Origin of the sequence: Hamadaea sp. NPDC050747 (assembly GCF_040654195.1) — a bacterium.
Taxonomy (GTDB): Bacteria; Actinomycetota; Actinomycetes; order Mycobacteriales; family Micromonosporaceae; genus Hamadaea.
The window spans coordinates 1-57,671 of record NZ_JBFAHM010000011.1; the positions used below are offsets into that span (position 1 = coordinate 1).

The 57,671-nt window shown below is 70.0% G+C and carries 52 protein-coding genes (1 of these 52 running past the window's edge); 31 read left to right on the top strand and 21 right to left on the bottom strand.

The genetic code is table 11. From position 1 onward, the window contains the following. The 3 genes from AB0H43_RS25680 to AB0H43_RS25690 all read right to left on the bottom strand — a co-directional run. Nucleotides 1-1,775 (bottom strand): phosphoketolase family protein (locus AB0H43_RS25680; protein ID WP_360003822.1); only part of this gene is annotated, 1,775 nt, incomplete at its 3' end. Nucleotides 1,776-1,923: 148 nt separating this feature from the next. After that, the gene (locus AB0H43_RS25685) at nt 1,924-2,838 is read right to left on the bottom strand and encodes a universal stress protein (RefSeq protein WP_360003161.1); all 915 of its coding nucleotides are present in this window, start codon (nt 2,836-2,838) and stop codon (nt 1,924-1,926) included. Nucleotides 2,839-2,849: 11 nt separating this feature from the next. Further along, complete coding sequence (locus AB0H43_RS25690) at nt 2,850-3,839, bottom strand: nitroreductase (RefSeq protein ID WP_360003163.1); 990 nt, start codon at nt 3,837-3,839, stop codon at nt 2,850-2,852. A 132-nt stretch (nt 3,840-3,971) separates the two neighbouring features. Between AB0H43_RS25690 and AB0H43_RS25695 the strand changes: the two genes are divergently transcribed. Further along, nucleotides 3,972-4,610 (top strand): response regulator transcription factor, encoded by a 639-nt coding sequence (locus tag AB0H43_RS25695; protein WP_360003164.1) that lies wholly within the window; start codon nt 3,972-3,974, stop codon nt 4,608-4,610. Nucleotides 4,611-4,623: 13 nt separating this feature from the next. Here the strand turns inward: AB0H43_RS25695 and AB0H43_RS25700 are convergent, their stop codons facing one another. Then, nucleotides 4,624-7,293 carry a GNAT family N-acetyltransferase gene (locus tag AB0H43_RS25700; RefSeq protein WP_360003166.1) on the bottom strand — a complete coding sequence of 890 codons (2,670 nt, stop codon included), beginning with the start codon at nt 7,291-7,293 and terminating at the stop codon, nt 4,624-4,626. Nucleotides 7,294-7,518: 225 nt separating this feature from the next. Between AB0H43_RS25700 and AB0H43_RS25705 the strand changes: the two genes are divergently transcribed. Both AB0H43_RS25705 and AB0H43_RS25710 read left to right on the top strand, forming a co-directional pair. Further along, nucleotides 7,519-7,965: a hypothetical protein gene (locus AB0H43_RS25705; RefSeq protein WP_360003168.1), complete on the top strand. Its 447-nt coding sequence runs from the start codon at nt 7,519-7,521 to the stop codon at nt 7,963-7,965. Nucleotides 7,966-8,151: 186 nt separating this feature from the next. Beyond that, a complete protein-coding gene (locus tag AB0H43_RS25710; protein WP_360003169.1) occupies nt 8,152-12,195 on the top strand; it encodes a hypothetical protein in 4,044 nt (1,347 codons plus the stop codon). An 84-nt stretch (nt 12,196-12,279) separates the two neighbouring features. Here AB0H43_RS25710 and AB0H43_RS25715 read toward each other — a convergent pair whose 3' ends face one another. Together AB0H43_RS25715 and AB0H43_RS25720 are read right to left on the bottom strand one after the other, a co-directional pair. Further along, nucleotides 12,280-13,836: an ATP-binding protein gene (locus AB0H43_RS25715; RefSeq protein ID WP_360003171.1), complete on the bottom strand. Its 1,557-nt coding sequence runs from the start codon at nt 13,834-13,836 to the stop codon at nt 12,280-12,282. Continuing rightward, complete coding sequence (locus AB0H43_RS25720) at nt 13,818-14,189, bottom strand: hypothetical protein (protein ID WP_360003173.1); 372 nt, start codon at nt 14,187-14,189, stop codon at nt 13,818-13,820. Before AB0H43_RS25720 ends, AB0H43_RS25715 begins: the two co-directional genes overlap by 19 nt. Nucleotides 14,190-14,569: 380 nt before the next feature. On the opposite strand from AB0H43_RS25720, the gene AB0H43_RS25725 reads away from it, so the two are divergent. Together AB0H43_RS25725 and AB0H43_RS25730 are read left to right on the top strand one after the other, a co-directional pair. Next, the gene (locus AB0H43_RS25725) at nt 14,570-14,992 is read left to right on the top strand and encodes a hypothetical protein (RefSeq protein ID WP_360003175.1); all 423 of its coding nucleotides are present in this window, start codon (nt 14,570-14,572) and stop codon (nt 14,990-14,992) included. A gap of 72 nt (nt 14,993-15,064) precedes the next feature. Then, the gene (locus AB0H43_RS25730; protein ID WP_360003177.1) at nt 15,065-15,520 is read left to right on the top strand and encodes a hypothetical protein; all 456 of its coding nucleotides are present in this window, start codon (nt 15,065-15,067) and stop codon (nt 15,518-15,520) included. 79 nt (nt 15,521-15,599) lie between these two features. On the opposite strand, the gene AB0H43_RS25735 is transcribed toward AB0H43_RS25730, so the two are convergent. The 3 genes from AB0H43_RS25735 to AB0H43_RS25745 are packed head-to-tail and all read right to left on the bottom strand — an operon-like array spanning nt 15,600 to nt 18,291. After that, entirely contained in the window at nt 15,600-16,631 is a 1,032-nt protein-coding gene (locus tag AB0H43_RS25735) for an ABC transporter substrate-binding protein (protein WP_360003179.1), read from the bottom strand. 27 nt (nt 16,632-16,658) lie between these two features. After that, nucleotides 16,659-17,489 (bottom strand): ABC transporter permease, encoded by an 831-nt coding sequence (locus AB0H43_RS25740; RefSeq protein WP_360003181.1) that lies wholly within the window; start codon nt 17,487-17,489, stop codon nt 16,659-16,661. Then, a complete protein-coding gene (locus AB0H43_RS25745) occupies nt 17,482-18,291 on the bottom strand; it encodes an ABC transporter ATP-binding protein (RefSeq protein ID WP_360003183.1) in 810 nt (269 codons plus the stop codon). Before AB0H43_RS25745 ends, AB0H43_RS25740 begins: the two co-directional genes overlap by 8 nt. A gap of 122 nt (nt 18,292-18,413) precedes the next feature. On the opposite strand from AB0H43_RS25745, the gene AB0H43_RS25750 reads away from it, so the two are divergent. Then, nucleotides 18,414-20,000, top strand: coding sequence for a sensor histidine kinase (locus tag AB0H43_RS25750; protein WP_360003184.1), 1,587 nt, complete (start codon nt 18,414-18,416; stop codon nt 19,998-20,000). Beyond that, a complete protein-coding gene (locus tag AB0H43_RS25755) occupies nt 19,997-20,668 on the top strand; it encodes a response regulator (protein WP_360003185.1) in 672 nt (223 codons plus the stop codon). Before AB0H43_RS25750 ends, AB0H43_RS25755 begins: the two co-directional genes overlap by 4 nt. Before the next feature lie 9 nt (nt 20,669-20,677). Here AB0H43_RS25755 and AB0H43_RS25760 read toward each other — a convergent pair whose 3' ends face one another. Continuing rightward, nucleotides 20,678-21,049 (bottom strand): hypothetical protein, encoded by a 372-nt coding sequence (locus tag AB0H43_RS25760; protein WP_360003187.1) that lies wholly within the window; start codon nt 21,047-21,049, stop codon nt 20,678-20,680. A 108-nt stretch (nt 21,050-21,157) separates the two neighbouring features. Here AB0H43_RS25760 and AB0H43_RS25765 point away from each other — a divergent pair, with 108 nt between their 5' ends. The 5 genes from AB0H43_RS25765 (at nt 21,158) to AB0H43_RS25785 (ending at nt 25,397) form a co-directional block, all read left to right on the top strand. After that, complete coding sequence (locus tag AB0H43_RS25765) at nt 21,158-22,321, top strand: sensor histidine kinase (RefSeq protein WP_360003189.1); 1,164 nt, start codon at nt 21,158-21,160, stop codon at nt 22,319-22,321. After that, nucleotides 22,315-22,941, top strand: a complete 627-nt coding sequence (locus tag AB0H43_RS25770; RefSeq protein WP_360003192.1) for a response regulator transcription factor — start codon at nt 22,315-22,317, stop codon at nt 22,939-22,941. Before AB0H43_RS25765 ends, AB0H43_RS25770 begins: the two co-directional genes overlap by 7 nt. A 76-nt stretch (nt 22,942-23,017) precedes the next feature. Further along, nucleotides 23,018-23,341: a type VII secretion target gene (locus AB0H43_RS25775; RefSeq protein ID WP_360003194.1), complete on the top strand. Its 324-nt coding sequence runs from the start codon at nt 23,018-23,020 to the stop codon at nt 23,339-23,341. Further along, complete coding sequence (locus tag AB0H43_RS25780) at nt 23,338-24,894, top strand: alpha/beta hydrolase (RefSeq protein WP_360003196.1); 1,557 nt, start codon at nt 23,338-23,340, stop codon at nt 24,892-24,894. The genes AB0H43_RS25775 and AB0H43_RS25780 overlap by 4 nt, the downstream gene beginning before the upstream one ends. Further along, nucleotides 24,891-25,397, top strand: a complete 507-nt coding sequence (locus AB0H43_RS25785; protein WP_360003198.1) for a hypothetical protein — start codon at nt 24,891-24,893, stop codon at nt 25,395-25,397. Before AB0H43_RS25780 ends, AB0H43_RS25785 begins: the two co-directional genes overlap by 4 nt. 79 nt (nt 25,398-25,476) lie before the next feature. On the opposite strand, the gene AB0H43_RS25790 is transcribed toward AB0H43_RS25785, so the two are convergent. Next, a complete protein-coding gene (locus tag AB0H43_RS25790) occupies nt 25,477-25,680 on the bottom strand; it encodes a cold-shock protein (RefSeq protein ID WP_360003200.1) in 204 nt (67 codons plus the stop codon). Between the two features lie 116 nt (nt 25,681-25,796). On the opposite strand from AB0H43_RS25790, the gene AB0H43_RS25795 reads away from it, so the two are divergent. Next, nucleotides 25,797-26,522 carry a 50S ribosomal protein L11 methyltransferase gene (locus tag AB0H43_RS25795; protein ID WP_360003202.1) on the top strand — a complete coding sequence of 242 codons (726 nt, stop codon included), beginning with the start codon at nt 25,797-25,799 and terminating at the stop codon, nt 26,520-26,522. 106 nt (nt 26,523-26,628) lie between these two features. Here the strand turns inward: AB0H43_RS25795 and AB0H43_RS25800 are convergent, their stop codons facing one another. The 4 genes from AB0H43_RS25800 to AB0H43_RS25815 all read right to left on the bottom strand — a co-directional run bounded on the left by AB0H43_RS25800 (nt 26,629) and on the right by AB0H43_RS25815 (nt 30,074). Further along, nucleotides 26,629-27,642 (bottom strand): hypothetical protein, encoded by a 1,014-nt coding sequence (locus AB0H43_RS25800; RefSeq protein WP_360003204.1) that lies wholly within the window; start codon nt 27,640-27,642, stop codon nt 26,629-26,631. Nucleotides 27,643-27,717: 75 nt separating this feature from the next. Beyond that, the gene (locus AB0H43_RS25805; protein ID WP_360003206.1) at nt 27,718-28,362 is read right to left on the bottom strand and encodes a response regulator transcription factor; all 645 of its coding nucleotides are present in this window, start codon (nt 28,360-28,362) and stop codon (nt 27,718-27,720) included. Next, complete coding sequence (locus AB0H43_RS25810; RefSeq protein WP_360003208.1) at nt 28,344-29,477, bottom strand: histidine kinase; 1,134 nt, start codon at nt 29,475-29,477, stop codon at nt 28,344-28,346. The genes AB0H43_RS25805 and AB0H43_RS25810 overlap by 19 nt, the downstream gene beginning before the upstream one ends. A 9-nt stretch (nt 29,478-29,486) precedes the next feature. After that, complete coding sequence (locus AB0H43_RS25815) at nt 29,487-30,074, bottom strand: hypothetical protein (RefSeq protein WP_360003210.1); 588 nt, start codon at nt 30,072-30,074, stop codon at nt 29,487-29,489. A gap of 123 nt (nt 30,075-30,197) precedes the next feature. On the opposite strand from AB0H43_RS25815, the gene AB0H43_RS25820 reads away from it, so the two are divergent. Both AB0H43_RS25820 and AB0H43_RS25825 read left to right on the top strand, forming a co-directional pair. After that, nucleotides 30,198-30,908, top strand: coding sequence for a GNAT family N-acetyltransferase (locus AB0H43_RS25820; RefSeq protein ID WP_360003212.1), 711 nt, complete (start codon nt 30,198-30,200; stop codon nt 30,906-30,908). Between the two features lie 6 nt (nt 30,909-30,914). After that, entirely contained in the window at nt 30,915-31,946 is a 1,032-nt protein-coding gene (locus AB0H43_RS25825) for a DUF4236 domain-containing protein (protein WP_360003214.1), read from the top strand. A 13-nt stretch (nt 31,947-31,959) separates the two neighbouring features. On the opposite strand, the gene AB0H43_RS25830 is transcribed toward AB0H43_RS25825, so the two are convergent. Then, a complete protein-coding gene (locus AB0H43_RS25830; RefSeq protein ID WP_360003216.1) occupies nt 31,960-32,784 on the bottom strand; it encodes a class II glutamine amidotransferase in 825 nt (274 codons plus the stop codon). 81 nt (nt 32,785-32,865) lie between these two features. Continuing rightward, nucleotides 32,866-33,681: a phosphotransferase gene (locus AB0H43_RS25835; RefSeq protein ID WP_360003218.1), complete on the bottom strand. Its 816-nt coding sequence runs from the start codon at nt 33,679-33,681 to the stop codon at nt 32,866-32,868. A gap of 102 nt (nt 33,682-33,783) precedes the next feature. On the opposite strand from AB0H43_RS25835, the gene AB0H43_RS25840 reads away from it, so the two are divergent. The 3 genes from AB0H43_RS25840 to AB0H43_RS25850 all read left to right on the top strand — a co-directional run bounded on the left by AB0H43_RS25840 (nt 33,784) and on the right by AB0H43_RS25850 (nt 37,556). Then, the gene (locus AB0H43_RS25840) at nt 33,784-34,935 is read left to right on the top strand and encodes a Gfo/Idh/MocA family oxidoreductase (protein WP_360003220.1); all 1,152 of its coding nucleotides are present in this window, start codon (nt 33,784-33,786) and stop codon (nt 34,933-34,935) included. Further along, the gene (locus tag AB0H43_RS25845; RefSeq protein ID WP_360003222.1) at nt 34,928-35,971 is read left to right on the top strand and encodes a Gfo/Idh/MocA family oxidoreductase; all 1,044 of its coding nucleotides are present in this window, start codon (nt 34,928-34,930) and stop codon (nt 35,969-35,971) included. Before AB0H43_RS25840 ends, AB0H43_RS25845 begins: the two co-directional genes overlap by 8 nt. 61 nt (nt 35,972-36,032) lie before the next feature. Then, the gene (locus AB0H43_RS25850; RefSeq protein ID WP_360003224.1) at nt 36,033-37,556 is read left to right on the top strand and encodes an alpha-N-arabinofuranosidase; all 1,524 of its coding nucleotides are present in this window, start codon (nt 36,033-36,035) and stop codon (nt 37,554-37,556) included. Nucleotides 37,557-37,614: 58 nt separating this feature from the next. Here the strand turns inward: AB0H43_RS25850 and AB0H43_RS25855 are convergent, their stop codons facing one another. Continuing rightward, nucleotides 37,615-38,652 (bottom strand): LacI family DNA-binding transcriptional regulator, encoded by a 1,038-nt coding sequence (locus tag AB0H43_RS25855; RefSeq protein WP_360003226.1) that lies wholly within the window; start codon nt 38,650-38,652, stop codon nt 37,615-37,617. A gap of 231 nt (nt 38,653-38,883) precedes the next feature. Here AB0H43_RS25855 and AB0H43_RS25860 point away from each other — a divergent pair, with 231 nt between their 5' ends. From AB0H43_RS25860 to AB0H43_RS25915, 12 genes are all read left to right on the top strand, one after another. Continuing rightward, a complete protein-coding gene (locus AB0H43_RS25860) occupies nt 38,884-39,216 on the top strand; it encodes an L-rhamnose mutarotase (RefSeq protein WP_360003228.1) in 333 nt (110 codons plus the stop codon). Further along, nucleotides 39,213-40,388: an L-rhamnose isomerase gene (gene rhaI / locus AB0H43_RS25865; RefSeq protein WP_360003230.1), complete on the top strand. Its 1,176-nt coding sequence runs from the start codon at nt 39,213-39,215 to the stop codon at nt 40,386-40,388. The genes AB0H43_RS25860 and rhaI overlap by 4 nt, the downstream gene beginning before the upstream one ends. Further along, nucleotides 40,388-42,409, top strand: a complete 2,022-nt coding sequence (locus AB0H43_RS25870) for a bifunctional aldolase/short-chain dehydrogenase (protein WP_360003231.1) — start codon at nt 40,388-40,390, stop codon at nt 42,407-42,409. Before rhaI ends, AB0H43_RS25870 begins: the two co-directional genes overlap by 1 nt. After that, nucleotides 42,406-43,830: a rhamnulokinase family protein gene (locus AB0H43_RS25875; protein ID WP_360003233.1), complete on the top strand. Its 1,425-nt coding sequence runs from the start codon at nt 42,406-42,408 to the stop codon at nt 43,828-43,830. Before AB0H43_RS25870 ends, AB0H43_RS25875 begins: the two co-directional genes overlap by 4 nt. 23 nt (nt 43,831-43,853) lie before the next feature. Then, nucleotides 43,854-44,483: a DUF1961 family protein gene (locus AB0H43_RS25880; RefSeq protein ID WP_360003235.1), complete on the top strand. Its 630-nt coding sequence runs from the start codon at nt 43,854-43,856 to the stop codon at nt 44,481-44,483. Nucleotides 44,484-44,650: 167 nt separating this feature from the next. Continuing rightward, nucleotides 44,651-45,349, top strand: a complete 699-nt coding sequence (locus tag AB0H43_RS25885) for a hypothetical protein (protein WP_360003237.1) — start codon at nt 44,651-44,653, stop codon at nt 45,347-45,349. 244 nt (nt 45,350-45,593) lie between these two features. Then, a complete protein-coding gene (locus AB0H43_RS25890; protein WP_360003239.1) occupies nt 45,594-46,220 on the top strand; it encodes a DUF624 domain-containing protein in 627 nt (208 codons plus the stop codon). Beyond that, nucleotides 46,217-47,755 carry an extracellular solute-binding protein gene (locus tag AB0H43_RS25895; protein WP_360003242.1) on the top strand — a complete coding sequence of 513 codons (1,539 nt, stop codon included), beginning with the start codon at nt 46,217-46,219 and terminating at the stop codon, nt 47,753-47,755. Before AB0H43_RS25890 ends, AB0H43_RS25895 begins: the two co-directional genes overlap by 4 nt. 60 nt (nt 47,756-47,815) lie before the next feature. Then, a complete protein-coding gene (locus tag AB0H43_RS25900; RefSeq protein WP_360003244.1) occupies nt 47,816-48,808 on the top strand; it encodes an ABC transporter permease subunit in 993 nt (330 codons plus the stop codon). A 14-nt stretch (nt 48,809-48,822) separates the two neighbouring features. After that, nucleotides 48,823-49,746 (top strand): carbohydrate ABC transporter permease, encoded by a 924-nt coding sequence (locus AB0H43_RS25905; protein ID WP_360003246.1) that lies wholly within the window; start codon nt 48,823-48,825, stop codon nt 49,744-49,746. Next, nucleotides 49,743-52,355 (top strand): hypothetical protein, encoded by a 2,613-nt coding sequence (locus AB0H43_RS25910; protein WP_360003248.1) that lies wholly within the window; start codon nt 49,743-49,745, stop codon nt 52,353-52,355. The genes AB0H43_RS25905 and AB0H43_RS25910 overlap by 4 nt, the downstream gene beginning before the upstream one ends. Continuing rightward, nucleotides 52,325-55,045: a hypothetical protein gene (locus AB0H43_RS25915; protein WP_360003249.1), complete on the top strand. Its 2,721-nt coding sequence runs from the start codon at nt 52,325-52,327 to the stop codon at nt 55,043-55,045. The genes AB0H43_RS25910 and AB0H43_RS25915 overlap by 31 nt, the downstream gene beginning before the upstream one ends. Before the next feature lie 53 nt (nt 55,046-55,098). On the opposite strand, the gene AB0H43_RS25920 is transcribed toward AB0H43_RS25915, so the two are convergent. Beyond that, entirely contained in the window at nt 55,099-55,524 is a 426-nt protein-coding gene (locus AB0H43_RS25920; RefSeq protein WP_360003251.1) for a DUF4267 domain-containing protein, read from the bottom strand. 29 nt (nt 55,525-55,553) lie between these two features. Continuing rightward, nucleotides 55,554-55,997, bottom strand: coding sequence for a DUF1772 domain-containing protein (locus tag AB0H43_RS25925; RefSeq protein ID WP_360003253.1), 444 nt, complete (start codon nt 55,995-55,997; stop codon nt 55,554-55,556). Between the two features lie 92 nt (nt 55,998-56,089). Between AB0H43_RS25925 and AB0H43_RS25930 the strand changes: the two genes are divergently transcribed. Then, nucleotides 56,090-56,677: a TetR/AcrR family transcriptional regulator gene (locus AB0H43_RS25930; RefSeq protein ID WP_360003255.1), complete on the top strand. Its 588-nt coding sequence runs from the start codon at nt 56,090-56,092 to the stop codon at nt 56,675-56,677. A gap of 218 nt (nt 56,678-56,895) precedes the next feature. Here the strand turns inward: AB0H43_RS25930 and AB0H43_RS25935 are convergent, their stop codons facing one another. Continuing rightward, nucleotides 56,896-57,671 carry the 3' portion of an SDR family NAD(P)-dependent oxidoreductase gene (locus AB0H43_RS25935; protein ID WP_360003257.1) on the bottom strand. The gene runs 67 nt beyond the window's last position, so the window shows 776 of its 843 coding nt (coding positions 68-843); the start codon falls outside the window, past its right edge; the stop codon is at nt 56,896-56,898.

The following is a 57,671-nucleotide window of genomic DNA, read 5'->3' on the forward strand; positions in this document are numbered from 1 at the left end:
CAGTTGGGGGCGGGTTGTTTGCCGGCGACGATGACGTTGACGTAGTGGCGGCTGCGCAGGCAGTGGTCCATGGTGGACAGCAGGGTGTTGGTGTCCGGGGGTAGGTAGACGCGGACGACTTCGGCTTTCTTGTTGACGACGTGGTCGATGAAGCCGGGGTCTTGGTGGGAGAACCCGTTGTGGTCCTGGCGCCAGACGTGGCTGGACAGCAGGTAGGTCAGCGAGGCCAGGGGCTGCCGCCAGGAGATCTCGCGGGTGGTCTTGAGCCATTTGGCGTGCTGGTTGACCATCGAGTCGACGATGTGGATGAACGCCTCGTAGCTGGTGAGCAGGCCGTGGCGGCCGGTGAGCAGGTAGCCCTCGAGGAATCCCTGGCACAGATGCTCCGACAGGACCTCGATCACCCGCCCGTCCGGCGCCAGATGATCGTCACCAGGCAGGATCTGTGCTTCGAAGACGCGATCGGTGACGCCGAAGACGTCCCCCAGCCGGTTGGAGGCGACTTCGTCCGGGCCGAACAGGCGGAACCGGTCCGGGTTGGCCCGGATCACCTCGGCCAGCCACGCGCCGGTGAACCGGGTGGCCTCGGCGGTGGTGCCGCCCGGTGCGGGCACGTCGGCGGCGTACTCGCCGATGTCGGGCAGGACCAGGTCACGCAGCAGCGCACCACCGTTGGTGTGCGGGTTGGCCGACATCCGCCGGGCACCCCGCGGCGCGTTGGCCGCCAGCCGCTGCGTCGGAGCGCCGGTCGCGTCGAACAACTCCTGCGGACGATACGACCGCAGCCACCGCTCCAACTGCGCCCGATGCTCGGCGTTCTCGCGTACGCCCGGCAGCGGCACCTGATGCGCCCGGAACGTGCCCTCGACCGGCACCCCGTCCACCTCCACCGGACCGGTCCAGCCCTTCGGCGTACGCAACACGATCATGGGCCAGCGGGGTCGCTCGCGATCACCACCGGATCGGGCCTCCTGCTGAATCCGCCTGATCTCGTCCAGCGCCCAGTCGAGGGCGCAGGCCATCTGGTTGTGCACGGATTCCGGGTCGTCGCCGGCGACGACGACGGGCTGGTAGCCGTAGCCGTGCAGGATCTCCAGGAGGTCCTTCTCGGGGATGCGGGCGAACAGCGTCGGGTTGGCGATCTTGTAGCCGTTCAGCTGCAGGATCGGCAGCACTGCGCCGTCGGTGACGGGGTTGAGGAAGACGTTGCCGAGCCAGCTGGCGGCCAGCGGGCCGGTCTCCGCCTCGCCGTCGCCGATGACGCAGGCGACCACCAGGTCGGGATTGTCGAACGCGGCCCCGTATGCGTGCATCAGCGAATAGCCCAGCTCACCGCCCTCGTGGATGGAGCCGGGTACTTCGGGGGCCACGTGGCTCGGGATGCCACCGGGGAAGGAGAATTGCCGGAACAGCCGGGTCAGGCCGTCCTCGTCGCGGCCGACGCTGGCGTAGACCTCGCTGTAGGTGCCTTCGAGCCAGGTGTTGGCGACGATCGCGGGGCCGCCGTGGCCGGGTCCGGTCACGAACAGCGCGTTCAGATCCCGCGCGATGATCGCCCGGTTCATGTGCGCCCAGATCAGGTTCAGCCCCGGACTCGTGCCCCAGTGCCCCAGCAGCCGAGGTTTGATCTGCTCGGCCGCCAGCGGCTCCCGGAGCAGCGGATTGTCCATCAGGTAGATCTGCCCGACGGTCAAATAGTTCGCCGCCCGCCACCAGGCGTTCACGGTGGCCAGCTCCTCCGCGGTGAGGTAGGTGGCGACCTCTTCGGAAGTCATCGTCATGCCCCGATCTTTGCCGGGCGCGGGGGACGAAGGTCAGTGCCGAAGTGTGCCCGACGGCGGGACCAAAGACCCGGATGCGGTGTGGCGAATACGCGGAAGGGCCGCCGGGCTCGATGCCCGGCGGCCCTCGAAGGACAGCGTGCTAGTCCGCTTTGTGGATGACGGCGACCGGCCCGTGCGCGTGATGCACCAGCGCCCGGCTGACCGAGCCGAGCAGCAGCCCGGTGAATCCGCCGCCGCCGCGGCTGCCGACGACGGTCAGCCCGGCTCCGAGGGTCTGGTCGATCATCGCCTTCTCGACGTGCTGCGCGGCCACCGTACGCGTCTCGATGTCGACGCCCGGCTGGTGCCGCCACGGGCTGACCGCGTCGAACAGGATCTCCTCGGCGACGGCCTCGTCCTGCCGGACCTCGAAGTACGGCTCGTCGCGGCCGACGGGGAAGGCGTACACGGCGATGATCGAGGTGTCGCGCCGCCGGGCCTCCTCGACCGCCCACTTCAACGCGATCTGCGCACCCGGCGAACTGTCCACGCCGACGACGATCGGACCGTCCGGCGGCAGTGCAAGCGGCGGCTGCTCCGGACCGCGCGCGACGCTGACAGCCGGCGGGCGCACCACGACGACCGGACCGTGCGCATGCGTGGCGACCTGCGCGGACACCGAGCCGACCAAGAGTTCGGCGAAGCCGCCGAGTCCTCGGCAGCCGACCACGGTCACCTGAGCGTGGCGGGACTCCTCCAGCAGGACGCCGGCCGCGCCGCCGGTGACCACACGGGCACTGATGTCGGCCAGTCCCGGGTGATCCTCCTTCAGCTGCTTGACGGCCGAGGCCAGCATCGTTTCGGCGTCGGCTCGCATGGCCTGATCGTCCACCGTGTACCGGTCGGCCACGGCGACCGGGAGGTAGCCGTAGATCGGGATCTCGTAGCCGTAGACGAGCGACAGCGGGGCGTCGCGCAGTTCGGCCAGGTGGGCGGCGTACCGGGCGGCGGAAAGACTGGACGAGGAGCCGTCGACACCGACGACGACCGGCGCGACGGGGGTGCTGCTGGACATGAGAGCCTCCTTCAGCTCGACAGGTTGACGACCTCGCCGAGCCGGCGGCGTGGGCTGGCCGGTGGCGTGCCGTCCGGGGGGTAGCCGATGCGCACGGCCAGTTGTGGTGCGCCGATTCCGGCCAGCACGTGCCGCAGCCGTTCGCGGGTCAGGGTGTGCTCGGTGACATCGCTGATCGGAGAGCCCGCCAGACCGGCCGCGGTCGCGGCGAGCAGCAGCGCCGACAGCGCCTGCCCGGCCCGCAGCCAGGCCGACGGCGTGTCCTCGTCGGTGAACAGCACCGCGTACAGGGTGCCGCCGTCGTTCTCGTCACCCGGGTCGAGCGCGGCGCCACCGGGCTGGGCGAATTCGCGGATCGGGACGCGCCGGGGCGACGGCGACACCGCGGTCTCGGCCGGTACTCCCGAGCCGTTGGCGGGCGACTGGGGAGCCGTCAGCGTCCAAGCGGCCAGCTCGTGCCGGTACGCCGGGTCGGCGAACTGCAGCTCGGCCGCCCGAGCGGCGAGGATGGCGAGGTCGTCGATCTCGCCGCCGCGGAGCACCGCCAGATGGGCGCCTTCGCGCTCGGTCAAGGCGATCAGCCGCTGAATGACGGCGACCGGCACCGGCTGTCCGGTGAAGGCCCGCCGGTCGGTGCGCCGTTGCGAGATCGCCGCGTACGCCGCCCAGTCCTCGGTGCGGGGATCGGCGTCCGTGCCGAGGCTGACCTCGGCGAGCAGATCGGGTTCAGCCGGGTCGGGCAGCGGGCGGACCTGGGCGTGGTGGCCGGCGACGGCCAACGCAACCCGCGCGTGATGCAGCGCGGCGCCGCAACTGACCGTCAGGAGGCGGCCGTCGGGGTCGGCGACCAGCAGCTGCCGTGAACGGTCCGCCCACAGCTGCATCGCGTGGTCCTCGACGACCCACCGCCACGGCTGGGTGTTGAAGATCGATGGGGCGTTGAGCGCGACCTGGGCCGCCACCCGGAGGGTACGGCCGGTCGCCGGTCCGATGGTCGTCATGGTTCTCACAATCCACTGTCGCGGAGCGCGGGGTCAGGGTCGCCGGGCGTGATCCGGCAGGACCGATGGCCCGTGGCGGCGCGGGACTAAAGTCCCTGTGCGCCGCGTCGGCAACCCTGGCAGACTGAGTGGATGATCCGCGTGTTCCTGCTCGACGACCACGAAGTCGTCCGGCGCGGCCTGCGTGAGCTGCTCGAGGCGCAGGGCGACATCGAGGTGATCGGTGAGGCCGGTCTGGCGACCGAGGCCGCGCACCGTGCACCCGCGCTGCGGCCCGACGTGGCGATCCTGGACGCGCGTCTGCCCGACGGCAGCGGTATCGACGCCGCCCGGGAGATCCGCTCGGTCGACCCGAGCATCCAGGTGCTCATCCTGACCTCCTACGAGGACGACGAGGCGCTGTTCGCGGCCATCATGGCCGGAGCGGCCGGTTACGTGCTCAAGCAGATCAAGGGGACCGACCTCGTCGACGCCGTGCGGCGGGTCGCGGACGGGCAGTCCCTGCTGGACCCGGCGGTCACCGCGCGGGTCCTGGAGCGCATCCGCAACCCGCAACGGGAGCCCGCTCAGCTGCGCGGGCTGACCGAGCAGGAACGCAAGATCCTCGACTACATCGCCGACGGGCTGACCAACCGGCAGATCGCGGCGCAGATGTTCCTGGCCGAGAAGACCGTCAAGAACTACGTGTCGAGCCTGCTCGCCAAGCTGGGACTGGAACGGCGCACGCAGGCGGCGGTGCTGGCCACGAAGCTGCGCGAGGGCGGCCACTGACCGTCCCGCCAGCTCAGCGCAGGCGGAACAGGTAGGGATCCGGCTCCTCGCCCACCGCGGCCAGGCGAAGCTTCGCGTCCACCACGACCAGCCCGTCCGGTCCGGCGATGACCGGGTTCAGGTCCAGCTCCGCGACCTGCGGCAGGTCCTGCGCGAGCCGGCCCAGCCGGTGTGCCAGCTGCTCGACCGCCGCAGTGTCCACCCCCGGCGCGCCGCGGAACCCCGTCAGCAGCCGCGCGCCGCGCAACGATCGCCACATGCGCTCACCGTCGCGATCGGACATCGGCGTCAGCCGGTACACCCGGTCGCCGAGCAGGTCCGTGAGCACACCGCCCAGGCCGAGCATCACCAGCGAGCCGAACAGCGGGTCGTGCACGACGCCGGCCGCCAGCTCCACGTGTCCACGCGCCATCGGCTGCACGAGCACGTGCGGGTGCGTCGTGTCCAAGGCCGCGCCGATCAGCTGGTACGCCTGACGCACTGCCCCGGCGTCGGGCAAGTCGATGCGTACCGCGCCGACTTCGGTCTTGTGCACGAGATCGGGGACGGCCGACTTCACGACGACCGGGTAACCGAGCCGGTCGGCGGCGGCGACGGCCTCGTCCGCCGTCGCGGCGGTCGCCTGCGGAATCTGCGGAATGCCGTAGCAGCGCAGCAGTTCGGCGGTGACGTCGGCCGGCTGCCAGCCTTCGTTCGCGGCGGCGATCACGGCCTGGGCGCGTACGGGGTCGATGCCGTCGAGCACCGGCGGCCCGCCGAGTGGTTCCCGGCGCCAGGCGGCGTACCGGGCGGCGTGCCCGAGTGCGCGGATGGCCCGCTCCGGCAGGTCGTACGCCGGTCGTTCGGGGCAGGCGCCGACGTGGGAGACGTCCCAGCGGCCGACCACGACGCCGGCGGCGGGCAGATCCGGATGTGCGTCGAAGACCTCACCGGCTGCGGCCAGCATGCCGGGCACGTCGTTGGCCCGGGTCGCGGCGACCACGACGACGATCGCGTCGACCTCGCCCGACTCGGCGAACGCGGTCAACGCCGCCCGCAATGCCTGCGGGTTCGCCTCCGCGCCGAGGTCGAGCGGATTCTGTCCCGAACCGCCCAGCCGGGCCGCCAACTGCGGGCTCGCCGCGGGGACTTCCAGCCCGGCGGCCTCGGCCGAGTCCACGGCCAGCACGTTGACCCCACCGGCGTTGCCGATCACGGCGATCCGGTTGCCCGCCGGAAGCGGCTGATCCACCAGCATCCGCGCGGCGTCGATCAGTTCACCGAGATCGTTGCACCGGACCACCCCGGCCTGCGCGAAGAGACTGTCCACCGCCACATCCGGCGCGGCCGCCGCCGCGGTGTGCGACGCACCCGCGCGTTGCCCGGCGACGGTCCGGCCACTCTTGACCGCCAGCACCGGCTTGCGCCGCCCCAGTTCCCGAACGAGCCGGGCGAACCGGCGCGGATTGCCGAACGACTCCAGATACAGGGCGACCGCCTTGGTCGCCGGGTCGTCATACCAGTACGCCAGCAGGTCGTTTCCGCTGATGTCGGCCTTGTTGCCGAGGGACACGAACGACGACACTCCGCAGCCGCAGCGCGCCAGATGGTCGAGCAGGCTGATCCCGACCGCCCCGGACTGCGACGCGACACCGAGCGCGCCCGGCAGTGGCGGGGCACCGGCGAACGTCGCGTTGAGGCGTACGGACCGATCGGTGTTGAGCAGGCCGACGCAGTTGGGGCCGAGCAGTCGCATGCTGTGTTTGCGCGCGATGCGTACCGCCTCGTCCTGCAACGCCTGGCCGGCCGGTCCGGTCTCGCCGAATCCGGCGCTGAGCACGATCGCGGCGCGTACGCCGGACTCGCCGGCCTCCCGCAGCGCCTCCGGCACCGCCGCGGCCGGCACCGCGATGATCGCCAGGTCGACCAGGTCGGGCAGTTTCCGCAGCGATGTGACGCAGGGGAGCCCGGCGACGTTGTCGGTGTGCGGGTTGACCGCGAACAGCGTGCCGTTGAACCCGTATTCGGCCAGGGCTCGCAGCGTCTCATGGCCGACCCCGCCCGGCGTACGGCTCGCGCCGACGACGGCGACCGATCGCGGTGCGAGCAGTGGCCGCAACGACAGCCGTTCCGCCGTCCGGTTACGCACGTCCGCGGCGCTGACGGCCGCATCCTGGGCGACCATCGGCAGGCCGACGTCCACGACCTCGGCCAGTTCGTCGGACCGTGCGTGGGCGGCCAGGTCCCGGGCGACTCGCAGCATCGAATAGTTCGCGGGCAGCACTTCGCCCGACAATTCGCGTACGCCGTTCGCCTTGGCCATCGCCGCGAGATGCTCCAGTAGCACCGTGCCGATGCCCCGGCCCCGTTCGTCCTCTGCGACGAAGACCGCGAACTCGGCCGCCGACGAGGCCTGGCCGCATTCGTAGGATGCGACGCCCACGATCCGCCCGGCCTGCGTCGACACGAGTACGCCGTGCTCCGCCGAGGCCGGGCGGGTCAGCCGGGCCACTTCGGCCGCGACGACCGCCGGACCGGGCACGGCGAAGAACCGCAGCCGCAGCGCGTCGACGGAGCTGGCCTGGAACATGGCGGCCAAGCCGTCGCGATCACCCGCGTACGCCGGGCGGATCCGCACGATGCGTCCGTCGGCCAGCAGTGCGTCCGCACCGGCCGTGCCGAGAGCGTCGGCGTAAGTCGTCATGACCCCAGCTTCGTGATCACCCCGCACCGGCGGAAGTGCCGCCCAGCACTCCGGACCGGGACTTTCGTCCCACCCGTCGGGTGGCGACGCGCACGGTCCCGGCGCCGATTTTCGCGGATTCGTTGGGTTCAGCCCGCCCCGCGCGAAGCCTACAGTCGCAATCAGATCGATCTAGGTAAGTATCGCCCTCCTTGATCGCGTGAACGTCCCCTGGAGAGGATCATCATGAACTGGAAGCGCACTTCCGCAGTGGCGGTCGCGGTGAGCGTGGCGCTCGCCGGCCTCACTGTCGCCACGCCGGCCCAGGCGGGCAACTCCTACACCACACAGTTCTGCAAGGACAACATGTACCGCCTGACCAACAGCGGCAGCGCCACCGACATGCCGATGTGGTGCCGCATCCAGGCCGGACCGGCGGCGACCTTCGGCTACACCGGACCCGCCGACGGATATCCCGGCGTCAACACCTGGAAGGGTGTCCAGCGGTACCTGACGGCCGAGAAGGTCTACAGCGGCCCGATCGACGGCTACCCGGGCAAGTACACCTACATGGGCATCCAGACCATCGCCAAGCGGAGCGGCGGCTACACCGGCCCGATCGACGGCGCCCCCGGCTACTACAGCTGGCTCGGGTTCGACCGGGCCATCCGGATGATGTGGTTCGGCCTCTGACGACCAGCTCGGCGTGCGGGTCCGGCGATCGGCCGGGCTCGCACCCCCTGCTCCACGGTTGCCCCACTCGACGGCAGCCATCGGGCCGAACTCCGCCGATCCAAGGCCGGCCGCAGCCCGGACCGGCCGCAGCGCGACGGCGTGAACGCGAGCCCCCGTAAGCCCTCCCCACCCCCGGAGACGCACATGCAGACCCGTCCGACGGTCATCCGTGCCCGCAAGCACGCCGCATTGCTGCTCGCGGCCGCGATCTTCAGCATTCCCACCACGGCCGCGCACGCTGAGCAGCCCGCCACCGCGCCGACCGGCGCGACGTCCGGCAGCGACAGCCGCGTACCCCAGGTAGTCCCCGAACGTGACCGCGACCGCGTCCTCACCCCGCGGTGGAAGACCTCCACCGACCTGGCCTGGGCCGCGACGGCCGACGGGCGCGGGTTGCACATTCTCTCGGCCCGCGCGGCCGACGGCTACGCCTGGCGGGTCGTCGCGACGTTGCGCGAGAGCCTGGTCGACGTCGACCAGTGGATCGGGCAGGCCTGCCTGACCTCGTCCGGTGACAAGGTGGTCGCGGTCTACGCGCCCCGGACGTTTTCCAACAAGCCCGATCTGTTCGACCGGGCCGGCTTCGCAGCGGTGGTCGACCTGCGCACCGGACAGGTGACCAAATTGGGCGTCACCGCCTCCCTGGCCTACTTCAACCCCGGGTGCGGCGCCGACGACCTCGCCGTGCTGACGCAGGCCAAGGCCCGCGACGACCAGGGGCGGACCCGGCTGGCGATCGTCGACACGCGCAACGGCAAGGTCGTGGCGAAGCCAGTCGAGCTCGACGGACAGGTGACCTCGGCGATTCCGGTGAGCCGGACCCGGATCGTCGCGGCCAAGGGCGCGCACATCGTGCGGGTCGAGGACGGGAAGATCGGGCTGGTTGCCCGGACCAGCGGCGTCCCGTTCCGGCTGACCGCCGACGCCGACGGCGGCGTGGTCTATCTGGACAGGGTCTCCTCGCCCGGCCAACCGGCGGCCGCACCCGGCGCAGCTGGACAATTGGCGGCGCTGCGCCTGAGCCGCGCACAGCTCGCGCAGAACAGCGCTGCCGGAGCCACGCCCGCGGAGGTCGCCCGTGGCGCCTTCGACGGCTTCAGCCTGGCCCCGGCCGCGCACGGCACGGTCGCGATCGTCGGCGCCGCGTCGGTGCGAAGCACCGCGGGCTATCTCAAGCACCTGCCGAAGGTGGCCCCGGGCGCGAGCGCCAGCACCACGGCCGCGGTCTTCGTCCACGACGTCGACTGGGCCAAGGGACGGGTCCCGCTGACCGACGAGGAAGCCGCCCCGATCGAGCTGTCGCTCACCGTCCCGGCCACCAACCAGACCGTGCGGCTGGGCATCGACCTGGCCCACCCCGCCGCGGCCACGTCTCCGGCCGGCCGGGGAACTCTGGCGGCCGGCGGCGCCACACCCATCGGCGAGACGATGTCACCCGCGCTGGCTCCCCTGGCGGCGGCCGCGACGCTCGCGGCGAACCTGGTCGTCGACGACCTGCCCGAAAGCTCCAGCGAACGCACCTGCGCGATCGCCCGCAACGACCACCGCCGTCAGGCCATGCAGCCCAAACCGCGGCAGGTCGAATGGGCGGCGAACCAGGCGATCACCAAGAACCTCGACGCCACGTGGAACCCCACCGGCGTGGACGGCTGGCGGACCCGGGTCGCGCTGACCACCACCAAGCCGATGCAGCTGTTCCCGACGCCGGCGCTGGCCGGGTGGCCCGCCAGCCGCGTACCGGCGCAGATCCTGCTCGGCGTCGCCATGCAGGAATCCAACCTGTGGCAGGCCTCCCGGTACGCCATGCCCGGCGTCACCGGCAACCCGATCATCGGCAACTACTACGGCATCGACATCTACAACGGCTACGAGGGCGACGACTGGGACATCAACATGGCCGACGCGGACTGCGGCTACGGGGTCATGCAGGTGACCGACGGCATGCGGATCGGCCAGCGCACCTCCGAACAGCAGCACGCGATCGCGCTGGACTACGCCTCCAACATCGCTGCCGGTCTGCAGATCCTGGTACAGAAATGGAACCAGACCTACAGCGCCGGGCTGCGTATCAACAACGGCAATCCGGCCTACATCGAGAACTGGTTCTACGCCGTGTGGGCGTACAACTCGGGCTTCTACCCGCAGGCCGACGCGTCGAAGAACAACGGTGCCTGGGGAGTCGGCTGGCACAACAACCCCGCCAACCCCAAATACGACCCGCAGCGAGAGCCGTTCCTGCACGGCAACCACTTCTCCGACGCGGTGCACCCCAACTGGTGGCCCTACCCGGAGCGGGTCATGGGCTGGGCGGCCTGGCCGATGGGGCTGTACGAGGCTCCCGGCGTCGAAGTACCCGCCTTCCGGGGCGCGTGGTGGAACACCGACGAATACCGGTACGAGGTGAAGCCGCCGATGGACCTTTTCTGCGACGACACGAACCGGTGCGACAAGGATCTGGTGGGTGAGGTCCCGTGGGATCCGGAGGCGATTCCGGACGTCCCGGGCCCATGCCGCAGCGTCCAGAACGGCTACCCAGACTTCCGCTGCTGGTACAACCGCCCGGCGACGTGGAAGAACTGCAGCGTCGAGTGCGGCTCCGAGTTCCTCCGGTTCCCCTCCGACTGGATGGAAGAGGCCAACGGCACCTCCTATCCGCCGAACTGCAGCCGCAACGCGTCGGCGACGGGCAACGCCGCGCCGACCGGTGCGTACATCATCGACGAGGATGTGAACGGCGTGCCCTCCGTTCGCCCGTGCGCGAACATCACCAGCGACGGCACGTTCTCGATGAGCTTCGCCACCGACGCCAACGGCACGATGCCGTCCAAGGTCGACATCCATCAGCTCGGTGCAGGCTTCGGTGGGCGGTTCATCTTCGGCCACACGAGATCGGGCAGTCCGGGCGGCCTGCAGGACCGACTCGAAGTGGTCGGCACCTGGAAGCTGAACCGCGCGATCTACACCTGGATGCGGGTGGCGGTCCACCTGCCCGACCACGGAGCCCGGACCCAGCAGGCCAAGTACACGATCCACTTCGGCGACGGGCGTTCGGCCGTGCGCTACATCAACCAGAAGCGCCAAGCCAACAACTGGGTCTCGCTGGGCTCGTTCAAGTTCAACGGTGTGCCGAGCGTCAGCCTCACCAACGTGACCCTCGACGGCGACGGGACCGAGAACGTCGCCTGGGACGCCATGGCCTTCCAGCCGCTGAGCCGCGAACCCGTCAAGGTGGCCGTCCTCGGTGACTCGTACTCATCGGGGGAGGGGACCGGCGACCCGGCGGCCACGGGAGCGGCGGGCTACTACGCGGAGACCAACGTCGACGGCGGCGATCGGAAATGGCAGAACTCGTGCCGCCGCAGCCCCGACGCGTGGGCCCGGAAACTGGTCCTGCCGGGCATGACCCAGACGGTGGGCACGCTGGAGAATCAGTGGAGCTCCTCGGTCGAACTGGGCTTCGTCGCCTGTTCCGGGGCGGTGACCGAGCAACTGACCACCCCCTGGTACGGCCGCGTCGGCAGCGCCGACTACGACGGCACGGGGCAGTGGTACGAATATCCGCAGCTCTACTCCGGCGTCCTGAACCAGGACACGGACTACGTCATCCTGACGATCGGCGGCAACGACGGCGGTGTCTTCGGCAACGTCCTCACCACCTGCGTCGGCATGCCGATGTGCCAGGAGTCGGCGCTCTGGGACACCGTCTACGACCAGCTGGACGACCATACGATCCCCGACCTCGAAGCCCTGCTGCGCAAGATCAAGACGCAGGCGCCGACGGCGAAGATCGTGCTGGCGAACTACCCGGTCGTGATGAACATCAGCGAGGCAGAGGCATGCTGGGTCGAACCCTGGGAACTCAACGCGATCCTTCCGCTGCAGGCGTACCTGACTCGCAAGCAGGGCGACACGGTGCTCCATCTGTGGGCCACCGAAGGAATGAACGTGACCTTCGCCCCGGTCGACGACCGGTTCGTCAGGCATGACGCCTGCGAGGTGCTGGGCCAGAACTGGATCAACGGGCTGACCCTGGCCACCCAGGGTGACGGCGACAGGTCGCCCAGCATGGCCTCGTTCCATCCGAACGAACAGGGGACCACCGCGTACGCGGCGGGCATCAGCGCGGCCCTGTCCGCGCCGGCGCCCAACGTGCCCTGGAACCCGATCCCGCCGAGCCTGGGCCCGTAACCCGCCCCGGCTCCACCACCGGCATGCCAGGCCGCGGAACCCCCACCACGGCCTGGCATGCCACAACGACGTCGGCCACCTTGTTCACTCAGTGGCGGCCGGTGCTGAGCCGTACGGCACCCTGGCCGTTCCCCGGGCGGTGGCCCGTCGCACCAGCAGCGACTCGGGCAGGGAGACGTCGGCGATGATGCCGCCGCCGAAGCGATTCTCCTGCTCCGCACTGCGAAGCTGAACCCAGATCCCGAGCCGCCGGGCGAGTTTGGCCACGATCGCCAGACCCAACCGCTGGGAGTCCGTGTCGACGGGTACGCGACCGGACAGCATCTCGTTCGCCTCGGCGATCGAGTCGTCGGACATGCCGAGCCCGGAGTCCTCGATGGCGAGCAGCGCCCGGTCGCCCAGCAGCCGGCAGCGTACGCGGACCAGCAGATGCGGGGGCGAGAAGGCGGTCGCGTTCTCGAGGAGTTCGGCGAGCAGGTGCGTCACATCGTTGACCGTATGCCCGATCACGGCCACGGCGCTGTCGATGTCGTCGAGCTCGACCCGGTCATACTGCTCGATCTCACTCTGGGCCGCCCGCAGCACGTCGTAGAGCGGCACCGGGTCGCGGTATCGCCGGATCGGCTCCGCGTCGGCGAGGACCATCAGGTTCTCCTGCGCACGTCGCATGCGGACCGCAAGGTGGTCGATGCGGAAGAGCTGGTCGAGCCGATCCGGATCCTCCTCGTCGCGTTCGAGACCGTCCACGTGCCGCAAAAGCCGATCGAGCAGGGCCTGAGTCCGCCGTGCCTGATTCACTACGCCCGTCATCGCGGCGTCCGCCGGACTCGGCCGGTCGTCGGCGGCCTGACGCTCCAGCTCCTGGGCCTCCCTCCGGCGGGCGACCATGATCGGGTACATGGGGTTGGGCGCCAGCGCCAGGTGCCCGGCGGCGTCGGTGTGCAGGCGTTTGGGCTCGGGCAGGTTGCGCCGCCGCATCACGTCGCGCAGATGGGTGTAGATCGTGTCCAACGTCAGGTTCTCGGCGTACGCCGGCACGCCCTGGCGCAGGATGCGCAGCAGTTCGTGGGTGAACTCCGTGATGCGCTCGCCGCTGACGGCGGGGCTGTTGGCGGGGCTCGCCGCCAGGACGTAGGCGCCCTCGATGTCCATCTGGTCGAGGACCATCGAGGCGTCGGCGCTCAGCAACGGCGTCGTGGCCCGGCCGGAGAAGCAGCAGTCGAGGATGACGATCCGGTTCTTCGCCCGGCTGCCCAGCACCTCCTCGCGCAGGACGTCATAGGGCAGGCAGTTGAACTGGGGTCGCTGCGGATCGGTGTCGCGCAGGCCGAGGAAAAGCTGCTGGCGCTTCATGCCGGTGAGCCCGTGCCCCGCGTAGTAGACCAGCAGCATGTCGGTGGCCTCGGCGGCAGCTCGGGCCAGCGCCTCGCCCACCCGGTTGCCGTCGGTCGGGTCGGCCACCGTGACGCAATGCTTGGCCGGCAGGCCGCACAGCCGCGGATCGGTCAACGCCGACCGCAACTCCTCCAGACTCGTCCGCACCGACGGCAGCGACGGAAGCTTGCGATACTTGCCGGCGCCGATGAGAACCGCACGGGAGTCGCCGGGATGGAAGCGGCGGGTCACCGGTCGTGTGCCCACGGGCGGAGCGCCGCCTCGACGACCTTCTCCGGCTCGGCCGTGCCGTCAGCGCCAATATGGACAGTGGTTCCGTCGGGCAGCTCGATGTCGACCGTGACCGTGCCCCGCGGCGTACGCCACCGGTTGCGCAGCCACAACGCGACCCCAGTGGCAAGGGCGGTGGCCGCACCGCCGGATCCCACTCCAACGGCGAGAGCATCCCAGCCGCCGCCGAGCTGCCCGGCGACCGGCGGCCGGGGCACCAGGCGGACGAGGCCACGAAGAGCGTCGTCAGCGGTGAGCAGCTCGGCGAGGTCGGCCAGCGGATCATCGTCGGAGCCGGCGGACGGAACGCGAATCAAAGCGGCATCCACACCCTCCATACTAGAGAGCGAGGCGGACGGCTCCGGGCAATCCGTTCCGACCGGCCGCGTACGCCAGTCGATCCGCACTAGGCACCCGTCGGCCGACAGGCCGTGACGTTGGGCCCGGCGGGCGGCGCGAGTGGGCTCCCCACCGACCTGTGATCGGCCGCGCTGGCAGCCCGAACAGCGGATCACGGCGTATCCATCGATGACTAGCCTTTTGCGCATCGATGAGCATTCCGCATTCGAATGGGTCGGGTGAGGACAGCATGGGCATGGTCAATTACACGAAGGCCGTGCGGAAGTATGCGGCGACCGCTCTGGAGCCGGGTGAATCGGTGCAGTGCGGATTCCTTTGCCGGCCGAATGGCACGGTAGGGCGCGCGCTCGTGGACACCGCGTTCAGTCAGGTCTTCGGCGCGGTCATCGGCATCGGCGGCGCGGTCGGAGGCGCGATCACCGGTGCGGTCAAGGGGACGCTGGACATCGGCGTCGACGCATTGCGGGGCGATGATCCGGGCGGGACCCTCGCTGCGACGTTCCCCGCGGCCTATGAGGTCGTCTTCGCCGTCACCTCGCGGCGATACCTGGCTTTCACGCTGAAGTTCGGGCTCATTCGGCCGACCTACGTCCTCGCGGCGCAGTACGGCCCGGCGGACCTCCTTCAGGTGCGGGTCGGCGGTGGCGTCGCGATGCGCAAACTCATGCTCGTGTTCTCCGACGAGTCGGCCGTGAAGCTCAATATGCCGCGTGGTCAGGGCGACACGGACGAACTCGTGCGTGCCTTCCTGGCCCTGCAGCCACAGAACTAGTCACCTCGCCCGAATCCGTTGTCAACCTGCGGGCCGGCCGCGAGAATTGACTGTCCATCCGAGGATGTGTTCATGGTCTTGGCATCAACGATCTTTTCCGTCGAACGATCGGTGTACCAGCTGCTGACGGTGTCCATCTTGCTGTCGACGTTCGCCGTACTCCAAATGCGCTTCAGGTTGAGCCCGTTGGTCGCTGGTGGCATCGCCGTGCTTTTCACGGTAACCGTTGGCTCGTTGGGTGGTGGTCTGGCCGGCGAGATCATGAAGCTGGCATGGATCGGCGCCTGTACGGCTCTAGCGTTGACATCGTTACGATCCGAGGCGCGTCGTTCCTCCGGCGAGAGTGTCTCGGCCGCTCCAGGATCCAATGACAGTGGGTCGGGCGCGGAGGCGGACGTGCCACGTCCGGAACGAACCCTGCACGATCGGGCCGGGCTGAGTCGCGACGCTCAGCTCAACGCCGCAGCGGCCATCGTCGCGGCGATCATCGGTGCTGTCGCGACGCTGATCTCCGCGCTGAAAGGCTGACGAGCCGGCGTCGTGTCGCTGGCGGCGAGAGCGGCCCGCGGGGAAGACGGTGTCCCCCTCGCGGGCCGTGGAACAAGGATCAGCCCGCGGCCTTCACGAAGTCCGTCGTGAAGGTCTTGGTCAGGTCGATCGTGCCGGCCTTCTGCACGTCGGGGTTGGACTCCTTGAGCACGTCGAGCACGGTCTGCGGACCGTCCGCCGGCATGAGGCCGTCGGCGGTGAACATGCCCTTGGAGTCGTTGATCGACTGCTCGTAGAGCTTGACGTCCTCTCCGGCGTAGTCGGCCGGCATCTTCGCCGCGATCTCGGCGGCGGTGTGGGTGTTGATGAACTTCAGCGTCTTGACGAACGCCGTGGCCATCTTCTGGATGGCCTCCTTGTGGGAGGACACGTAGTCGCAGGGCATGTAGAGCGACGCCCCCGGGTAGAGCCCGCCGAGGGCCGCCTTGGTGCCTTCTTCCGTCCGCAGGTCGATGATGACCTTGCCCTTGCCGGTGCTCGTGAGCTTGGCGATGGTCGGGTCGGTGGTCATGCCGGCGTCGATGCCGCCGTTGTCGATGGCGGCGATGAAGGTGGCGCCTGCGCCGGCCTTGACCGTGGTGTACTGCGACTTCTGGACGCCGTTGCGCACGGCGAGGGCCTGGGTGAGCAGGTCGGTCGACGACCCGGGGCTGGTCACGCCGAGCTTCTTGCCCGCGAAGTCCTTCGCGGAGGACAGCGTGGCGGCCTTGCTCGTCGCGACGACCTCGGCCTCGCCCGGCACGTCGGCGAACTGCACGACGCTCTCGACGCACTTGCCCTTGGCCTGCAGGTGCACGGTGTGATCGTAGAAGCCGACGACGCCGTCGACCTGACCGGCGAGCATCATGGTCTCGGCGTCCGCGCCGGACGGCTCGCTCTTGAGGTCGACGGTGATCCCGGCGTCCTTGAAGTAGCCGAGCTGCTCGGTCAGCTTGGCCGGCAGGTAGATCACCTTGTCCAGGCCGCCGACCATGATCGTGATGGTCTGGGTGCCGCCGCCGGCGGAGCCTGCCGACGGGGATTGGCCCCGGCAGGCCGACAGGCCCAGGACCAGCGCCGGCACGGCCAGCAGAGCGATGGATTTACGCATGAGCAGTCCAATCGGAGTGAGGAGGGGTTAGCGAGGCTGCCAGCGGGTCAGCCGGCGCTCGACGAGGGTGAGGACCGCCTCGGCCAGCAGTGCCAGCGCGGTCATGATGATCATGGCGGCGTAGATGCCGGCCGAGTCGAAGGTGCCCTGCGAGTGGGCGATGAGCATGCCGAGACCCTTGTCGGCGCCGGTGTACTCGCCGACGATCGCGCCGATGAGTGCGAACCCGAACGCGGTGTGCAGGCTGGCGAGGATCCACGAGGTCGCGCTGGGCAGCACGACGGTGCGCATCATCTGCAGCCGGGAGGCGCCCAGGATGCGGCTGTTGTCGTCGATGACCTTCGGCACTTCCCGGGCGCCTTGGAAGGCGTTGAAGAAAACGCCGAAGAAGACCAGGACGAACGCGGTCGCGACCTTGGAGCTCATGCCGAAGCCGAACCAGATCACGAACAACGAGGCCAGCACGATACGCGGAATGGCGTTGGCGGCTTTGATGAACGGGGCCAGGACGTCGGACAGGAACCGGGACCGGCCCAGGACGACGCCGAGCACGACGCCGACGACCGCGCCGAGGGCGAACCCGTACACCGCTTCCTGGAGGGTGTAGCTGATCTGGAGCCAGATGCTGCCGTACGAGGTGCCTTCGGTGAACCAGTCGATCAGCTTCTGCCAGATCAGGCTCGGCTTGGAGTAGAAGAACGGGTCGATCCAGTAGGTTCCGGCGACCTCCCACGAGCCCAGCCACAACGCGACCAGGACGACGCGGCCGGCGTACACGGTCCAGCGGCGGTCTTTCGGGGTGCGCAGGGCGATCTCGGCGGGACGGTTGTCCACCATTGCGATGCCGACGTCAGCCACGGCTGGCTCCTCTCTCGCGGGCGATCTCGACCTCTTCGCGCAGGGAGTCCCAGACCTCGCGGTAGAGGTCGAGGAAGGCCGGGTCGAGCCGGATCGCCTCGACGTCGCGGGGGCGGGGCAGCGTCACCGGGACGATGCTCTTGACGGTGGCGGGCGCGGCGGTCATCACGACGACCCGGTCGGCCAGCGCGATCGCCTCGGTCAGGTCGTGGGTCACGAAGACGACGGCCGCGCCGGTCCCGGCCCACAGCCGCAGCAGCTCGGCCTGCATCAGCTCCCGGGTCTGCACGTCGAGCGCGCCGAACGGCTCGTCCATGAGCAGGATCTGCGGCTCGGTGATCAGCGTCTGAGCCATGGCGACCCGCTTGCGCATGCCGCCGGACAGCTGATGCGGGTAGTACTTCTCGAAGCCGTGCAGGCCGACGCGGTCGACCCACTCCTGGGCCCGCTCCCGGGCCTCCGCCTTCGGCATCCCGCGGTAGCGCAGCCCGAGGGCCACGTTGTCGACGACCGTCCGCCACGGCAGCGTCGCGTCCTGCTGGAACATGTAGCCGACGTTCCCGGGGATGCCGGTGACCGGCGTGCCGGCGACGCCGACCTCTCCGGCGCTGGCCGGTTCCAGCCCGGAGATCAGCGCCAGGGTGGTGGACTTGCCGCAGCCGGTCGGGCCGACCACGGTGACGAACTCGCCCGGCGCGACGTCGAGGGTGACCTCGCGCATGGCGGTGAAGGTGCCGCCCCCGGCCGCGGGGAACACCTTGGTCGCCCGTTGCAGCCGGATGGCGGATGTGGTCTGGGTCATAGCGGCAGACCGTAAAGGTGGCCGGAAGGTTTCCGCGCGGTTTCGTCCATTGCGCGGCCAAGTTACGTAGATGGCGTTCTGCGCATTCTGCTCACCGCGTTTTCCCAGGTAGTTTGACGGGCATGAGCCGCCGCCCCCTCCGCCTGGCCACGCAGACGATGCTGCTGCAGGTGGTCGTGGTCGCCATCGTGGCGGCGGCCGGGTTCACCCTCGCCGTGCTGCTGCTGCGGCATGAGATCGAGCAGCAGTACGAGCAGCGGGCGCTCGCGGTCGCCCGGTCGGTGGCCCAGGAGCCGGGGCTCGGCGATCAGGTCCGCACCGGCCGGCCCGACGTCAACGGGCCGGTCCAGGCCTACGCCGAGCGGGTCCGGGCCGCGAACAAGGCCTTGTTCGTCGTGATCACCGACGCCGACGGCATCCGCTTCTCGCACAAAGAACCGGATCGCATCGGCCAGCGGGTCAGCACCGATCCGACCGGTCCACTCCAGGGCAGCGAGGAAGTCAACATCGAGCGCGGCACGCTCGGCCTGTCCGCGCGGGGCAAGGTGCCGCTGCGCGACTCGACCGGCGCCATCGTGGGCGAGGTCAGCGTCGGCATCCACGCCGACCGCATCGGCGATCGCCTCGATCAGATCCTGCCGTGGGCCATCGGCTTCACGATCCTCTCGCTCGCCGTCGGCATCGGGGGAGCGGCGTTGCTCGCGGTCCGGCTCAAGCGGCGCACATTCGGGCTCGAGCCCGCGGATCTGGCTGATCTGGTACGCGAACAGGTCGCCGTCCTGGAGGGCGTACGCGACGGGGTGCTGGCCGTCGACGTCGCGGGGCGGGTCGGGGTGTGCACCGAACAGGCCGCCAAGCTCCTGACCCAGCCGGTCACGCCGGGATCACCGGCCACCGACGAGATCCGCGCCCTCCTCGAGGACCGGTCGTCGCTGACCAGCGGACTGCGGATGCTCGGCGAACGAGTGGTGGTGGTGACCCGCCGGCCGGTCCAGCGCGGCGGGCAGGATCTCGGCACCGTGCTGACGTTGCGCGATCACACCAACCTCGATGACATGGCCCGGGAGTTGGAGGCGACCCGGGCGCTGACCGACGCGCTGCGGGCGCAGGCGCACGAGCACACCAATCGGCTGCACGCCCTCGACGGGCTGCTGCAACTGGGCGAGGTCGAACGGGCGCGGGCGTACATGCGGGAGCTGTCGGCGACCGCGGCCGCCGGGGCGCCGCCGGGCGAGGTCGGCGACCCGTACCTGGACGGGCTGCTCGCGGCGAAGAGCGCGGTCGCGTCCGAGGCGGGGGTGAGCCTTCGGCTGGGGGAGGACACCTGGATCCCGGGCCGGCTCACGTCGCCGCTGGATGTCGTCACCGTTCTGGGCAACCTGGTGGACAACGCGATCCGGGCCGCCGCGACCGGCGTTCGTCAGCCGGGCTGGGTGGAGGTCAGCCTGCTCGCCCACGACGGGGATCTGCACGTCTACGTGGCCGACAGCGGTGACGGGGTGACGTTGTCCGACCCGTTCCTGCCGGGAGCGTCCACGAAGGACTCACCGGGCAGCGGGCTCGGGCTGGCCTTGGCTCGCCGCACGGCCCGGCACCACGGCGGCGACGTACGCCTCGGCCCGCCCGGCGAGACCGGCGGCGCGGTCTTCGTCGCCGAGCTGCCCGGCGTGCTCAGCCCGGCCGCCGCGCTGGCGTGGGAGGCGCAGTGATCGGCGTACTGGTCGTGGACGACGACTTCCGGGTGGCGGCGCTGCATTCGTCCTTCGTGGACAAGGTGCCGGGGTTCCACTCGGTGGGCGTCGCGCATACCGCCGCGGCGGCGGTGAGCGAATGCGAGCGGCTGCATCCCGATCTGGTCCTGCTCGACCAGTATCTGCCCGACGGGTTGGGCACCGGCATCGTGCGGCGGCTCGACGCCGACGTCATCATGCTCACCGCCGCGGGCGACGCCGCCACCGTTCGCTCCGCCCTGTCGACGGGCGCGCTCAACTACCTGGTCAAGCCGTTCACCGCCGCCCAGCTGTGGGAACGGCTCCTGGCGTACGCCCGCTTCCGCGGCCACCTGGCGGGGGACCGCGACCTGGACCAGGCCGAGATCGACCGGGCGGTGGCCCTGTTGCACGACGCGGACGCGCCCACGGGCGCGCTGCCGAAAGGCCGGTCGGCGGTGACCGCGCAGCGCATCCTCGAGGCGCTGCGGGCCGCGCCGGGTCCGGTCACGGCGATCGACGTGGCCGATGCGACGGGCGTCTCCCGGGCGACCGCGCAGCGGTACCTCGCGGACCTGGCCCACAGCGGGCGGATCGAGCTGAATCTGCGGTACGGGTCGACGGGCCGCCCGGAGCATCTGTACCGCTGGCGTGGCCGGACGGCCTGAGACGATTCGTCAGGCGGCCTGCCGTTCGGATTCCGGGAAGGCCCGGCGGCTCAGCAGGAACACCGCGAGCAGCAGTACGCCGCACACCGCCTGCTCGATCCGCAGCCAGCCGGGGAACAGTCCGGGCAGGGCGACGATGACGACGATCGCCACCGTCATGACGCCGGACAGGAGGCGCAGCCGCCGCAGCGCCGGACGTGACCCCTTCGCGGCGCGGGCCGCGAAGAAGGTGACGGCGATGGAGCTGAGGACGACGAGGAAGGTACGCACCCAGACGGCGTCGGTGACGATGTCGGGGTGCCCGCGCAGCGCGATGACGGCGGCGAAGGTGAGCAGGCTGAGGCCGAGATAACCGGCCGCGAGGAGTCTGACGGTACGCATGCCGACAGGCTCGCGGTTCGGGCCGCCGTGGTCTTCGGCGTGGCAGTGGAGGTTCTTCTCCACCCCTGGTTGGAGGCGGCTCCACGGTGGTCGCCGTAGGGTCGAGGCGTGCGTACGCCCGCGACCTTCGACGGCCGGCAGCGCCGGGAGGAGCCGGTGCTGCGCTGGCTGCGGCTGCTGGTTCCGCTGGTGCTTCTCGTCGTGATCGGGAGCGTCGGCACCTCGGCTCCGCAGCCGGGCGTCGACCTGGTGGGGCTGGCGCTCGCCGTGTTCGTCCTTGCCAGTGCCGGAGTGGTGGCGACGCTGTGGCGGCCGACGCCGGTCCCGCTGGTGTTCGTGGTGGCGCTCCTGGCCGCCGCGGTCACGTTGACATGGCTGCAGTCGGGCGCGGCGATCGCCGGGATCTTCGTCGGGATCTCCATGCTCGGGCCGCGGCTACGCGGTCACACCGCGGCTCTGCTGGCCGTCGTGGCGCTGGTCTCCCTCGGCTTGCTCGCCACCACCATGCTGCACCGTTCGATCGCCGAGGGCTTGCTGAACGCCGTCATGATCGGCGCGTTCTACGGCATGTTCTTCCTGGCGTTGCGGCTCAACGAGGCCAACCGGCGATCCGAGCGGTTGCTGGCCGAGTTGGCGGAAAGCCGGGCGGCCGAGGCGCACGCCGCCGGGCTGGCCGAACGTCAGCGGCTGGCTCGCGAGATGCACGACGTGCTGGCGCATTCGTTGTCCGGGCTCATGCTGCAGCTCGAAGGCGCACGGATGCTGGCCGTCGGGGAGGCCGTCGATCCGCGTCTGCGGCAGGCGGTCGAACGGGCGCATCACCTGGCGCGGTCGGGGCTCGACGAGGCGCGCCGGGCGATCGGCATGCTGCGTGACGACGAGTTGCCGGGTCCCGAGGGATTAAGCGGACTGGCCGCCGGGTTCGCCCACACCTACGGGATTGCTTGCGAATACCGGGTTCGCGGGGAGGCGTACGCCCTCGGCGCGCAAGCGCGGGTCGCGGTCTACCGCGTGGCCCAGGAGTCGCTGACGAACGTCACCCGCCACGCGAATCCGGATCGCGTCGAGATCACGCTTTCCTACGAGGAAGAGCTGGCTCGCCTGGTGGTGGAGGATTTCGGCGTGCCGCCGTCGCTCGATGTGACGCCGCGCCCGGGTGAGGGCTATGGGCTGACCGGGATGCGGGAACGCGCCGAGCTTTTGGGCGGCACGCTGCGTACGGGGCCGACGGCGACGGGCTTCCGCGTCGAGTTGGGCGTACCGGCGTGCTGAGGGTGCTGATCGCCGACGACCAACGGGTGGTCCGGGAAGGTCTGACGCTGGTGCTGGGCCTGCTGCCGGAGGTGGCGGTCGTCGGGGCGGCGGCCGACGGTGACGAGGCGATCGCGCTGGTGGCCGCGCTCGGACCCGACATCGTGCTGATGGATCTGCGCATGCCCCGCTGCGACGGCGTCGAAGCCACCCGGCGGCTGCGGGCGGCGTACCCGCACGTCAAGATCCTCGTGCTGACGACCTACTCCGACGACCGTTCGGTGCTGGAGGCGATGCGGGCCGGCGCCCACGGCTACCTCACGAAGGACGCCGGCGGGCAGGAGATCCACGAGGCGTTGCGGCGCGTGCACGACGATCAGGCGGTCCTCGACCCGGCCGTCCAGCGGCACCTCGTCTCAGCGTTGGCCGCGCCCGCGCACGGGTCGCTCACGCGACGCGAGACGGAGGTGCTGATGCTCATCGCCGAAGGCCTGTCCAACACCGAGATCGCCACGCGGCTGTTCGTCACCGAGGCGACGGTGAAGACGCACATCAACCACCTGCTCGCCAAGATCGGCGTACGCGACCGGGCCCAGGCGGTCCGGTACGCGTACCAGCAGGGGCTCATCTCCGCCACCTGACCACGGTGTAGACCGAGTCGCTGAGGTTATCCACAGGGGATGGTGATCTTCGATGTGACCGCCTACGGTCTGGCTCATGATCGTGAACGGAGATCGGTCCGCCACCGAGGTCCGGGTCTCGCCGCAGGTGCTCCGATCGGCGGCCGACGCGACGACTGAGCTGGCCGGGCAGGCGAGCCGGGCACTGCGCGACGTGTCCGACGACATGACATACGCGGCCAGGTCGCTGCGGGACTGGTCGACGGGCGGCGCGCTGACCGAGTTGATGGATCTCTGGGATCGGGAGGAGACGGCGTTCGGCCGGGAGATGGCGGGCCTGGCGGAGGGGTTGCAGAAGTCGGCGGCCACCTACGAGCACGCCGACGCTGCGAGCGTGGCGGACTTTGGGACGATCCGGTGACCGCCGGGTTCGTCCAGTTGCGCGACACCCGTTTCGTCGCCCTGGGCCAGGCCGCCGACGCGTGGCAGGCATACGGGCGGCGGGTGACGACCCTGGAGGACCGGTCGGTGCACACCCTCATCGGGCCGTTGCACCGGTCGGGCTGGGCGGGCCCGGCTGCCTCGGCGGCGCTGCCCCGGGTGGACGCGGTCGACGACCAGTTCGAGATCAGGGCGCGTACCGCCCGACTTGTCGACGTCGTCCTGGACGAGGCGGCCGCGCGCTTCGCCCAATTGCAGACCGCCCTGCACGATCAGCTCGAAGCCGCCCAGGCCGCCGGGTTCCGGGTCGGCGAAGACGGCGTCGCCCGGCGGCTCCACGACGAGGACAGCTCGGCCGCCGACGAGTGGACCCGCCGCATCGCCGACGTCGTCCATCGGGCCCAACGGCTGGACGAGCAGGTGGCCGGCGTCCTCGGTGGGCTGCGGCCGGACGGGCACGGGCGCACCGGCGCGGACGACTGGAACCGCATGTCCGACGCCGCCACCGGGGTGGCCGCCTGGCTCGGTGTCGACCCGAAACGCGTACCGCGCCCGGGCAGCGACCCTCAGCAGGTCGCCGACTGGTGGAAAGGCCTGACCGACCAGCAACGACAGCTCTACCTCGACGCGTACCCGCACTTGGTCGGCAACCTCGACGGGCTGCCGGCCACCGACCGCGACACCGCGAACCGGCTGGCACTGCGGTCGCACCTCGCCGAGCTGACCGGCGCCGGTGACGACCGCGACCTCGAACGCAGCCGGCGGCTCCTCGACCGGCTCGAACGCAACGAGTACGGCGACCCGAAGGAGCAGCTGTTCCTGCTCGGCCTCGACAACACCGGCGACGGCCGGGCGATCGTGGCCGTCGGCAATCCCGACGACGCGGCCAACACCTGCGTGCTTGTGCCCGGAGTGGGGACGACACTGGACGGCATGAGCGGCGAGATCGACCGGGCCACCACGATGCAGCGCGGTGCGTACGCCCAAGCCGTCGGCACGGGCGAGAGCGTCAGCGTCATCGCCTGGCTCGGCTACGACTCCCCGGAGGCCGACTGGTCGGCGATCAGCCACAAACGGGCTGAGGCCGGCGCGCCGCTGCTGGACGGATTCGTCGACGGACTGCACGTCACCCACGGCAGCGGGCCCGCGCACACCAGCGTCCTCGGCCACAGCTACGGCAGCACCGTCGTCGGCAACGCCGCCCACTCCGGTGACGGCCTGGCCGCCGACGACATCATCACCGCAGGCAGCCCCGGGATGGACGTCAACACCGTCGCCGACCTGCAGATCGACCCGCATCACGTGTGGGCCGGTGCGGCGAAGGACGATCCGATCGCCGGCCCGCTGGGCAGCATCTGGGGCATCCACGACAACGAGCCGACCGATCCCAGCTTCGGGGCCAACCGGTATCACGTCGACACCTCCGGGCACAGCGGCTACTGGGCGTCCGACAGCCAGAGCCTGGCCAACATCAGCCGGATCGTCATCGGCGACTACGATCGCGTCACCCTCGACCACGGCCGCGCGCCATGATCGCGTACGCCGCCCGGGCGTTCGCCGCCCTGTTTGCCCTGCTGATGCCGGCCGCTTGCACCACGAAGGACGAGACGATGACGACCGTGCCCATCGCCACCCTGGCCGACACCCAGGCGCAGGTCCAGAGCCGGCTGACCGCGATCATCACGGAACTCGCGACGGCGGCTCCGACGGCGGCCCACGACGCGGCGACCGCCAAGATCGGGCCGGCGCCCTGCGGCGACAACGGACCGGAGTACCAGGTCACCGCGACCGACAGTGTCCTGCTCGACGGGGCGCAGCATCGCGCCGCGCTCGCCGTCCTCGGTGAACAGCTGGCGCTGCAGGGATACACGTCCATCACGAGCCGGGAGTTCAGTGACGGCGTCGGCGGCGAACTCAACGTGCGTACCGGCGACGGCTACACGGCCACCATCAGCAGCGGGAAAGGCAACCACGGGCTGGCGGTCATCATCGCGTCGCCGTGCTACCGCACGCCGGACGGCGACTACCCCGGCTGAGCGAAACTTCTCGGCCGATCTGTGATGGATCAGACGTGAACGGCGGGGCCGACCTCGGTCGGCCCCGCGACGATCTATGCTAGATCGTGGTGACGTTGTCCGCCTGCGGGCCCTTCTGTCCCTGCTTGACCTCGAACTGGACCTTCTGGCCCTCGTCGAGCTGCCGGTAGCCACTGCTGGCGATGGCAGAGTAGTGCACGAAAACGTCAGGGCCGCCGTCGTCCTGCTGGATGAAGCCGAACCCCTTTTCGGCGTTGAACCACTTCACGGTTCCTGTTGCCATGTGCCGTCTCCCATTCGGGTGCGGAATTGCAGACCTGCGAAAAGAACGAAGGCCGTATCACCTTGACCGATCCGCACATGTCCACCGTAGCGCCAGAACGTCCCGGAGGAGGCCTCGTGTCCGACATAATCGTCCCAGTCGAGATCGAAAGCCCGGTCACGGCGGTGCAATTTCTCCGCGGAATGATGGCCGACGGCGCGCCGAACGATCCTGCCGGAGACCAGCTCGTGTTCAGCCCGGTGGTGATGGTCCCGGAGATCGGCCTCTACCTCGCGGTGGACGCCATCCTCTTCTGGGCGCGACTCGAAGCCGCGGCGAGGATGCCGCTGCCCGCGCCGTTCTGGGCATCCGCCTGGGCGGGCGGGCAGGCCGTCGCCCGTTACGTCCTCGACAATCCGGGCGTCGTCCAGGGCAAGTCCGTCCTGGACATAGGGTCCGGCTCCGGGCTGGCCGCCATCGCCGCGGCCAAGGCCGGCGCCCGCGTGGTGGCCAACGACATCGATCCCCTCGCCGTGGCGGCCATCCGGGTGAACGCCGAGGCCAACGCCACCGACGTGACCCCGCACCTCGGCGACCTGCTCGACGGGACCGGGCATGAGGCTGACGTGGTCCTGGTCGGCGACGCGTTCTACAACGAGGAGATCGCCGCCGTTCTGCTGCCGTATCTGTACCGGGTCTTGGCGGCGGGCGGGCGCGTGCTCATCGGCGACCCCGAGCGCGGGTACCGGCCCGAACAAGGACTGGAGCTGCTCGCGACCTACCACAACCCCGGCATCGGCACCTTCGGCGACTCGTACCTCGATGAGGTCAAGGTCTTCGAACTCCTGCCCTCCGCACGCTGAGCAGCACCCGCTGGATCAGGGTTCTCGGTCGAATCTCGCACCATGATTCGACCGAGAACCCTGATCCGGCGCTCACAGGCGGACGGCGGCCAGTGCGGGCGGCAGCTCAGTCGCGGCCGCACAGCGCGCACTGGCTACGCCGGCGCAGGTGGTAGCCGATCGCCGCGAGCACCAGCGCGACACCCCACAGCGGCCAGAACAGCATGGGGGAGACCTCCCGGACGGCGTCGGCGCCTTGGAAGGCGAACACGCCGGGCGTGGCCACGAACGCCATGATGCCCACCGCCACGGCGGGGATGGTAGCCAGCTTGATCGGCACCCGCTTGCCGGCCAGCCCGATCATCCACCGGGGGAACCGCTCGCCCCACGGCCGGATGAGACCCACGGTGAGGATCGAGCCGATCGCCGCCGCCGTGCCCAGCGCCAGCCCGACCCAGAACGCACCGTCGCTCTTGAACTCCGGGATGTCCGACGAGTCGACCCCGCCCAGTCCCACGTTGAAGATCCACAGGAAGCGGAAGACGGTGTACACGAGGGGAGTGGCGGCGGCGACGTAGACCGCCCAGCGCCCCCAGCGGCGGGCCGCCTCCCGGCTCGTCCAGCGCCCCTCACCGCCGCACTCGACGCAGGCATTGCCGGTCAGCCGCTGCCAGCGCAGCAGCGTACGCGCCAGCAGGAGGCCGGCGACGACACAGAGCACCTCGGTCAGCAGCGCCCAGGTGAACACGTCGGCCGGATCGAACTTGCTCCAGACGCCGAACGGCGTACCGATGATCAGGATCGGCGTGTACCCGGCGAGGATGAGCAGGCGGGCGTCGGTCATCACGACGATGAGCCCGGCGACCACCGTCCAGCCGCCTATGAGGACAGCCGTGCGGGCCGCCCCCGTCAGGCGTACCACTGGCTGAGCGGTGAGCGCGAAGGCGGCCACGGCCGTGCCGAGCAGGACCACCGCGAAGATCGGCGCGCTCACCTGGGGATCCACGGAGCGCAAGAGATGGGTCGTGTTCTGCCGGTCGCCGGGACCGAACGGGAAGCCACCGGTGACCGCCCAGATCAACGCGAGGAGCGCGAAGAGCGCGAGGTACGCGGTCGTCAGCCGGATCTTGAAGATCGTCATGCTTCCACCGTCGCGGAAAGCCCTGGTCAGGGGTTCCCTCGCGGGAGGGAGCCGGCCGACCCGGCCGGGGGAGAATCAGCCGCCGGGGGTGACGAAGCCGGACTCGTAGGCGGCGATCACCGCCTGGGTCCGGTCGCGCGCGCCCAGCTTGGCCAGCAGATTGGCGACGTGCGTCTTGACCGTCTCGACGCCGACGAACAGCCGGCTGGCGATCTCGGCATTGGACAGTCCGGTCGCGATCAGCCGCAGGATCTCCGCTTCGCGCTCGGTGAGCTGCGCGGGCAGCGGCTTGGGCCGGGCGTGACCGGCGATCATCGCCCGCAGCGCGGCCGGGAAGACCAGCGACTCGCCCGCCGCCGCGACCCGGACGGCCTCCAGCACCTCGGCCGGGCGAGCTCGCTTGAGCAGGAAACCGCTGGCCCCGGCCCGCAACGCGGCGTAGACGTACTCGTCGTTCTCGAACGTCGTGATGACGATGATCTTCGGTGGCTGCGCGGACACCGCGAGAAGCCGTTCGGTCGCGGTGATGCCGTCGACGAGGGGCATGCGCACGTCGATGAGCAGGACGTCCGGACGATGCCGGGCGACGAGGTCGGGCACGTCGGCGCCGTCCGCGCCGGTGCCGACCACGGTCATGTCCGGTGCGGCGCCGACGATCGCGGCCAGGCCCACCCGGATCAGCTCGTCGTCGTCCACCAGCGCTACGCGAACGGCAGCCACGCCGTCACCCGCCATCCCGCCCCCTCGTCCGGTCCTGCCTCGAACCGCCCGCCCAGCAGCGCGACCCGCTCCCGCAAGCCGGCCAGTCCGCGTCCGCCGCCGGTGCGCGGCGTCGGCGAGCCGACGGGCCCGTTCGTGATCTCGACGGTCACGGTCCGCTCGCCCACCGCCACGGTCACCTGCGGGTACGCGTCGTCCGCGTGCCGGGCGGCATTCGTGAGTCCTTCTTGGACAATCCGGTACGCCTCCCGCCGGACTACGCCGGGCAGCCGCCCGAGATCCCCGGTGATCTTCGCATGGGGTGCGAGGTCGAGGATGCTGCCGGTGGGCGATTCGTCGCGATCCTTGCGCAGGTCGCGGCGGAGCAGCCCGAGCACGTGATCCAGGTCGGCGGCGGCTTCCCGGCTGCGTTCCTCGATCGCGATCAGCGCCCGTTCGGCGAACGCGGGATCGCTGCGCAGCAGCTCCCGGGCCGCCCCGGCCTGCACGACCGCCACCGTCAGCGCGTGCCCGACCGAGTCGTGCAGCTCCCGGGCCAGGCGATTGTGTTCCAGCAGCAGCTCCTGGCGTTCCTCCAGCGCCCGGATCCGTTCGACGGTCGACGGGCCGAGCAGCACCGGCGCCATCAACCTCGCCAGCGCCGCCAGCCCGGCGACGGCGTACGCGGCCACGATCAGCTCACCCGCCGTGAGCGCCACCCCGGCGACGAGGTGGTAGCTCACTGCCAGCACCGGTCCCACCGGGAGGAGGACGCTGAGGACCGCGGCCACCACCGCGCCGCCCCCGACGTGCAGGAAGTACCACAACGCCGCCCGGAGCCGGGTCTGCGCGTCCAGCGGCGTCCCCGGCAGCGGATCGGGCACGTCGACGTCCAGCAGCGTACGCGCGGCCGCGATCTGCAACCCGCGCGTCGCCGGGAGGAGCGCCGGGGTGAGCCCGATGGCCGCGCCGATGCCGATCAGCGGAACTGCGACCGCCCCGCCGTTGGTCTGCCACACTTCGGCCAGTGCCCAGGCCAGGACGGCGTACGGGGTGGCGATGACGCTGCCGAGCAGGAGGTAGACGCCGCGACGGCCGACCGTGCGGAGCGGGTCGAGCAGGCGGCGGAACGACATCGACCCAGCCTAACCGGCGTGCGACCCGGCCCGGCGTCGCCGCCAGTACGCCACCGTCAGCGCCCCGAGCAGCGGACCCCACACCACCAGTGGCAGGTACATCGCGACCGCGAGAATGCCTTTCCAATGATGCAATGTCAGCGGATCGGGGACCGTCATGGGCCGGCCGGTGATGGTCCGGGAGAACGGCACCGTCAGCAGCGCCGCGGTCCAGATCACGGTGAGGAGGGCGGCCCCGGCGGCGGCCGGGACGATCGCGGCGAGTGGCGGGACGCGTCGACCCCGAAGTGCGGGTATCCACCGCGGAAACACTTCGCCCCAGCGTGCCACCAGACCGACCGCGGCGAACGCGACCACCTCCGAAAAGACCGACAACAGCACGACGTAGACGCTGGTCGGCATACCCAGTGTCCGATCCTGCCCGGCGAAGACGGCCGGGCCGCCGTAGACGATCGGCAGATGCAGCGTCCAGCCGGAGATGCGCCACAGACTCGACGGGACGACGGTCAATGGGACGACGACGGCGGCGATCCGGGCCCAGCGCGGCACCCCCGCGACGGGCGTGTGAGCGGCGGCCCATGCGGAGCGAATACTCATGCCGCCAGCCTCCCGGGGCAGCGTGGAGGTGAGATCCCTCGGGCGGGGGAGAAGCGCTCACCGCCGCGAGGGAATGCGAGGACGGGGTACCGTCGGATGCGCCTTCCGACGCGAGGACGCCACATGGTGCATCCGCTCGACGATCCCGTACGCTCCGCGCTCAGCGGCCCGCACGCCCACCTCGCGCAGGAGCGTGGCCGCATTCTGCGGTATCCGCCCGACGTCCTGCGGTTCATCGCGATCCCGGATCCGGCCACGCCCACCGATTGGGCGGACGTGGCCGCGCTGGTCGGGCCGGATCAGTTTCCCGTGGCGGGTGTCGTCGTGCTGCCGCCGGCCGGATGGCAGGTCACGGGCGTGGGACCTGGGCTGCAGCTCGTGACCGACGGCGACCATCCGCGGCTGCCGCCCGGTGGCCTTTCAGACGACGATGTCGTGAGGCTCGGCCCAGCCGATCTGCCGGAGATAGTGGCATTCGTCGCGCGTCACCGCAACGGCCGAGTCTTCCTGCCCCGAACCCTGGAACTGGGCGTCTACTTCGGCATCCGCCGCGAGGGTGCGCTTGTCGCGATGGCGGGCGAACGGCTGCGTCCGGTGGGCTGGACTGAGATCAGCGCGGTCTGCACCGATCCGGACCACCGTCGGCAGGGCCTCGCGGCGCGGCTGCTCCGCGTCCTGCTCTCCGGCATCCACGGGCGCGGCGAGAACGCCTTCCTGCACGTGGCGGAGGACAACGTCGCCGCGCTCGGACTCTACGAGCAGTTCGGCTTCCGGCTGCGGCGGCCGATCACGATGGCGGCGGTGCACATCCCTGGTGGCCGTGATCTAGGCTGACGGGCCGTGGGCTTTCGGATACGCAAGACCTTTCAGGTTCTGCCGGGTGTGCGGCTGACCGTGTCCAAGAGCGGCATCGGCTACTCGGTCGGCGTACGCGGGGCGCGGCTGACGCGGACGGCTCGGGGCCAGGTCATCGGCACTGTCGGCATTCCCGGCACGGGCATGTCATACGTCAAGACGTTGCGCGGTTCGAAGAAGACCCCACGCAAGACCGCCCCGGCTCAGCGCGCTGCGGCGGCCGAGGTCGCCGCCCCCGAGGTGGAGGGCATCCCGGCGCCGCCGGAGCCCGCGCTGTTCGCGCCCCGGGCGGAGAAGCGGCTCTACCGGGCGCTGATCAGCGATCCGGATCCGGCGGCGATCGCCGAGATCGGTGCGGACTATCCGGAGTGGGCGCCGCTGTGCGACACCCTCGACGGGCTGCTGGCGTACCGGGACGAGGACTTCGACCGGGCGGAGGAGGCGCTGGCGGCGGCGTTCGACTCGGGTCGGGACGCGGCTCGTCATCCGTTCATCCGCCGGTACGCGCCGTATGCGAGCGTGGAACTCGAACTCGCCCCCGGGGTCGAGGTGATGCTGCCGATCAGCCGGGAGGCGGTCGGGCTGACGCTGGCCGAGTTGTACCAGTACAGCGACCGGCTCGGGCTGGCGATCGAGACCGTCGAGCAACTTGAGCCGACCTTCTCGGCGGCCGTCTCGCTGGCCGAGTTGTACAGCGAGGCCGGCCACCACGACGAGGTCGTCGACATGACGAACGGGCTGACGGCGGAGAGCGACGGGCACGCCCTGCTGCTGGTGCTGCGCGGCCGGGCGCTGCGCGAACTGGACTACTTCGAGGCCGCGCGCGAGGCCCTCAAACAGGTCGTGAACAAGCGGACCATCGACGTCGAGATCCGGCTGCGCGCGTTGCTGGAACGCGCCAACACCTATCTGGCCGAGAACAAGCCCGGGTACGCCCGCAAGGACCTCGAACGCATCCTGGCCGAGGACGCCGGGTACCCGGGGCTGGCCGAAGCCTTGAAGGAGCTGAACGCATAGCTCTGGGGGCCGGTCAAGTACGCGGCCGGAACACGCCCATCCGGTCGACGCCTTCCTGGACTACGCCGTAGGAGTTCTCCGGCACCGCGTTCCACGCCCCGGCGAGCTTGCCGAACGGTTCGGAGACGACCAGCCGTGCCTCGTCGGAGGCTTGGCGCAGCCACGAGTGGTCGGGATACAGCTCGCGCAGCGCGCGGGCGTCGGTGCTGAAGAACAGTGACCGCGAATGGCGGGCCGTCGAGTAGCGGAACGCCCAGAGGCGTTCGCCGTCGGAGGTCGCGACGGTCATCTGCAACGCGTCCGGTACGCCGTGCACCGCCGCGGTGGCCTCCACGAGCCCGGCCATGCGGGCGACCGCGGCGGGTGGATCGTCGGCGAGCCCGAACGTCAGTGCCAGGAAGAACATCAGTTCCGAGTCGGTCGACCCTTCGATCGACGGGTACAGCTCGGGGTCCACGGCGAGGACGAGATCGCGTTTCAGCCTCCCGTACTGGGCGATCGACCCGTTGTGCATCCACATCCATCGGCCGAAGCGGAACGGGTGGCAGTTGCTCTCCTGCACCGGTGTGCCGGTGGAGGCCCGGATGTGGGCGAGGAAGATCTGCGACTCGATGTGCGTGGCGAGGTTGCGCAGGTTCCGGTTGTTCCAGGCCGGGTCGACGCTGTGGAACACGGTCGGCTCCCGGCCGACGTACCAGCCGACGCCGAACCCGTCGCCGTTGGTCGTCTCGACTCCCAGCTTGGAGTGCAGACTCTGATCGATCAGCGAATGGGTCGGCTTGTAGATCAGCTCCTCCAGCGCGATCGGCGAGCCGTAGTAGGCGAGCCAGCGACACATGCCACCACGATGATCCGTTCGGAGCAGTGCAGGCTTCACCCGGGCCGGGTGATCCGGGTGGACCGCTGCTGTGAGGCCTGGTCAGCGCTGGTCGCTGAACAGCTCGCCGACGGCACGGCGGGCGTTGCGCAGGTAGTCGTCCCGTCCGGATTCCAGCCCGAAGGCGTAATCCTCCAGGGCCGTGCATCGGGCGTAGAACACCGCGCGATGACGCGTCTGCTCGTCGAGCCCTGGCATCAGCGTGTCGAGCGCGGAGGCGCCCAGGTCGCGGGCGAGTCGCCCGAGATCGGCGGCGGGATCGGCGACGGCGCAGTCCGACCAGTCGATGACGCCGGTGATCGTCGGGCCATCGACGAGGACGTGTTCGACGCCGAGGTCGTTGTGCGTGAAGACGAGCCGGTCGGCCGGTTCGGGCGGATCGCCGGCGAGGAATCCGGCGGCGAGGCGACGTATGTCGTCGGGCAGGTTCTCGGCGACGTCCCGGAGCTCGTCGAGCCAGGCGGCTGGGGGAGTGTCGTCGACCCCGGCTATGCCACTGAGGCGTTCGACGGGCGCGGTGTGCAGCCGGCCGAGGAACGCCCCGAGGGTGGCGGCGTACGCGGCGCGCCCGGTTCGGGTAAGCAGCGGCTGACCGGTCAGGCGGCGGTAGACGAGCAGCCCGTCTTCGGGGCGCGCCAGCACGACTTCGGGCACGGGCAGCAGGGCGTACTCAGGCAGGACGGCGAGGACGGCGGCGTCGCGGCGTACTTCGGCCGCGGCGTCCGGCCCGGCGGCCACCCGCGCTACCAGGTCGTCGTTGACGGCGTACGCGTGATGGTCGAGTCCGCTGCCCAACGGGGTGACCGACTGGACCGTGAACTCGGCCGACAGGAGAGCGCGAATGTCTTCGGGGGTCACGGTGACGAGGGTAGGCGACCTCGGGAGGTTCCGGTCGGCCGAAGGCGCGGCTAAGATCCGCTGAAAGCGCTTTCCAAGGCAGCGCTGCCGAGTCTCCGAGGAGTGACATTGCGCCGCGACAGCAGCCCGCCGTCCGTGGTTCTCGTGGGTGCCCACGGGCACGGCCGGGGGCACCTCGAACACCTCGCGGCGCGCACAGCCACCGGTCTGGTCCGGCTCGCCGGCGTCGCCGACGTACGCCCGCTGGACGTGCAGCAGCAGAGCCTCGCCGGCGACAGCCTCTTCGGCACCGACGCCGCGCGGGTCATCGCTGAGGTGCGGCCGGAGATCGTGGTCATCTCGACGCCGATGCACACCCATGCGAACTTGGCCCGGCTGGCCTTCGACGCCGGAGCCCACGTGCTGCTGGAGAAACCGCCGACACCGACGATGGCCGAGTTCGACGCCCTTCTGGCGGCGCAACGCGCGGCCGGAGTCGCCTGCCAGGTCGGTTTCCAGGCGTTCGGCTCCCGGGCGTACGCCGAACTCGCCAACCTGATCGCCACGGGCGCCCTCGGCGAGGTACGCCGGATCGGGCTCACCGGCGCGTGGACACGTGACGAGTCCTACTACGGCCGGGCCGCCTGGGCCGGACGCCGGTCCCTGGACGGCGTACCGGTGATGGACGGCGCGCTGACCAACCCGTTCGCCCACGGGGTGGCGATGGCGTTGCGACTCGACGGGTCGGCCGGTGACGAGCCGGTCCGCCAGGTCGAGGTGGACACCTATCGCGCGTACCCCATCGAAGCAGATGACACGGCGAGCGCGCGGATCACGACCGCGCGCGGCACGACGGTCCTCGCGGCGGTGACCCTCTGCGCCGAGACGTCTCGCGAGCCGATCGTCGAAGTAGTGGGCGGCGAAGGCCGCGCCGAACTGTGGTACACCGAGGACCGCCTGCGGACGGCGGCCGGTGAGCGTCGCTTCGAGCGGCTGGACCTGCTCGACAATCTGGTCGACCATCTCACCGACGGCGTGCCGCTGGTTGCGCCGCTGGCCGACACCCGGTCGTTCATGCAGGTCGTCGAGGCCATCCGGCTGAGCCCCGCGGCGGTCGAGATCGACGCGCGGTTCCGGCGCCAGGCCGGCCACCGGGAGATCATCGAAGGCGTCGACGACGTGGTACGCGAAGCGGCCGCCGCCGGCGCGCTGTTCTGCGAACTGCCCGTCGGCTGGGCCACCGGCAAGGCTTTCCAGTGGAGGGAACGTGACTGAGCCAGTGCGGTTCGGGGTCGTCGGGGTCGAGCACGGTCACGCGCTCAGCCTGACCTCCGGCCTGCTCGCGGCGGGCGCGGAATGCGTCGGCTACCACAACCGGCCGGACGAGAGCGACGGCGTGGTCGCCCGCAATTTCGCGGCGACGTATCCCGGCGTACCGGTGGTCGACGACGCCCGGCGGCTCTTCGACGATCCCTCGGTGTCGTTGATCGTGACGGCCGATGTGCCTGACCGGCGGGCCGCCGTCGCGGTCGCGGCGATGCACTCCGGCAAGGATGTGCTCGCGGCGAAGCCGGGGTGTGTGACGCTCGCGGAGCTGACCGCGATCCGGCAGGCGGTCGCGGACACCGGCCGGTTCTGGTCGGTCAGCTTCTCCGAACGCTTCCACGTCAAGGCCGTCGTGCGGGCGTCGCAGCTGGTCGCCGAGGGCCGGATCGGGCAGGTCGTGCAGACGATCGGGCTCGGACCGCACCGGCTGGACGCGCACACCCGGCCGGGCTGGTTCTTCGACCCGCGCCGGGGCGGCGGCATCCTGACCGACATCGCCGCCCACCAGGTCGACCAGTTCCTGCACTTCACCGGCTCGACGCAGGCGGAGATCGGGGCGAGCACGGTCGCCAACCACGCCAACCCGGACCGGCCGCGCTTCGCCGACTTCGGTGAGCTGCTGCTGCGCGGCGACCGAGGCCATGGGTACGCCCGAGTCGACTGGTACACGCCGGGTGGGCTTCCCGTGTGGGGCGACGGGCGGCTGACCGTCCTGGGTACCGGCGGCTACCTGGAGATCCGCAAGAACCTCGACCTGGCGGGCGCACCCGGCGGCGACCACCTGTTCGTCGTCGACGGCGACCGCGTCGAGCGGATCGACTGCTCCGGCGTCGAGCTGCCGTTCTATCCCGACCTGCTGCGGGACGTCGCCGAACGGACCGAACGCGCGATGACCCAGGCCCACGCCTTCCTGGCGACCGAGCTGGCGATCAGAGCCGATCTGCTGGCGGTCCGCGCCGGTTCGCTCGCCGGCTATCTGGAGTGAACCGTCTTATCGGGAGTGATCCGCTTAGCTGGAGCGGTCCGCTTTGACAGTTGGGAATGAGATGACTGACGCCACCCCGCGTACCGCCCGGTTCACCCTTGACCCCGCCTTCCGTGTGGCGCCGGTGTCCCGGCGTACATTTGGCTCCTTTGTGGAGCATCTCGGCCGCTGCGTCTACACCGGAATCTTCGAACCAGGGCATCCGGCGGCCGACGCCGACGGCCTGCGTACCGATGTGCTGGAGCTGATCCGCGAACTCGGCGTGAGCACGGTGCGCTATCCCGGCGGCAACTTCGTGTCCGGCTACCGCTGGGAGGACGGCATCGGCCCGGTGGCGGACCGCCCCGCCCGGCTCGACCTCGCCTGGCACAGCACCGAGCCGAACACCTTCGGGCTCGACGAGTTCATCCGCTGGACCGGCAAGGCCGGCGTGGAGCCGATGATGGCGGTCAACCTCGGCACGCGCGGCGTCCAGGAGGCGCTGGACCTCCTCGAATACTGCAACATCCCGGGCGGGACCCGGCTGTCCGACCTGCGCGTGGCCAACGGCGCCAAGCAGCCGCACGGCGTACGCATGTGGTGCCTGGGCAACGAGATGGACGGCCAGTGGCAGATCGGCCACAAGAACGCCGACGAGTACGGGCGGCTCGCGGCGGAGACCGCCCGGGCGATGCGGATGATCGACCCGAACCTGGAGCTGGTCGCGTGCGGCAGCAGCGGGTCGAGCATGCCGACGTTCGGGCAGTGGGAGGCGACCGTCCTCGACCACGCCTACGACGTCGTGGACTACGTGTCGTGCCACGCGTACTACGAGGAGAAGGACGGCGACCTCGGTGGCTTCCTGGCCAGCGCGGTCAACATGGAGAACTTCATCGCCGACGTGGTGTCCACCGCCGACCACGTACGCGCCAAGAAGCGCACGAAGAAGCACATCAACATCTCGTTCGACGAGTGGAACGTCTGGTACATGAGCCGGCTGCAGGGCGAGATGCCGAAGGAGGACTGGCCGGTGGCGCCCCGGCTGCTGGAGGACCACTACCACCTGGCCGACGCCGTCGTGGTCGGCAGCCTGCTGATCACGTTGCTGCGCAACAGCGACCGGGTCACCTCCGCCAGCCTCGCCCAGCTCGTCAACGTCATCGCGCCGATCATGACCGAGGCCGGCGGCCGGGCCTGGCGGCAGACCACGTTCCACCCGTTCGCCCAAGCCTCCCGGTACGCGAGCGGCGACGTCCTGCGGGTCGAACCGGTGTCGCCGACCTACGAGACCACCGAGTACGGCGACGTGCCGCTGCTGCACGCGGTCGCCACGCACGACGCGGAGACCGGCACGACGACCGTGTTCGCCGTCAACCGGTCGCTGGACGCGCCCCTGTCGCTGGCGGTCGACACCCGGGCCTTCGGGCCGATGCGGATCGCCGAGGCGACCACGCTGGCCGGCGACGACGCGTACGCCCGCAACACCGCCGACGACCCGGATCGCGTGACACCGCAGCCGAACTCGTCCGCGGTGGCCGACGGCGGATCGGTGCGGGCGTCGCTGCCACCGGTGTCGTGGAACGTGATCCGGCTGGTCCGAGGCTAGGACTTGGCGCGGCCGGATCGCTTTTCGCCCAGAGTGGACGGTGGTCCGGCCGGCCCGGTTAGGACTTGGCGCGGCGAGCCCGGGTGCCGCTCACAGTGGACTGGCGGACGACGAGCTGCGGCTGGAAGACCACGTGCCGGTGGCCGTGGCGGTCGGGGTCCTCGGCCTCCTCCAGCAGCAGCTCGGCGGCGGTGCGGCCGAGCTGCTCGCGGGGTTGGCGGACCGACGTGAGCGGCACGGCCGCCGCGGCGGCGAAGTCGATGTCGTCGTAGCCGACCAACGCCATGTCCTCCGGTACGCGCAGACCACCGGCGGTCAGCCCTTGCAGCGCGCCGAGGGCGAGCAGATCGTTGGCGCAGAAGATGGCGGTGGGCCGGGAGGCGGCGGGCAGGGCGCAGATGCGTTCTGCGGCATCGCGGCCCGCGGTCACCGACAGCGACCGCGTCTCTACCACCTGCAGTTCGGTCCCCGGATACTCCTCCAGCGCGGCGGCGGCGCCGGCGTGCCGGTCCTCGACCTGACGGATGGACGCGGGACCGCCGACGAAGGCGATGCGGCGGTGGCCCTGGTCGGCCAGGTGCTGCGCGGCCAAGCGACCGCCGAGCAGGTCGTCGACCGCGACCGAGCACCGGTTCGGCTGCCCCGTGCCCCGGTCGACGAGCACCACCGGGATGCCCCGGTCGATGAGCCGCTCCAGGCGTTCGTGGCGGCCGTCGTCCACCGGGGTGATCAGCAGCCCGCGTACGCGTTGCTCCTCGAGCATCTCCAGGTGCCGTTCCTCCCGCGCCCGATCCTCGCCGCTGTTGCACACGATGAGCATGCCGTCGGCGTCCTCGACCGCGCCCTCCGCGCCGCGGACGACGTCGGTGAAGAACGGGTTGGACACGTCGAGGACGACGATGGCGACGGTCCGGCTCTGTCCGGCGCGCAGGTGGCGGGCGGAGTCGTTGCGGACGTAGCCGAGTTGGCTGATCGCGTCGAGGACGCGCTTGCGAGTCTGCGGAGCCACCGCCTCCGGCCGGTTCAGCACGTTGCTGACCGTGCCCAGCGATACGCCCGCCAGCCGGGCGACCTCCTTGATGCTCGCAGCAGCCATCATCCCTCGCCTGGTCGGAAGTACGCGATGGTTGAAACGTCTCACCCTGCGGGCGGCTCGTCAACCAGCCGTTCAGTGCGAGCGGTGGTCGAAATGGATCGCGAGGAACCTCTTGACGCGTTGGTGATCCGTCTCTACCGTTTCTGTCAGCCGATGGTGAAACGTTTCACGTGTTGGCCCGGCGCGGCGTCCCCATCGGTTCATCGGCCCAACCGACCCCAGGAGGCCCGCGTGCGCCGGATCTGTTTCACCCTTCAGGTCAGACCCGATCGGCTGGCCGAATACCGGCAGCGGCACGCCCACGTCTGGCCGGACATGCTGGCCGCGTTGCGCGACACCGGCTGGCACGACTACAGCCTGTTCCTCCGGGAGGACGGCCTGCTGGTGGGCTACCTGCTCACCGACGACTTCGACGCCGCGCTCGCGGCGATGGACGCCACCGACGTCAACGCCCGCTGGCAGGCGCAGATGGCCGAGTTCTTCGACTCCGGCCGGCCCGACCAGCACATGCGGGTGCTGACCGAGGTGTTCAATCTTGCCGATCAGCTGGGAGATGTGCGATGACCGAGTTCGCGCCGCAGGCGGTTGCCCGGGTGCAGGACGCGTTGCGGGGGCAGCGGATCGAGACCGCCTCGTGGGCGTACGGGAACTCGGGGACGCGTTTCAAAGTGTTCGCGCAGGAGGGTGTGCCGCGGGATCCGTACGAGAAGATCGCCGACGCCGCCGTCGTGCATCGCTACACCGGCGTCGCGCCCACGGTCGCGTTGCACATCCCGTGGGACAAGGTCGACGACTACGCCGACCTGGCCCGCCGAGCCCGAGAGCTGGGCGTGGCGTTGGGGACCATCAACGCCAACGTGTTCCAGGACGACGACTACAAGCTCGGCAGCGTCACCAACCCCGATCCGGCGGTACGCCGCAAGGCGATCGCGCATCTGATCGAGTGTGTCGACATCATGGACGCCACCGGGTCGCGTGATCTGAAACTGTGGTTCTCCGACGGCACCAACTATCCCGGCCAGGACGATGTGCGTACGCGTCAGGCAAGACTGGCCGACGCGCTGGCCGAGACCTATGCGCGGCTCGGTGACCACCAGCGGATGCTGCTGGAGTACAAGCTGTTCGAGCCCGCGTTCTACATGACCGACGTGCCGGACTGGGGGACCGCCTACCTGCACTGTGTCACGCTGGGTGACCGGGCGCAGGTCGTGATCGACACCGGGCACCACGCGCCGGGCACGAACATCGAGTTCATCGTGGCCATGTTGCTGCGCGCGGGCAAGCTCGGCGGGTTCGACTTCAACTCCCGCTTCTACGCCGACGACGACCTGATGGTCGGCAGTGCGGACCCGTTCCAGCTGTTCCGGATCATGCACGAGATCGTGCTCGCGGAGGAGCTGGACAAGGGCGTCGCGTTCATGCTGGACCAGTGCCACAACCTCGAACCGAAGATCCAGGCGGTGATCCGCTCGGTCCTCAACGTGCAGGAGGCCACCGCGAAGGCATTGCTGGTCGACCACGCCGCGCTGAAAGCCGCGCAGGACGCGGGGGACGTGCTGGAGGCCAACGCGGTGCTGATGGACGCCTACAACACCGACGTCCGGCCGCTGCTGCGCGACCTGCGCGAGGAGATGGGGCTCGACCCGGATCCGATCGCCGCCTACAAGCGCTCCGGCTATCTGGAGAAGGTCAAGGCCGACCGTGTCGGCGGCACCCAGGCCGGGTGGGGCGCCTGATGGCCGCTCATCACGACTTGATCGCCCGATCCCGGCGGCTCGGCGCCGACCCACGCAACACCAACTTTGCGGGCGGCAACACCTCGGCCAAGGGGACCGCCGACGATCCGGTGACCGGGCAGCCGGTGGAGTTGTTGTGGGTCAAGGGTTCCGGCGGTGACCTCGGCACGCTGACCGAAGGCGGGCTGGCCGTGCTGCGGCTGGACCGGCTCCGTTCGCTCACCGGCGTCTACCCGGGTGTCGACCGCGAAGACGAGATGGTCGCGCTGTTCGACTACTGCCTGCACGGGCGGGGTGGCGCCGCGCCCAGCATCGACACCGCGATGCACGGCCTGGTCGACGCCGAGCACGTCGACCACCTGCATCCCGATGCCGGGATCGCGCTGGCGACGGCGGCCGACGGCGAGGCGCTGACCAAGGAGTGCTTCGGCGACCGCGTCGTCTGGGTGCCCTGGCGGCGGCCCGGCTTCCAGCTCGGCCTGGACATCGCCGCGCTCAAGGCGGCCAACCCGCAGGCGATCGGCTGCATCCTCGGCGGGCACGGCATCACCGCCTGGGGGTCCACCAGCGACGAATGCGAGCAACGGTCGCTGGAGATCATCCGCACCGCGCAGGCGTTCATCGACGAGCGCGGCCGGGCGGAGCCGTTCGGCCCCGTCGTCGCCGAGCCGCTTCCGGAAGCCGGCCGCCGGGAACGGGCGGCCGCGCTCGCTCCGATCATCCGCGGCCTGGCCTCGACGGATCGGCCGCAGGTCGGCCATTTCACCGACGACCCGGTGGTCCTCGACTTCCTCAGCCGGGCCGAGCATCCCGTGCTGGCCGCGCTGGGCACTTCCTGTCCGGATCACTTCCTGCGGACGAAGGTCCGGCCGCTGGTCCTCGAACTGCCGCCGACGGCGTCGCTCGACGAGGTCGTGGCCCGGCTGCGCGAGCTGCACGCCGAGTACCGCGCCGAGTACGCGAGCTACTACGAGCGCCACGCAGACCCCGACTCGCCGCCGATGCGCGGCGCCGACCCGGCCATCGTGCTCGTCCCCGGCGTGGGCATGTTCAGCTTCGGCCGGGACAAGCAGACGGCGCGGGTCGCGAGCGAGTTCTACCTCAACGCGATCAACGTCATGCGCGGCGCCGAAGCGATCTCCCGCTACCAGCCGATCGCCGAATCGGAGAAGTTCCGCATCGAGTACTGGGCGCTCGAGGAGGCCAAACTCGCGCGGATGCCCCGACCGAAACCCCTCGCCACCCGGGTCGCGTTCGTCACCGGCGGCGGATCGGGCATCGGCAAGGCGATCGCGCTGCGGCTCGCGGCCGAAGGCGCGTGCGTGGTGGTCGCCGACCGCGACGGCGAGGCCGCGGCTCAGGTCGCGGCCTCCCTGGGCCCAGACGTGGCGCTCGCAGTCACGGCCGACGTCACCGACGAGCAAGGGGTACGCACAGCGCTGCGACAGGCGTCCCTCACCTTCGGCGGGGTGGACCTGATCGTCAACAACGCCGGCCTGTCGATCAGCAAGTCGTTGCTGGACACCACGCTGGCCGACTGGGACGTGCAGCACGACGTCATGGCCCGAGGCTCGTTCCTGGTCGCCCGGGAAGCCGCCCGGATCCTGATCGACCAGGGCATGGGCGGCGACATCGTCTACATCGCCAGCAAGAACTCGGTGTTCGCCGGGCCGAACAACGTCGCGTACGGGGCGGCCAAGGCGGACCAGGCGCATCAGGTGCGGCTGCTCGCCGCCGAACTCGGTGCGTACGGGATCCGGGTCAACGGGGTGAACCCCGACGGCGTCGTGCGCGGCTCGGGGATCTTCGCCTCCGGCTGGGGCGCGCAACGGGCCGCGGTGTACGGCGTACCGGAGGAGAAGCTGGGGGAGTTCTACGCCCAGCGGACCCTGCTCAAGCGGGAGGTGCTGCCGGAACACGTCGCCAACGCCGTGTTCGTGCTCGCGTCCGCTGAGCTGTCGCACACGACCGGGCTGCATGTCCCGGTCGACGCCGGGGTCGCCGCGGCCTTCCTGCGATGAGCGGTCCCGTCACAGTCGCCGCGGTCGACCTCGGCGCGGCCAGCGGCCGGGTGATGACCGCTGTGGTCGGCGACGACACCCTGCGGCTGGCGGAGGCGGCCCGGTTCCCGAACGAGCCGGTCCGGGCGGGCGGAACCCTGCACTGGGACGTGCTGCGGCTGTATCAGGGCGTCCTCGACGGGCTGCGGGCCGCCGGGCCGGTGGACTCCATCGGAGTGGATTCGTGGGCGGTCGACTACGGGTTGCTCGACGCCGACGGCCGGCTGCTCGGCAACCCGGTGCACTACCGGGACGCGCGTACCGACGGCGTCGTGGCGCAGGTGCTCGGTCAGGTTCCCGCCGACCGCCTGTACGCGACGACCGGCCTGCAGCTTCAGCCGTTCAACACGGTCTTCCAGCTGATGGCGGCCCGCGACACAGCACAGTTCGCGGCGGCCAAGACGCTGCTGTTGATCCCGGATCTGCTCGGTTACTGGCTGACGGGCCGGATCGGGGCGGAGCGGACGAACGCGTCCACGACGCAGCTGCTCGACGTCCACACGGGACGATGGTCGACCGAGCTGGCCGAGTCGCTCGGCCTGCCGACGGCGATCCTGCCGCCGCTGCGAGACCCGGGTACGCCGGTCGGCGTACTCGATCCCGGGCTCGGACTCGGCCCGATCCCGGTGACCGCGGTCGGATCGCACGACACGGCGTCGGCTGTCGTCGGCGTACCGGCCGCGGGGGAGAACTTCGCCTACATCTCCTGCGGCACCTGGTCGCTGGTCGGCGTGGAACTGCCCGCGCCCGTCCTGACCGCCGACAGCCGTCAGGCGAACTTCACCAACGAGGCCGGGGTGGACGGCACCGTCCGCTATCTGCGCAACGTCATGGGCTTGTGGCTGCTGCAGGAGTCGCTGCGGACGTGGGGCGATCCCGAGCTGGGCGTCCTGCTGCGGCAGGCGGCCGGCGTACCGGGGCTGCGGGCGGTGGTGGACGCCGGAGACGCGGTGTTCCTGCCGCCCGGGGACATGCCGGGCCGGATCGCCGCCGAGTGCGTACGCCTGGGCCAGCGCCCGCCGGACAGTCCGGCTGAGACGGTCCGGTGCATCCTGGACAGTCTCGCGTTGGCGCATCGAGCCGCTGTGCTGGACGCGCAACGCCTGTCCGGCCGGGCGGTCGACGTCGTGCACGTCGTGGGCGGGGGCGCCCGTAACGAGCTGCTCTGCCAGCTCACCGCCGACGCCTGTGGCCTGCCGGTCCTCGCCGGTCCGGTGGAGGCCACCGCGTTGGGCAACGTGCTCGTCCAGGCCCGGGCCGTCCGGGGCGGCACGGCCGGGCTGGCCGAGCTTCGGCAGCTGATCCGCCAGACCCAGTCCGTCCGGCGCTACGAGCCGCGCGGCGACTCCGCGCGCTGGCGAGAGGCGGCCGCCCGGCTCTGAAACGTTCACGCCCAGGAGGGCCTATGGCATATGTCAACCCGTTGAGTTCGCCGGCCGATCTCGACGGCTTCCGGCTGGAGGGCGACGGCGCGCTGTCGTTCCCGCGCGGACGGCTGCGGCTGGAGAGTCTGCGTCCGCCCGAGGACGGGCAGGACGCCAACATCGTGCTGTGGTGCCCGGCCGAGTTCGGCCCGGATCTGCGCATCGAGTGGGACTTCTGGCCGATCGGGGAACCCGGGCTGTGCATCCTGTTCTTCCACGCCCGCGGTCGGCGGGGCGAGGATCTGTTCGATCTCGCGCCGAGGACCGGGCCGTACGAGCAGTATCACCACGGCGACTTGAACGCCTACCACGTCTCCTATTTCCGGCGGATGTGGCCGTCGGAGCGCCGGCTGCACACCTGCAACCTGCGCAAGAGCTACGGGTTCCACCTGGTGGCGCAGGGGCCGGATCCGTTGCCGGCGGCGCTGGACGCACAGGGCCCGTACGCGATCCGCTTGACGGTCCGGGGTGGTGAGATCACGTTCGAGGTCGCCGACCTGGTGTCGTTCTCCTGGCGCGACGAGGAGCCGCTGCGTGGCGGGAAGCTCGGCTTCCGGCAGATGGCTCCGATGATCGGCGAGTACGCCAACCTCCGCGTCACCGACCTCTGACGGCTTCCCACTGGATCAGGGTTCTGGGTCGAATCTTGTCCCAAGATTCGACCCAGAACCCTGATCCAGGGCCTCCATGACCGGGCTTGACTTAGTTTGAGGCCACAACTAACGTGACGGGCACCGCGCGGTGACATATTCCGATGTGTCATCAAGGAGGTTTCGTCATGCTTCGTTCCGTGCGCCTGAGCCTGGGCGCGGCGCTTCTCGCGATCGTCATGGTCGGCCTGGTGTCGACACCGGCGCAGGCGGCCGTCTGGTACTCGACCGATCGCTGGGGCACCTGGTCCAGCGGCGGCTACACCCTCTACAACAACGTGTGGGGCAGCGGTTACGGTCCGCAGACGATCTGGGCGAACTCCGCCACCAACTGGGGAGTCTGGGCCGACCACCCGAACACCGGCGGGATCAAGGCGTACCCGAACTCGACCAAGTGGTCGGGCAAGAAGGTGAGCGCCCTCGGCACGCTCAGCAGCTCGTTCAACGTCACCGTCCCGACCAGCGGAGTTGCCTTCACCAGCGCGTACGACGTGTGGTCGAGCGACAACGCCCACGAGATCATGCTGTGGATGAACAAGTACGGCGCGGTCGGGCCGCTCGGCACCTTCCAGACCTCGGTCAGCGTCGGCGGCCACTCCTGGAACGTCTACCGCGGCTCGAACGGGTCCAACCAGGTCTACTCCTTCGTGCGGACGAGCAACACGTCGGCCGGGACGGTGGACATCAAGGCGATCTGCACCTGGATCAAGAACCGGGGCTGGTTCGGCGACGTCACGATCGGCAACGTCCAGTTCGGCTACGAGATCACGTCGTCGGCCGGCGGCAAGGACTTCGTGACGAACAACCTCACCGTCACCGCCTCGTAGCGAGGTAGGTACCTGCATGTGGGCGGCTCCCGTGTCTGGTCTTCGGCCCGGCACGGGGGCCGAGCCGTGCCTTACCGCCCGATTTGACGCATCCAATATGGACGTTGACATTGAGACGATTCAAAGCTAACGTCACGCTACCTTTTCCCCAGTAGTTCCCCCGTAACCTCCTCGTAGCAAGGCAGGTGCCGATGCGGAGACGAGTTCAGACCCGGGGCCTCGCCCCATCCGTTCGGCGGTCGCGATGACCTCGCCTGCCTGGTCGGTCCGGCTTTACGAGGCCGCCGACGAAGTGTTCTGGGCGCTCCAGCTCAGCTTGTGCTGGCTCCTGTTCACGCTGATCGGTGGCGTGGTGCTGGGAGCCGGACCGGCGACGCTGGCGGCGTACGCAGTGGCTCGACGGCACGCTCGCAATGAATCGTTTCAGATCTGGTCGGCGTTCGCGGTGCAGTACCGCCGCGAATTCGGCCGGGGCTCCCTGGTGGTCCTGCCGCTGGCCGGAGCCGTTCTGCTGCTCGTCACGAACTATCACTACTTCGCGTCCCTGGGTCCGGCGGCCACCGCCGGCCGGGTGGCCACCGGCGTCGCGCTGGTGGCACTCCTGGTGGTGGTGGCCTACCTGCTGCCGATGACCGTCCACTACGACCTGCGCACCTTCGCGTACCTGCCCAAGGCATCGCTGTTCGCCCTCACCCGTCCGGCCGCGTCGGCGCTGCTGCTGCTCGTCGGATCGGCGTTCGTCTTCGCGGTCCAGGTATACCCCTTCCTGGCGATCGCGGCGATCGGCGGGTGGATCCAGCTCGACACCTGGCTCTGCCTCCGCTTCTTCGCGGAGAACGAGGCGCGTCTTCAATCGAAAGGACTCTCATGACGACACCGACCCTGCGTCGCCGGCTGCTGGCGGCCGGGCTCGCACTCGCCGGCGTCCTCGGCGTCGCCGCGTGCGGCGACGAACCGGAGCAGACATCGCTCGACACGATCAGCATGATGACCCGGTTGTTCGGCACCGCGCCGGATCCGAACGGGGAACTGCAGAAGGCGGTGGAGAAGCTGATCGGCAAGAAGCTCGACATCAGCTGGGTGCCCAACGCGGACTACAACGACAAGACCAACGTCGTGCTCGCCTCCAACAAGATCCCCGACGTGATGGTGGTCGACGAGAAGGCACCGACGTTCGTGAAGGCCGCCGAGGCCGGCGCGTTCTGGGACCTGACCGGCAAGCTGGACAAGTACCCCAACCTGAAGGCCGCCGACCCGCAGACCGAGCGCAACTCCTCGGTCAACGGCAAGGTCTACGGCGTCTACCGGATCCGGCCCCTGCTGCGGTCGGCGGTCGTCATCCGCAAGGACTGGCTGGCCAAGGTCGGCCTGACCCAGCCGGAGTCGGTCGACGACCTGTACAAGATCGCCAAGGCGTTCACCGAGCAGGACCCGGACGGCAACGGCAAGAAGGACACCTACGGCCTGATCATTCCGAAGTGGCCCGGCGGCTACGCCAGCTCCAGCCCGTACGACGTGATGGAGACCTGGTTCGGGGCGCCGAACGGCTGGGGCGAGCGCAACGGCAAGCTGGTGCCGGGCTTCGACACCGAGGAGTTCCTCGCGGCCAACCGTGAGCTGAAGAAGTGGATCGACGAGGGCCTGGTGAACAAGGACTTCGCCACCCTCGACAGCGCCAACTGGAACGACCCGTTCGTGCAGGGCAAGGGCGGCATCATCATCGACGTCAACGTCCGGGCGAACCAGCTGATCGACCTGTTCAAGCAGAAGACGCCCAATGACTTCGACAAGGTCGTCATGGTGGGCAACCTGAAGCGGTCGGACGGTCAGAAGTTCTCCGCCCCGTTCACCGGCTACAACAACGTGCTGGCCATCTCCAAGCAGCGCGTACGCACCGACAAGCAGCTCGACGAACTGCTGACCGTGCTGGACAAGCTGGAGTCGAAGGAAGGCTCCGCCCTGCTCAGCAACGGCATCGAGGGCCGCAACTACAAGGTGGAGAACGGCAAGGCCGTCCCGATCAACCAGGACGACCCGCAGGTCAAGATCCTCCAGAACGACGTGGACAAGGCGTTCATCCAGCTCGGCACCCGGGCCAGCGTCGGCGTCGGCCAGTTCGCCCCGGCGTACGGCGACGAGGTGTCGCAGAAGCTCTACGACCTGCGCGCCACGCTGATGACCGAGGACCTCAAGACGGCGGTGCACAACCCCGCGCTGGCGGTCATCTCGCCGACCCTGGTGCAGAAGGGCGCGACGCTCAACCTGATCATCCCGGACGCCCGGATCAAGTACCTGTCCGGCGCGATCACCGAGGACCAGCTCAAGGCCGAGATCAAGCGCTGGTACGACAGCGGCGGCACGCAGGTCGCGCAGGAGACCAACGACCTGGTGGCAAAGCTCAAGTGACCGTCTCGGAGGGTCCGGCCACGCGGCCGGGCCCTCCCCACCCCTCGATGGGAGGCGGCGTTGGCCACCGACCTCGTCCCCGGTGTGACCCCGGAGACTCCGAAGACCAGCCGGCCGCCGTCCGAGCGTGCCGCCCGGCGTAAGCCGGCCCGCGTCCTCGCGACCGCGCTGCGGCATCGCTGGCTGTACGTCATGCTGCTGCCCGGTGTGGTGTACTTCCTGGTCTTCAAGTACTGGCCGATGTACGGCCTGCACATCGCGTTCAAGGAATATCTGCCGTTCCTGGGCTACTCGGGCAGCCCCTGGGTCGGGTTCAAACAGTTCCAGACGCTGTTCTCCGGCCCCGACTTCGGCCGGCTGATGGTCAACACCCTGATGCTGGCAGTGCTGACCATCCTGTTCGTCTTCCCGGCCCCGATCGTCGTCGCACTCATGCTCAACGAACTGCGTACGGTCATCGTCAAACGGTCCATCCAGTCGCTGATCTACATCCCGCACTTCCTGTCGTGGACGATCGTGGCGTCGCTGACCTACCTGCTGTTCTCGGTCGACTTCGGCGTACTGGCGAATTTCATCCACGATCTGGTGGGCGGCGAACAAGTCGACTACGTGGCGCAGGAGACCTGGTTCCGGCCGATCATCGTGCTGCAACTGCTGTGGAAGCAGACCGGGTGGGGCACGATCATCTACCTGGCCGCCCTGGCGGGCGTCGACACGCAGCTCTACGAGGCGGCCCGGGTCGACGGCGCCGGCCGCTGGCGGCAGCTGTGGCACATCACGCTGCCCGCGATCCGGCCCGCGATCGTGGTGATGGCCATCCTGACCTCCGGTCACCTGCTGGACTCCGGGTTCGAGCAGATCTGGCTCATGACCACGTCGCTGAACCGGTCGGTGTCCGACGTGTTCGACACGTACGTCTACTACATCGGCATCACGCAGGGCGCGTACAGCTACTCCACCGCCGTCGGTCTGTTCAAGGGAGTCATCGGCGTGCTGCTGATCGCCGGTTCGAACTGGCTGGCCAAACGTCTCGGCCAGCGCGGCCTGTACTGAGGGGGACGCCGATCATGGCAATCGACAACGTCGCCGGTCCGGCGGCCCAGCGCCGCCGTGGGGTCCGGCACCATGAATCGGTCGGCAGCCGCGTCTTCGACGTCTTCAACGTCGTCGTCCTGCTGGCGCTGGCGGCCGTCACCGTGCTGCCGCTGCTCTACGTGCTGGCCGGGTCGTTCGCCACCGAGGCGGAGATCGACTCGCGGCCGTTCTTCCTGTGGCCGCAGAAGTTCGTCACCGACGGGTACGACTACATCTTCGGCAGCGGCACCTTCCTGCGCGCGCTGCTGACGACGATCTGCGTGACGCTGGTCGGCACGGTCATCCAGGTCGGGCTGACGCTGACGATGGCGTACCCCTTGTCGAAGCGTTTCCTGCCGGGCCGCACGCTGGCGATCAACCTGGTGGTGTTCACGCTCGTGTTCAGCGGCGGCATGATCCCCACCTACCTGGTGGTCCGCGACCTGGGGCTGCTGGACAGCTACTGGGCGCTGATCCTGCCGCTGGCGATCAACCCGTTCTACCTGCTGATCGTCAAGAGCTTCTTCCAGGAGCTGCCCGAGGCGCTGGAGGAGGCCGCGCGGATCGACGGCTGCAACGAGCTGGGCGTGTTCTGGCGGATCGTGCTGCCACTGTCCAAACCGGTCATCGCTACGTTCTCGCTGTTCTACGCGGTCGGCATCTGGAACGACTACATGTCGCCGCTGCTCTACATCGACGACGAACGCAAGTGGACCCTGCAGGTGCTGGTGCGGCAGCTCACCGCGTCCAACGCGGACTCGGAGAACGCGCTCAACGCGCTGGAAGGCGCGTTCTTCCCGCAGCAGGGCGTGAAGTTCGCGATCATCGTGCTGGCCACGCTGCCGATCCTGCTGGTGTATCCGTTCCTGCAGAAACACTTCGCCAAGGGTGTCCTGATCGGATCGGTGAAGGAGTGACCGATCACCGCACCACGGCGCGCTGGCTGGAAGAGCCTCGCCGCCACGGCACCACGTGGGGCGTGCCCTGGCCGCGCGGCACGGTCTCCGCGGACAGCCCGTTCGCGCTGGCCGACGGCACCCCGCTGCAGAGCTGGATCACCGCCACCTGGCCCGACGGCTCGGTCAAGTGGTCGGCGCACGCTATCTCGCCATCCGGGTCGCCGCGTGAGGCGTACGAGCTGGTGCCGGGGATGGAGCCGAGCGCGCCCGCGGACCCGGTGACGGTGACGGGCGACGGCGAGCGGGTCCACGTGCGCAGCGGGCCGGTGACCTGGACGCTGCGCACGCCGTCGGTGATCGAGTCGATCGCCTACGACGGCCGGCAGATCGCCGGCCCGGTTCAGGCGGTGAGCCTGCGCCAGCACGGCCCCGACGACGACGGCAGCCGCGAGCGGACCCGCACCACCGGCGAGGTCTCGCGGGTCACGGTCGAGCAGGCCGGGCCGGTCCGGGCGGTGGTACGCCTCGACGGCCGCCACGGCGACTGGCTGCCGTTCACCATCCGGCTCTACTTCTACGCCGGCCAGACCGACGTACGCGTCGTGCACACCTTCGTCTGGGACGGCGACCCCGAGCGGGACTTCCTGGCCGGCCTCGGCCTGAGCGCCGATGTCGTGATGCGCGACGCGTTACACGACCGGCACGTCCGTATCGCCGGAGCAGAAGGGTTTCTCACCGAGGCGGTCCGCGGCCTCACCGGGCTGCGCCGCGACCCGGGCGCCTCGGCACGGCAGGCGCAGATCACCGGCCGCCCGGTGACCGGCATCGAACCCGGCGTCGCCGAGCTGCTGCGGTTCGTCCCCGCGTGGAACGACTACACCCTCGACCAGACCAGCGCCGACGGATTCCTGCTGCGCAAGCGCACCGCGGCGGGGCACGCCTGGGTGACGATCCCGGCCGGCACCCGCTCCGGCGGGTACGCCTACCTCGGCGGGGCGACCGGCGGCGGGCTCGGCTTCGGCCTGCGCGACTTCTGGAAGCTGCACCCGACCCGGCTGGACATCAGCGGCGCGGCGACCGACACCGCCACGGCGACGGTGTGGCTCTGGTCGCCGAGCGCACCCGCGATGGACCTGCGGTACTGGCACGACGGGATGGGCCAGGACACCTACGCCGACCAGCTGCAAGGGCTGGAGATCACCTACGATGACTACGAGCCCGGCTTCGGCACGCCCCACGGCGTCGCGCGCACGCACGAGCTGAGTCTGCGCGTCCACCCCGTGACACCGTCGAACGACGACCTGGCCGCGGACCTGGCGGCGCTGAACGCGCCGGGACTGCTGACCGCCGCGCCGCACCGATTGCTGGCCGCGAAGGTCTTCGGCCCGTGGAGCCTGCCCGATCCCCACCACCCGGACGTCGAACAGCGCCTGGACTTCCTGTTCGACTACTACACCGGCCAGGTCGAACAGCGCCGCTGGTACGGCTTCTGGGACTACGGCGACGTCATGCACACCTACGACCCGGACCGGCACACCTGGCGCTACGACGTCGGCGGGTACGCCTGGGACAACTCGGAACTATCGCCCGACTTGTGGCTGTGGTACCAGTTCCTGCGGACCGGGCGCGCCGACGTCTTCCGGTTCGCCGAGGCGATGACCCGCCACACCGGCGAGGTCGACGTCTACCATCTGGGCCGATGGCAGGGGCTGGGCTCCCGGCACAACGTGCAGCACTGGGGGTGCAGCTGCAAGCAGCTGCGCATCTCCAACGCCGCCTACCGCCGGTTCTACTACTACCTGACCGCCGACGAGCGTACGGGTGATCTGCTCGACGAGCTGTCCGCGCCGGAGCAGACCTTCCTCGCCGTCGACCCGATCCGCAAGATCCGGGCGGACGAGTACACCCCCGATCCGGCCGCGCTGTCCGTCGGGCTCGGCGCCGACTGGGGATCGCTGGCCGCGGCCTGGCTGACCCGCTGGGAACGCCACGGCGACACGCGGGCCCGCGACCGGCTGCTCGGCACGATGGCCGACATCGGCGCGCTGCCGCACGGCTTCCTCACCGGGGAGGCCCGTCTCGACCTGGCGACCGGCCGGCTCCGGGCGGCCCGGGACATGATCTCGGTGTCGCACCTGTCGGCCGTGTTCGGGCTGCCCGAAATCGTCGCCGAACTGCTCGACCTCGACCTCGGGCTGCCCGAGTTCGACCAGGCGTGGCTGGACTACTGCCGGCTGTACCTCGCTTCGCCCGCTGAGCAGACCGCCGCCGTCGGCGCGCCGCTGGCGGGCATCTCACTCGTCCAGGCCCACAGCCGCCTGGCCGCGTACGCCGCCGCCCGGACGGGAGACCCAGACCTGGCCGCCCTCGCCTGGCGCACCTTCACCCTCGACGAAGGAGACCAGCTCAACACCAATCCGCTGCAACGCCAACCGTCTTGGCAGACCACCCGGATCACCGGCACGCATGTGCTCATGCCCGTCGACGAAGCGGCCTTCGTGAGCACCAACGACGCCGCTCAGTACGGGCTCGCCGCAATCCAGTTGCTCGCGCTCGCCGCGGCCCAACGCCCAACTGAATTCGGAGGTCACCACCCGTGGAGCCGATCAAACGACGCACCCTCCTAGCCGGCATGGCCGGCGTACCGCTCACGACGTTCCTGCCCGATCTCGGCCCGCTCACCGGCGCGACCGGCGTCGCGTACGCCGCCGCAGCCGTCCCCGACGTCCACCTGACCTGGCTCGAAGGTGCGCCGGGCACCCCTGCCACCACCACCTGGGGCACACCGTGGCCCCAAGGAGCCGTCCCCGGCGACCAGTCATTCCGGCTCACGACACCGGACGGCAGCCCGGTGCCGGTGCAGAGCTGGCCGCTGGCCTACTGGCCGGACGGCACCCTCAAGTGGAGCGCACACGCCACCGCGGTCCAGACCCCGGCCGACTCCTACACCCTCGCAGCCGGAACCCCGGCCGCCCCCACCACCGCCGTCACGGTCACCGACCAGGAGAGCTACCTCGACGTCGACACCGGCGTCATCCGCGCCCGGATCCGCAAACGCGGACGGGAGCTGATCAGCCAGATCTGGCGCGGCGACGTCGAGATCGCCCGCAAGGGCACGCTGGTCAACCTCCGCCAGGACCACATCGAGGAGGACGAGGAGAAGGCCGCACCGCGGGACCGCTTCGAAAGCGACATCCACACGGTGACGGTCGAACAGTCCGGGCCGATCCGTGCGGTCGTGCGGATCGAGGGCACGCACACCAACGAACGCGGCAAGTCGTGGCTGCCGTTCACCGTCCGGCTGTACTTCTACGCCGGGGCGGAGAACATCCGCATGATGCACACGTTCGTCTACGACCGCGACGGCAGCCGCGACTACATCGCCGGTCTCGGCGTACGCTTCCGGGTCCCGATGCGCGACGCCGCGTACGACCGCCATGTGCGCTTCGTCGGCGACGGGCACGGCATGCTCACCGAGGCCGTCAAAGGCATCACGGGCCTGCGCCGCGACCCGGGCGCCACCGTACGCGCCGCGCAGGTGGCCGGGACGAAACTCGCCGATCCGTCCACCTGGGACCAGCGGGTCACGACCCGGCTGCAGTACATCCCCGAATGGGGCGACTACACCCTCAGCCAGCTGTCGGCCGACGGGTACACGCTGAAGAAGCGTACGAAGAAGGGCTATGGCTGGATCGGCGTCGACCAGGGCCGCCGCGCGGCCGGCGTCGCCTACGTCGGCGGCGTGAGCGGCGGTTTCGCCTTCGGCCTGCGCGACTTCTGGCAGCGGCACCCCACCCAGCTCGACATCCGCCAGGCGCACACCGAGGAGGCCGAGGTCACCGTCTGGCTGTGGTCGCCGCAGGCCGAACCGATGGACATGCGGTTCTATCACGACGGCATGGGCCAGGACACCTATCCCGAGCAGCTCGAAGGTCTCAACATCACATACGAGGACTACGAGCCGGAGTTCGGCACGCCCTACGGCATCGCCCGCACCAGCGAGCTGACCTTCTGGGCGCTGGCGGCCACACCGGCGGCGACCCGGCTGGCCGACATCGCCGACCAGGTGCGTACGCCGCCGCAGCTGATCAACCCGGTCGCGCACCTGGTGTCCAGCAAGGTCTTCGGCGGCCTGTTCGCTCCCGTCGACCGGTCGCACCCGGTCAAGGCGGTCATCGAGGACCACCTGGACTTCCTGTTCGGCTTCTACCAGCGACAGGTCGAGCAGCGGCACTGGTACGGCTTCTGGGACTACGGCGACATCATGCACACCTTCGACGAAGACCGCCTGGTCTGGCGGTACGACATCGGCGGCTACGCGTGGGACAACTCCGAACTCTCGCCGGACCTGTGGCTCTGGTACGCCTTCCTGCGCTCCGGCCGCGCCGACATCTTCCGGTTCGCCGAGGCGATGACCCGCCACACCGGCGAGGTCGACGTCTACCACCTGGGCAAGTGGGCCGGTCTGGGCACCCGGCACGGGGTCCAGCACTGGGCCGACAGCGCCAAACAGCAACGCATCAGCACCGCCGTCTACCGTCGCGTCTACTACTACCTGACGGCCGATGAGCGTACGGGTGACCTGCTGTCGCAATTGGTCGACTCGGACCGCACGTTCCTGGTGCTCGACCCGCTGCGCAAGATCCGGACCGAGCCTTACACGCCGGACCCGCACGCGTTGTCCATCGGGCTGGGCACCGACTGGAGCGGACTGGCCGCCGCCTGGCTCAGCGAATGGGAACGCAACGGCCCCAAGGCCGACGTGGCGAAGGCGAAGCTGCTGGCCACAATGGAGACGATCGCGGCGATGCCGAACGGCTTCGTCACCGGCAGCGGCCTCTACGATCTCGACACCGGCCGGTTCGCCCCGGTCACGACGAAGACGGTCAGCGTCTCCCATCTCAGCGCGATGTTCGGCCAGGTGGAGATCTGCGCCGAGATCATCGGGCTGGTCGACGTTCCCGGCTTCGAGGACGCCTGGCTGCAGTACTGCCGCCTGTTCAACGCCTCCAAGACCGAACAGGCCGCCGAATGCGGGGCGAACTTCGGCAACCTCATCCTCAAACAAGGCCACGCCCGGTTGACCGCGTACGCGGCCGTCCGGCTGAACCGGGACGATCTGGCCACGCGGGCCTGGAAGGAGTTCTACACCGGCGACGGCTACGGGCCGGCGCTGCCGTGGACCAGCACGGAGGTCACCTCGACGCTCAACCCGAGCGAGGCAGCCACCTGGGTGTCGACCAACACGACGGCCCTCTACGGGCTGGCGGCGATCCAGAATCTCGCGCTCATCGGCGACAAGATCATCGCGCCGTAGGGTGACGGTCCCGGGCTCGGTGTTCGCCGAGCCCGGGACCGTGCCCCAAAGATCTAGGCGGGTTGCGGTGCGGGCATCTGCGGAACCGCCCCGGCCTCGCGCGTCTCCCGCATCACCAGCAGGCCGGTGACCAGCATCAGCGTCGCCGTCAGGCCGTGGACGCCGAACGCGGTCGCCACGGAGCCGTGGTGGGCCAGCACATTGGCCATGTCGCCGTACGCGGCGAATGCCTCTACGAGCAGCACCCAGCCCAACGCCCGGCGGTGGCCGGTCACCAGCAGGACGCCGAGAACCAGGGCGAGGACGACGTCGCGGATGCCCTTGACGACCAGGAAGCCGTCGCCGTCGCCGGGTGGCCAGGACGGCAGGCCGTAGCCTGGCGCCGTCGTCTGTGGGTTCAGGATGTACTCCGTCCCGAACCAGAGGATGAACAGGATGAAGGCGGCGGTCAGAACGGTGTTGATCTTTTTCAGCGACATCGTGCTACTCCTGGTGATTCTTGGCGGGGTCAGGCGAGGGCGGCGGCCAGCAGGGTGAAGGCGGCGACGATGACCGCGACACGCGCGTAGTGGTAGCGGCCCCATCGGTTCAGCTGCTGCTTCCAGTCGGCGGGCCGGTTCTCGGGAGTCCAGGTCTTGTTCCGGTTGTTGATCGGGACGAGCAGCAGGATCGACATGACCACGCTGACGACCAGCAGGCCGGCGGCGATGACGACCAGGGCGCCGTCGTGCTGCCATCGGGCCACGGCCCAGATGGCGGCGAGGACGAGTGAGCCGATGTACCAGAACGGCATCACGGCGCCGAGCATCCGGCCGCCGTGGGCGTGGCCGAGCTGGCCGCTGTCTTCGGGCAGGGCGTCCAGGATCCGGTTCATGATGAAGGCGACGGAGAACTCCACTCCGACCATCAGCCCGACGATCACGACGGTGGCGACCTCAAGTGCGTTGAGCACGATTGTTCCTCCCAAGAATCTAGCAGTGCTAGCTGATGAGGCAACGCTAGCAATGCCACCGCTTGATTGTCTAGCGGTGCTAGGATTCCTTCATGTCGGTCAAGGAACGCAAGCAGCGTGAACAGGCGGTCCGCGAGCGCCTCATCGTGGCGACCGCCCGTGAACTCGCCGAGGAACAAGGCTGGGACGCGGTCACCACCCGCCGGCTGGCCGAGCGCATCGAATACAGCCAGCCCGTCCTCTACAGCCACTTCCGCGGCAAACGGGAGATCATCGGAGCCGTCGCCCTGCAAGGCGCCACCGAGATGGCCGCAGCGGTGCGCGCAGCAACCTCCGCCGAGGGCGACCCGCGCGCCCGGGTCACCGCCCTGGCCCACGCCTATCTCGACTTCGCCGCCCGCAATCCCGCGGTCTACGACGCGCTGTTCCAGCTCGACGGCGGCCTGGCGTACGCGCGGGAGGACACCCCGGAGCCGCTGAAGGACGCCTTCGCCGCGCTGATGGAGACGCTGGCCGAGGTGTCCGGGGACGGCGTCGAACCGGGGCTGTTCACCGAGCTGTTCTGGTCGTCCCTGCACGGCCTGGCGACCTTGACCCGCACCGGCCGGCTGTTACCCGAGTACGCCGAGCTGCGGGTGCGGCTGCTGGTGGACCGGCTCGCCGCGGCTGGACAGCCTTAGCCGGGACCGCCGATGCCGGGCGGGGTGGCTAGGTTCGGGAAAGCGCTCGACCGCGTGCACGTCGAACCGCATGTCACCGTCGGGCGAGCGATCGCAGATGCAGCCGTGGCCGATCCAGACTCAACATTCCCCCTTGTCGTCGCAGGGGGACCGATCTTAAGTCGCGACGGACCTGGGGGCACGCCGGTGAGCGTGCCCCCGATCGAGGTGTGCGCCGGCTACTGCGCGAGGTCGCCATGTGCCGCGATGGACAGCTCCTGGGTGTCGTCCCAGTTTCGGAGCCGGTCGGCGTACGCCTTCTGAATCATCGGGTAGAAGCCCTGCCCGAACAGCACCCGCAGCGGGGGGTTTTCCAGATCGGCCAGTCGCAGCAGCGTCTGCGCGGCGGCGGCCGGGTCGCCCGCGGGTTGCTTGCCCGCGAAGGCGGCGAGCCGTTCCCGCAGCGGGTCGTAGGCCGGGTGGTGGGCGGCCACATGGCCGTTGTCCATCGGGTCGGGGTTCTTGCCGTCCCGGGTGGCGAACCCGCCCGGCTCGATGATGGTCACCTTGATGCCGAAGCCGGCGACCTCCTGGGCGAGTGCGTCGTTCAGCCCTTCCAGGGCCCATTTCGAGGCCATGTACGCCCCGCCGAGCGGGGTGGCGATCAGACCGGCGGCTGACGACAGCTGGATGATGTGGCCGGAACCCTGCTCCCGCAGGTAGGGCAGGACGGCCTGCACGACCCAGACGGCGCCGAACAGGTTGGTCTCCAGCTGGTCGCGCAGCTGCTGCTCGGTCAGCTCCTCGACCGCGCCGATCTGTGCGTACCCGGCGTTGTTGACGATGACGTCGAGGCGGCCGAAGTGTTCGCGGGCGCGTTTGGCGGCCTCGAAGACGGCGGCGCGGTCGGTGACGTCCATCCCGAGCGGCAGCACTGCGTCGCCGTAGGCCTTGACCAGGTCGTCGAAGCCTGTGGTGCTCCGGGCGGTCGCGGCGACCCGGTCGCCGCGAGACA

Bases quoted from the DNA above. Each gene is read 5' to 3' on its own strand.
- AB0H43_RS25905 (WP_360003246.1), top strand. From the start codon at position 48,823: ATGGCAATCGACAACGTCGCCGGTCCGGCGGCCCAGCGCCGCCGTGGG.
- AB0H43_RS25775 (WP_360003194.1), top strand. From the start codon at position 23,018: ATGATCGTGAACGGAGATCGGTCCGCCACCGAGGTCCGGGTCTCGCCG.
- AB0H43_RS25815 (WP_360003210.1), bottom strand. From the start codon at position 30,074: ATGAGTATTCGCTCCGCATGGGCCGCCGCTCACACGCCCGTCGCGGGG.
- AB0H43_RS25745 (WP_360003183.1), bottom strand. From the start codon at position 18,291: ATGACCCAGACCACATCCGCCATCCGGCTGCAACGGGCGACCAAGGTG.
- AB0H43_RS25930 (WP_360003255.1), top strand. From the start codon at position 56,090: ATGTCGGTCAAGGAACGCAAGCAGCGTGAACAGGCGGTCCGCGAGCGC.
- AB0H43_RS25890 (WP_360003239.1), top strand. From the start codon at position 45,594: ATGACCTCGCCTGCCTGGTCGGTCCGGCTTTACGAGGCCGCCGACGAA.
- AB0H43_RS25790 (WP_360003200.1), bottom strand. From the start codon at position 25,680: ATGGCAACAGGAACCGTGAAGTGGTTCAACGCCGAAAAGGGGTTCGGC.
- AB0H43_RS25875 (WP_360003233.1), top strand. From the start codon at position 42,406: ATGAGCGGTCCCGTCACAGTCGCCGCGGTCGACCTCGGCGCGGCCAGC.
- AB0H43_RS25800 (WP_360003204.1), bottom strand. From the start codon at position 27,642: ATGACGATCTTCAAGATCCGGCTGACGACCGCGTACCTCGCGCTCTTC.
- AB0H43_RS25855 (WP_360003226.1), bottom strand. From the start codon at position 38,652: ATGGCTGCTGCGAGCATCAAGGAGGTCGCCCGGCTGGCGGGCGTATCG.
- AB0H43_RS25820 (WP_360003212.1), top strand. From the start codon at position 30,198: ATGGTGCATCCGCTCGACGATCCCGTACGCTCCGCGCTCAGCGGCCCG.
- AB0H43_RS25730 (WP_360003177.1), top strand. From the start codon at position 15,065: ATGGTCTTGGCATCAACGATCTTTTCCGTCGAACGATCGGTGTACCAG.
- AB0H43_RS25735 (WP_360003179.1), bottom strand. From the start codon at position 16,631: ATGCGTAAATCCATCGCTCTGCTGGCCGTGCCGGCGCTGGTCCTGGGC.
- AB0H43_RS25785 (WP_360003198.1), top strand. From the start codon at position 24,891: ATGATCGCGTACGCCGCCCGGGCGTTCGCCGCCCTGTTTGCCCTGCTG.
- AB0H43_RS25760 (WP_360003187.1), bottom strand. From the start codon at position 21,049: ATGCGTACCGTCAGACTCCTCGCGGCCGGTTATCTCGGCCTCAGCCTG.
- AB0H43_RS25880 (WP_360003235.1), top strand. From the start codon at position 43,854: ATGGCATATGTCAACCCGTTGAGTTCGCCGGCCGATCTCGACGGCTTC.
- AB0H43_RS25695 (WP_360003164.1), top strand. From the start codon at position 3,972: ATGATCCGCGTGTTCCTGCTCGACGACCACGAAGTCGTCCGGCGCGGC.
- AB0H43_RS25830 (WP_360003216.1), bottom strand. From the start codon at position 32,784: ATGTGTCGCTGGCTCGCCTACTACGGCTCGCCGATCGCGCTGGAGGAG.
- AB0H43_RS25705 (WP_360003168.1), top strand. From the start codon at position 7,519: ATGAACTGGAAGCGCACTTCCGCAGTGGCGGTCGCGGTGAGCGTGGCG.
- AB0H43_RS25850 (WP_360003224.1), top strand. From the start codon at position 36,033: ATGACTGACGCCACCCCGCGTACCGCCCGGTTCACCCTTGACCCCGCC.
- AB0H43_RS25685 (WP_360003161.1), bottom strand. From the start codon at position 2,838: ATGTCCAGCAGCACCCCCGTCGCGCCGGTCGTCGTCGGTGTCGACGGC.
- AB0H43_RS25690 (WP_360003163.1), bottom strand. From the start codon at position 3,839: ATGACGACCATCGGACCGGCGACCGGCCGTACCCTCCGGGTGGCGGCC.
- AB0H43_RS25700 (WP_360003166.1), bottom strand. From the start codon at position 7,293: ATGACGACTTACGCCGACGCTCTCGGCACGGCCGGTGCGGACGCACTG.
- AB0H43_RS25895 (WP_360003242.1), top strand. From the start codon at position 46,217: ATGACGACACCGACCCTGCGTCGCCGGCTGCTGGCGGCCGGGCTCGCA.
- AB0H43_RS25810 (WP_360003208.1), bottom strand. From the start codon at position 29,477: ATGTCGTTCCGCCGCCTGCTCGACCCGCTCCGCACGGTCGGCCGTCGC.
- AB0H43_RS25750 (WP_360003184.1), top strand. From the start codon at position 18,414: ATGAGCCGCCGCCCCCTCCGCCTGGCCACGCAGACGATGCTGCTGCAG.
- rhaI (WP_360003230.1), top strand. From the start codon at position 39,213: ATGACCGAGTTCGCGCCGCAGGCGGTTGCCCGGGTGCAGGACGCGTTG.
- AB0H43_RS25870 (WP_360003231.1), top strand. From the start codon at position 40,388: ATGGCCGCTCATCACGACTTGATCGCCCGATCCCGGCGGCTCGGCGCC.
- AB0H43_RS25885 (WP_360003237.1), top strand. From the start codon at position 44,651: ATGCTTCGTTCCGTGCGCCTGAGCCTGGGCGCGGCGCTTCTCGCGATC.
- AB0H43_RS25710 (WP_360003169.1), top strand. From the start codon at position 8,152: ATGCAGACCCGTCCGACGGTCATCCGTGCCCGCAAGCACGCCGCATTG.
- AB0H43_RS25920 (WP_360003251.1), bottom strand. From the start codon at position 55,524: ATGTCGCTGAAAAAGATCAACACCGTTCTGACCGCCGCCTTCATCCTG.